This is a genomic window from Actinophytocola sp. (assembly GCF_049647105.1).
Lineage (GTDB): Bacteria > Actinomycetota > Actinomycetes > Mycobacteriales > Pseudonocardiaceae > Actinophytocola.
This window is the reverse complement of record NZ_JBARWZ010000010.1, coordinates 1-56,769: the sequence shown is the minus strand read 5'-3', so window position 1 is coordinate 56,769 and position 56,769 is coordinate 1. Positions and strand designations below refer to the sequence as shown.

The window sequence follows — 56,769 nt, the reverse complement described above, 5'->3', positions numbered from 1 at the left end:
CCGTAGGCCGCGAAGAAATCCGGGCCTCGGCGCAGATCGGGTTGCATGCCGGCGGCAGTGTCCAAGACCAGGCGCTGGGCTGTGCTGGCGTGACCTGCGCGACGCAGCACGATCGCCCATTGTCGGGCGGCAGCGGCTTGGGTGAGCGTGTCGCCGCTGTCCTGTGCGGCCTGGGTGGCTCGGTCGGCGGTAGTCCAGGCGAGCGGGTCATTGCTGACCTTGATCATGAGTTCGCTGGTGATGATGTGCAACTCGGCGAGCTGTCCCTTCACAGCGGCCTGACCATGGGCAACGCTGGTGGCATGTGTGGCTGCGGCGATGGGCAGAAGGTCCAGCAGTTGCACGGCTGCCTCGGCGTAGCGGCCTGCGTAGAACGTGGCTCGCACGTGGGCGACTGCCTGGCGCAGACGTTGCGGATCGACCGGAACACCGGCGCCGGTCAGTGGGGCGAGCAGGGCGTCCTCGAGCGCGCGAACCGGATCGCTCGGACGGGTTGACAGAGCGAATGGGACACCCAGAATTGAGGTGCCCGCCAGCCCGGTCAGTCCTGCCAGCAGTGCGCGACGTCGCATAGGGTCGCTCTCCTCGTCCGGCATCTGGATGACGCTGACCCTAGCGGTGGATCGGCGTCGCTGCCCGGCTGGCGGTGGCGTGTCGACCAGTCCCAGGACTTGCGGCGGGATCTGTAGGGCCTCGGCGAGGAGACGAAGGACGCGGACGTTGGTGAGGGGCTGCTTCCCCCGTTCCATACGCGACAGCGTCGCCGTGGAGTAGTCGCACAGCTGGGCGAGCTGAGCGAGGGTGAGGTGATTGGCTACGCGCAGGGCGCGCACGATCGCGCCGAGGTCGCCGGAGGCGACAGCGGCGCTGACCGCCTCGGTTCGCCATATCCCACTGGTCGGGTCCATCGCGACATACCTCGCTCGGGGCCGGAACCTTTGAGCGTAGCCATCTGGTCACAGCGGGTGCTAGCCGCTTTGCGCAGCACGCAAACCCGTTTCCGACTCCTGCAAGGCTCATTGCCGCCCGGCCCTCACGGGTCGTCTCCTGGGACTGCCGAAGCAGCCTGTCGTCCCTGCTGCGGCGATGGAGGACACGATGACCAGTCCTGCACACGACTCGACACTGGCCGCTCCTGTCGAGCTGACCGCCGCCGAGCTAGACCGCGCCGACCTTCTCCATGTCGCGGGCAGCGCCCAGATCAGCCGTTACGCGATATTCGTACCCACCGACGCGACGGGGACGCCCCGCCCGATCACCATCGGCGCAGGAGCGAGGATCGGCCCCTTCGCCGTGCTCCACGGCGGAGTGACGCTCGGCGCGCAGGCCCGCGTCGAGGAGCACACGATCGTGGGTAAGCCCGAACTCGGCTACGCGGTGGGCCGCGTCTATCCCGGCGCTGGAGGCAACTCGTTGATCGGCGAGGGCGCTGTGATTCGCTCCTGCGCAGTCATTTACGCCGACGTCCAGATCGGTGTCAACGCCCTGGTCGGCCACAGCACACTACTGCGGACCAACGTGCAGGTCGGCGCAGAGACCCAGCTCGGGCACCACCTGACCGTGGAACGGGCGACAAGTATCGGCCGGGAGGTGCGCTGCTCGCCAGGCTCGCACATCACCAGCTCTGCTGTCCTGGCCGACCGCGTGTTCCTCGGGGCCGGGGTTCGCACGATCAACGACAAGACCCTCACCTGGCGACACCCTGCCCGGCTGTCAAGCCCCGGGTTTGGTGGAGACTGGATTATCTGGTTTCCAGGGTTGCGGTGACGGGGTGGGTCATCGCGTGTAGTGCCTCATGCTCGGTGGGTGGGAGGTGTCCCAGTTCGCCGTGGAGGCGTCGGTTGTTGTACCAGTCGATGTACTCGACGGTCGCGATCTCGAGGTCGTCGATCCCTTGCCAGGGGCCTTTGTTGCGGACCAGTTCGGCCTTGTACAACGAGTTGAACGCTTCGGCCATGGCGTTGTCGTAGGAATCTCCTTTGCTGCCAACGGATGCGACCGCGTCGGCCTCGTCGAGGCGTTGGGTGTAGCGCACGGCCCGGTACTGCACGCCGCGGTCGCTGTGATGCACCAGGCCCGTGAGGTCGGCGCCGTCGGCGTGGCGGCGCCAGATCGCCATCTGCAGCGCGTCGAGGGCGAGGTCGGTGTAGAGGCTGGTGGCGACTTGCCAGCCGACGATCATCCGGGAGAACACGTCGAGCACGAACGCCGCGTAGACCCAGCCGGTAGTGGTGCGCACGTAGGTGATGTCCGCGACCCACAGCTCGTTGGGCCGCGTGGCCGTGAAGTCACGTTCCACCAGGTCAGTCGGCCGTCCGGTCTCCGGCGCCGGCCGCGTGGTGCGCGGAGACTTGTCCCGCACCAGGCCCCGCAGCCCGATCTCGCGCATGAGTCGCTCGACCGTGCACCGCGCCACCTCCACGCCTTGCCGGTTCAGCTCTGCCCACACCTTCCTGGCCCCGTAGACGCCGTAGTTGTCCTCGTGCACCTGCTCGATCTTCACAGCCAGTTCCCGGTCCCGGGCCGTACGAGCGGACTCGGGGCGGGTCTTGGCGGCGTAGTAGGTCGACGGTGCGATCGCGGCGGGCGTGTCGTTGAGCGCCTCCAGGATCGGCTGGACACCGTGGGTCTCCCGCTGGGAGTCGACGAACTCGACCTTCATCGCGACGGACGGTCCAGCTCCGCTGCGAAGAAACTGGCCGCGGACTTCAAGATCTGGTTCGCCCGCCGCAGCTCACGCACCTCACGTTCCAACTCAGCGATCCTGGCCGCCTCGGCCGAGGTCGTCCCCGCCCGCACCCCACCATCGGTCTCGGCCTGCTTCACCCACGTCCGCAACGCTTCAGGGTGCACACCGAGCTGGTCGGCGATCCGCTTGATCGCCCCACCAGCCGACGCCGGATCCCGACGCGCCTCGACCGCCAGGCGCGTCGCCCGCTCACGCAGCTCGTCCGGGTACTTCCGTGGTGCCGCCATAACAGTCGATCCTCCGGGTGTTCGATGTCTCCATCAAACCCGGGGCGGGACAGGGTTCTCCCTCGGACTGCCACCCCGGGAGGCAGCTTCGGCAACGTCCCACAATCGGCGAGCCCGAAGTGCCGCACCAGGAACTGATCATCGTGTGGGGTGTGGTGGCGCGCGAGCGACTGGTAGATAACCAAATGACGACCTATACGGAACCGGTCACCACTCGTTTGGGTGAACCTCAGGCGATCACACCGCCAGGGTAAGCCGCGACACCGGCATCACCAGCGGTTTACAGCGCGTCGGTCCAGGCTTTGCCGGTGCGCTCGCCAGTGTCGGGTGTCGCCATGCAGTTGTCCTCCGGTAAGGGCACCCAGTAGATGCCGGTGCTAGCGCCGTTCCAGTTGAACTCATGCACGTGTGACTATATGTTGTGGTCATGGGCCACGGACACGGGCATGGCATGCCCGCGAGCGCTTCCGGCAGGCATGCGGGCCGGCTGGCCGCCGCGTTCACCGTCACGGCGGTGTTCATGGTGGTCGAGGTCGTGACCGGCATCGCCACCGGCTCGCTGGCGCTGCTCTCCGACGGCGCGCACATGGTCACCGACGTGCTCGGCCTCGGTCTCGCGCTCGCCGCGATCCTGGCCGCGCGGCACGTCAGCCGGTCGGCCGACCGGACGTTCGGGCTATACCGCGCCGAGGTGCTGGCGGCGCTGGCGAACGCCGTGCTGCTGTTCGGCGTCGCCGGATATGTGCTTTTTGAAGCAATCGAGCGGTTCTCGTCGCCGCCGGACGTGCCTGGACTGCCGGTCGTGGTGGTGTCGCTGCTCGGCCTCGCGGCCAACGTCGTGGCGTTCCTGCTGTTGCGGCAGGGGGCCTCGGAGAGCCTGAACGTGCGTGGGGCGTACCTCGAGGTCGTCGCCGACATGATCGGGTCGATCGGGGTACTGGTTTCCGGGTTGGTGACGCTGCTGTTCGGGTGGCGGTATGCCGACCCGGTGCTCGGTGTCGCGATCGGGCTGTTCGTGCTGCCGCGAACCTGGACCCTCGCCCGGCGGTCGCTGCGGATCCTGTTCCAGCACGCGCCGGAACGGGTCGACGTCGACGCGCTCACCGCGGCGCTGGCGGCCTTGCCCGGGGTCGGCGAGGTGCATGACGTCCACGTGTGGACCTTGACCTCCGGCATGGAGGTCGCTTCCGCGCATGTCACCATCGGGCCGGGCTGCGACCCGTCGGCGGCTCTCGCCGCGGCTCAGGAGTTGCTGGCTCGGGATTACCAGCTGGAGCACGCGACCGTGCAGGTGGAGACCAGCAGCGCATCGCCATCGTGCCGTGAACTGCAGTGGTGATGTTGCCGGATTGCCGTCGCTGAGCCTGGATCCACGCTGGTGTCCTCGCCGGAAGGGCAGGTCTCTGGGATGGCGGGCAGCCCCTCAGAGGTGGCGGACTGGCGCGATGTCCCGAAAGACGCAGGGCGTTGACCGTCCCAAAAGCTTTCGTGACATCAACTATGCCCCGAAAGCGTCTTTTGGGGCATGGGCATCGCGCCCTGCGGGGCGCGGGCTGAGGGCGCTACGGCGACGGGAGTGGCTGGGCGCCGCGTTCCGCCAGGTAGCTCTTCATGAGGTTGGCCTCGTTCTCCTGGCTTTGCACGATCTTGTCCGCCATGTTGCGGACGTAGCCCTTTGCCGCGTGTTCCGCCGCGTACTCGGCCATCTCCAGGCCGCCCTTGTGGTGGCGGAGCATGAGTTGCAGGAAGAAGACATCCAGCGCCTTGCCGGTCAGCTTGCGCAGTTTGTTCAGTTCCTCGCTGGTCGCCATGCCTGGCATGCGCTGTACGGAGCCGGTGGTCTTGCCGCCCTCACCGTTGCTGTGGGTGTGGGTGCCGCCCTCGCTCATCCACTCCATGTGCGCGGCGCCCGCGTCCGGCAGCTGTGGCTGGCCCCACACGGTCAGCCAGCCCGCCATCTCACTGGACTGCGCGAGCTGCGTGGACTCCACGTCGAACGCGAAGCCGCGCAGGATCGGGTCGGACGTGTTGTCCCGTTCGATGCCCGCCATCGTCACCGCCTGCAGGTGGTGGACCCGCATGTCCTGCGCGAACCCGACGTCGACCGAGTCGGCGGTCGGGAACGCGTCGTCGGTGTTCCTGGCGGTGCTGATCAGCATGCCGCCCGCCGCGCCCACCAGGAGCACGACGACCATGGCGGCGATCAGGATGAGCGTCCGGCTGGACGATGAAGAGCCGCCAGAGTCGGACGTCACTGGCTGGGTGGCGGCGTGGCCGCACCCGTGGCAGGCGGGGCCTCGCCCGTCGGGACCGGCTGCTGCGCGCCGCCCTGCTCCTCGTCGGCCGCGTCGGTCGCGCCCTTGCCGTCCATGGTGACCGTCTTCGGGTCGCCATCGACGGGCGGTTCCGCCACGAACGGCGGCGGGTTGGTCACGTCGAAGCCGGTGCCCTGCGCGTCACAACGGCCGCCAGGCTCGGGGTTCTGGTACTGGTTCTGCCGCAGCGACTTGATGAACTGGTCGACGCGCGGGTCGTTGACGTCCGACAGCTTGAGCTGGTGGCCCCACGACTGCAACGAGATCGGCTTGTCCAGGCCGGGGTAGGGCGACATCAGCATGTACGGCTGGGCCTCGACCTTCGCCTTCAGCGTGTCCAGCGCCTTGCCCTTGATCTTCTCCGGGTCGTAGGCGATCCACACCGAGCCGTGTTCGAGCGCGTGGACCATGTTCTCGGTGCGCACCGCGTTCGGGTAGACGGTGCCGTTGCACTCGGCCCACGCGTTGTCGTGCGGGCCGCCGAACGCCGGGGACTGGTCGTAGGCGACGCGCTGATCGCCGCTGATGTGCTGGCCGGGTTCGTAGGTCTTGCGGACCACGCCCTCGATGTTCACCGACGGGTCCTTGTTGTCGTCGGAGACGACCCACTGCTGCTTCTCGTCGATCTCCATGAAGGCGTAGGTGAACACGCTGCCCGCCAGCGCGATGATGGCGATGATCCCGATGATCATGCCCCACGGCTTGGGCTTGCGTGCGGTACCGACGACGGAACGCCGGGCCTTGTTGGCGCTGTTGCTCTTGCCCTTGGGCTTGCTGGCGCCCTTGCTCTTCGTTCCGCTGGACATGCCGGTCCGGTCCTCGTCTCAACTACAGGATCACAGGGGGTCTCCGACCGACCAGTGTAAGGACACCGTGTCAGGTGCGTGTCAACCGAGGGTGGTCAGCTGTCGCCGACCGGAGCCGCACCGGGGCCCGGCGGGCCATCCTCGAACGGGGGTGGGTTCGTCGCGTCGAACTGCTGGCCGGCCGAATCGCACGAAGCGCCCGGTTCCGGCGCCGTGTACTCGTTCTCCCGCAGCGCGGCGATGAACTGGTCGATCCGCTCGTCACCGGCGTCGTCGAGCTTGAGCTGGTGGCCCCACGCCTGCAGCGAGATCGGCTGGTCGAGGCCGGGGTAGGGCGACATCAGCAGGTACGGCTGGTTCTCGACGCGGCCGGCGAGCGACAGGAGGTCGTCACCGGTCACGTCGTCGGCGTTGTACGCGATCCACACGGCGCCGTGCTCGAGCGCGTGGACCATGTGCTCGTTGCGCACGGGGGTGTCGTAGACAACACCGTTGCAGGTCGCCCACACCTGGTCGTGCCTGCCGCCGTCCGGCGGGGCCTTCTCGTAGGCGACGCGCTGGCCCGGCTGGGCGTGCACCGCGTCGTACTCGGTGATGACGACGCCCTCGATGTCCTTCGAGGGGTCCTCGTTGTCCGGGCCAGGCACGAACTCGGGCCCGGCCGACTCGCGGGGAGCCGCCGATGACGGACCGGGATCACCGTTCCCGGCCGAACCCTCACCGGAGCGCGTCACCGTGCAACCGGCGAGTGAGACAAGGACAACAGCGATGGCAGTCACACTGCCGGCCCGGAATTCGATGGCCACCGCCTCCTCGAGAAGTCAGCATCCATCGTATGGCCGAGGCGACTCTATCGGGTCCGCACCCGCTACCTAGACTTGTCGGGGTGACTCCCGCAGCACTTGCCGATCTGGTCCGCTCCGTCGCGTCCGACGTGCTGACCAGCCGAGACCTGGATGTTTCCGCCCTGCCGCCCTCGGTGTCGATCGAGCGGCCGCGCAACCCGGAGCACGGGGACTACGCGACGAACCTCGCGTTGCAGGTCGCGAAGAAGCTCGGCGTGCCGCCGCGAGACCTGGCGAACTGGCTGGCCGAGGGCCTTGCGGGGCAGGACGGCATCTCCGGCGCCGAGGTCGCGGGCCCCGGTTTCCTCAACCTGCGGATCGCCGCGGCCGCGCAAGGCGACATCGTCAGGCAGGTGCTCGCGCAGGGCGAGACCTACGGCCACGGCGACCTGATGGCCGGTCGCAAGATCAACCTGGAGTTCGTCTCGGCGAACCCGACCGGCCCGCTCCACCTGGGCGGCACCCGCTGGGCCGCGGCCGGTGACGCGCTGGGCCGCGTGCTTTCCGCGCAGGGTGGCGACGTCACGCGGGAGTACTACTTCAACGACGCGGGCGCGCAGATCGACCGGTTCGTCCGGTCGCTGATCGCGTCGGCGAAGGGCGAGCCGCCGCCAGAGGACGGTTACGCGGGCTCGTACCTGTCGGACGTCGCGGCCGAGGTGCTGCGCAGGGAGCCGAGCGCGCTGTCCCTCCCGGCGGAGGAGAGCGCCGAGGTCTTCCGCAAGATCGGCGTCAACCTGATGTTCGACGAGATCAAGGCCGACCTGCACAACTTCCGCACCGACTTCGACGTGTTCTTCCACGAGGACTCGCTGCACAAGTCCGGGTCGGTCGAGCAGCTGGTGGAGCAGCTCAAGGAGAAGGACCACCTGTACTTCGCCGACGGCGCGTGGTGGCTGCGCACCACCGAGTTCGGCGACGACAAGGACCGCGTGGTCATCAAGAAGGACGGGCTGCCCGCCTACATCGCGGGTGACATCGCCTACTTCGCGGACAAGCGCGGGCGCGGCTTCGACCTGTGCATCTACATGCTCGGCGCGGACCACCACGGCTACATCGCCCGGCTGAAGTCGGCCGCGGCGGCGCTGGACGACGACCCGGCCACCGTCGAGGTCCTCATCGGCCAGATGGTGAACCTGGTCAGCGACGGCAAGCCGCTGCGGATGAGCAAGCGCAACGGGACGATCGTCACGATGAACGACCTGGTCGACGCCGTCGGCGTGGACGCGGCCCGCTATGCGCTCGTCCGGTCGTCGGCCAACGCCACGATCGACATCGACCTGAACCTGTGGACGCGGCGCACCAGCGACAACCCGGTGTTCTACGTGCAGTACGCGCACGCCCGGCTCGCCTCGCTCACCCGCAACGCCGCCGACCTGGGGCTGACCGTGCCGACCGAGGACACCGAACTGGACCTCGGCCTGCTCACCCACCAGCGCGAGGGGGAGCTGATCCGCACGATCGGCCAGTACGCGGAGGTCCTGCGCACGGCGGCCGAACTGCGGGAACCGCACCGGATCGCCCGCTACCTCGAGGAGCTGGCGGGGGCGTACCACAAGTTCTACGACGCCTGCCGCGTGCTGCCGCAGGGTGACGAGGAGCCAACGCCGCTGCACACCGCCCGGCTCGCCCTGTGCGCGGCGACGCGCCAGGTGCTGGCCAACGGCCTCGGCCTGCTGGCCGTCGACGCACCAGAACGGATGTAGGCCCGTGCGCGCACATCCGGCAGGACCCCGCCACGCGGATGTCATGCTGCCCAACAACACCGCGGGCCCGCAGCCGTCGAGCCCGGAGGACCTGGACCGGCTGGCGCCCGAGATCTGGCCCCGCAACGCCGCGCGTGACGAGGACGGCGTGGTCCGGATCGCCGGGGTCGACGTCCGCGACCTGGCCCGCGAGTTCGGCACGCCGCTGTTCGTGATGGACGAGGACGACTTCCGGTCCCGCTGCCGCGACCACGCCACCGCGTTCGGCGACCCTGCGCTCGTGCACTACGCGGCCAAGGCGTTCCTGTCCGTGCGGATCGCGCGGTGGGTGGCAGAGGAAGGCCTCTCGCTCGACGTGTGCAGCGGCGGCGAGCTGGCGATCGCGTTGCGCGCGGACTTCCCGCCGGAGCGGATCACCCTGCACGGCAACAACAAGTCGGTCGACGAGCTGACCGCCGCGGTCGAGGCCGGGGTGGGCACGGTCGTGCTCGACTCGTTCTTCGAGATCGCGAGGCTCGACCGGATCGCGCGGGACCGGGGCGTCACCCAGAACGTGCTGGTGCGGGTGACCGTCGGCGTCGAGGCCCACACCCACGAGTACATCGCGACCGCGCACGAGGACCAGAAGTTCGGCTTCTCCCTCACCGGTGGCGCGTCGGCCGAGGCGGTGCGGCGGGTGCTGCGTGCGCCGGGCCTGAAGCTCATCGGCCTGCACAGCCACATCGGCTCACAGATCTTCGACGCCAACGCGTTCGAGCTGTCCGCGCACCGCGTGATCGGCCTGCTCGCCGAGCTGCACAAGGAACACGGCGCCGACGCGATGGCCTCGGTCACCACCGTGGACCTCGGCGGCGGCCTCGGCATCGCGTACACGGCCGACGACGATCCGCCGCCGCCTGGCTGGCTGGCCGAGCAGCTGAAGAACATCGTGTCCAAGGAGGCCGAGCAGGCCGGGCTGGACATGCCGAGGATCGCGGTCGAGCCGGGCCGCGCGATCGTCGGCCCCGGCACGGTCACCGTGTACGAGGTGGGCACGACCAAGGACGTCGAGCTTGGCCACGGGTCCGCGCGCCGGTACGTGAGCGTCGACGGCGGCATGAGCGACAACATCCGCACCGCGCTGTACGACGCGCTGTACGACTGCAGGCTGGTGTCGCGGTCCAGCGCGGAGGGGGAGCGTGGCACGGAGGCCATGCTGTCCCGGGTCGTCGGCAAGCACTGCGAGTCCGGCGACGTGGTCGTGCGGGACTGCTGGCTGCCGGAGAACCTCACCCCCGGCGACCTGATCGCGGTCGCCGCCACCGGTGCGTACTGCTACGCGATGGCGAGTTCCTACAACCGCCTCGCGCGCCCGGCCGTGGTCGCGGTGCGCGACGGCGAGGCGCGCCTGTTGCTGCGCAGGGAGACGCTGGACGACCTGCTGCGGCTGGAGGTCTCATGAACGCGAGCCCAAAGCCCATCAGGGTGGCGATGCTCGGCTGCGGCACCGTCGGTTCGCAGGTGATGCGGATCCTGCACGAGCAGGGCGACGACCTCGCCGCCCGCATCGGCGCCCCGGTCGAGCTGACCGGGGTGGCGGTGCGCCGCCCGAACCGTCACCCTGACGTCCCGGCACAGCTGCTCACCACCGACGCGGAGGCACTCGTCGCGTCCGATGTGGACGTCGTGATCGAGGTCATCGGCGGCATCGACCCGGCGCGCGGGCTGCTGGTCTCCGCGCTCAGCAAGGGAAAGTCGGTCGTCTCCGCGAACAAGGCCCTGCTCGCGGAGCACGCGGCCGACCTGTTCGCGGCCGCCGAGTCCTCCGGTGCGGACCTCTACTTCGAAGCCGCGGTGGCAGGCGCGATCCCGCTGGTGCGCCCGCTGCGTGAGTCGCTCGCCGGTGACCGCATCAACCGGGTGATGGGCATCGTCAACGGCACCACCAACTTCATCCTGTCCGCCATGGACGCGACCGGCGCGAGCTACGCGGAGACCCTCGACGAGGCGTCCCGGCTCGGCTACGCGGAGGCGGACCCGACGGCCGATGTGGACGGTTACGACGCCGCGTCCAAGGCGGCCATCCTCGCCTCGATCGCCTTCCACACCAGGGTGACCGCCGCCGACGTGTACCGCGAGGGCATCGCCGCGGTCACCCCCGCCGACATCGCCGCCGCGAAAACCCTTGGCAGGACGATAAAACTGCTCGCCATCTGCGAGCGCATCGGGAACGACGGCGGCGGCAGCGTCGCGGTCCGCGTGCACCCGGCGATGATCCCGCGCACGCACCCGCTCGCGAGCGTCGGCGGCGCGTTCAACGCGGTGTTCGTCGAGGCCGACGCGGCGGGCTCGCTCATGTTCTACGGCCAGGGCGCTGGTGGCGCGCCGACCGCGAGCGCCGTGCTCGGTGACCTCGTCGCGGTGGCACGCAACAAGGTCAGCGGGGGACGGGGCCCTGGGGAGTCCTCCTACGCCGCGCTGCCCATCCAGCCGATCGCCAAGGTGAACACCCGCTACCACATCAGCCTCGACGTGGCCGACCGCGCCGGTGTGCTGTCCTCGGTCGCGTCGGTGTTCGCCGAGCACGACGTGAGCATCGCGGCCGTGCGCCAGCAGGGCCGGGGCACCGACGCGAGCCTGGTGATCGTGACGCACTACGCGCCGGACGAGGCGCTGCGGTCCACTGTGGACAAGGTGGCCGGCCTGCCGTCGGTGCACGAGGTCGCCAGCGTGATGCGGGTCGAAGGAGAATCACCATGACACCTCAGGCGAGTCTTGGCGTGCGCCCGGCGTGGCCGGGCGTCATCGCCGCCTACGCCGACCGGATCGAGCTGCCGGCGGGCGCCAAGCCGGTGACGCTCCAGGAAGGCGGCACCCCGCTGGTCGAGGCGCCGCACCTGTCGGAGCTGACCGGCTGCCAGGTTTACCTGAAGGTGGAGGGCGCGAACCCGACGGGCTCGTTCAAGGACCGCGGCATGACCGTCGCGATGACCTACGCGCTCGCGTCCGGGGTGGCGGGCGTGATCTGCGCGTCCACCGGCAACACGTCCGCGTCCGCCGCCGCCTACGCCGCCCGCGCCGGCCTCACCTGCGCCGTCCTCGTGCCGCGCGGCAAGATCGCGAAGGGCAAGTTGGCCCAGGCCGTCGTGTACGGCGCGCGGATCCTGCAGATCGACGGCAACTTCGACGACTGCCTCGAACTGGCCCGCAAGACCGCCGTCGAGTACCCGATCGAGCTGGTCAACTCGGTCAACCCGGTGCGGCTCGTCGGCCAGCAGTCCGCCGCGTGGGAGATCTGCGACACGCTCGGCCGCGCCCCCGACATCCACTGCCTCCCGGTCGGCAACGCGGGCAACATCACCGCGTACTGGAGCGGCTACCGGGCCTACGCCCGCGACGGTGTCGTGCCCGCGGTACCCAGGATGTTCGGTTTCCAGGCGGCGGGCGCCGCGCCGCTCGTGCACGGCAAACCGGTCAAGGAGCCGGACACCATCGCGACCGCCATCCGCGTCGGCAACCCCGCGTCGTGGACCGGCGCGATCGCCGCCCGCGACGAGTCCGACGGTCTCATCGACGCGGTCACCGACGAAGAGATCCTGGCCGCGTACCACCTGCTCGCCCGCAGGGAGGGGGTGTTCGTGGAGCCCGCGTCCGCCACCAGCATCGCCGGGCTGCTGGCCGCCTCGGCCGACGGCCGCATCCCGAAGGGGTCGCTCGTGGCCTGCACGGTCACCGGCCACGGCCTGAAGGACCCGGACACCGTGCTCGCCGAGATGGCGCCGGTGGAGGCGATCCCGGTGGAGCCGCACGCGGTCGCGTCCGCACTCGAACTGACATGAACGGGTCGTCCGTCAGGGTCCGGGTGCCCGCGTCCACCGCAAACCTCGGCCCCGGTTTCGACGCGCTCGGCATGGCGCTCGGCCTGTACGACACCGTCGAGGTGACCGTGACCGGCGGAGATGTCCAGGTCGAGGTCACCGGCGAGGGCGCGGCCGAGGTGCCGACGAACGAGGAGCATCTCGTCGTGCGTGCGCTGCGTGCCGGTGTGGACGCGCTCGGTGTCGCGCTGCCCGGGGTGTCCCTGCGGTGTCACAACGCGATCCCGCACGCACGCGGCCTCGGCTCGTCGGCCGCCGCGATCGTCGCGGGCGTCGCCGCGGCGTACGGGCTGGCCGGGAGGGAGCTCGACGGGGATGCGCTGCGGCTCGCCGCCGAGTTCGAGGGGCACGCCGACAACGTGGCCGCTTCCCTGTACGGCGGCCTGGTTCTGGCATGGTCGGAAGGAACCCGGTTCCGGGCCGTGCGTCTCGAACCGCACCATGACCTCGCGCCGGTCGTGCTGGTTCCCGGCACGCGGTCCGCGACATCGGTCACGCGTGGGTTGCTTCCCGGCAACGTTCCGCACTCCGACGCCGCCTTCGTCGCGGGTCGCTGTGCGCTCGCCGTGCACGCACTGACCGCCCGGCCCGACCTCCTGCTGCCGGCCACAGAGGACAGGCTGCACCAGGACTACCGCGAGAAGGCGTGGCCGGACACCATGCGGATGGTCCGTGAACTCCGGGAGAACGGTGTGCCCGCAATGGTTTCCGGCGCCGGCCCGACCGTGTTCGCGCTGCCGCCCCTCGGCGCGCTCCCGTCTGGAGTCGACACCGCGGGCTTCACCGTGTGTGCGCTTCCAGTCGACCGGACGGGTGTCACGGTCGTGCCGAACGGGTCGATCGGAACAAACGCCAGGTAGTCCACGTTGTGGGGTTGTGCCACGCCGGGTAGCCCCGGTTGTTGCACGCCTGAGGGTGTGCGTCTACCCTCAGGGGCGTTCAGTCACCGCGCGTACGGGCGCCCGGTGTCGTTCCCGAGGATTTTCTTTCCTCGGGTCGCATCTTCCGTTCAGTCGGCGGCTCGGCCCTTTCCCAGCCGGAGTCGACGTTGGCGGGCACCGAAACCAGTGGTGACCGAAATCTCCGCGTTGGCGAGGCCGCGGAGTACGCCGTCTCGGTTCGACGAACGGCGGTCCGCTGGTTCACGGGTCCACCTCAGGAGGCGGGGACCTGGTCAGGAAGGACATGAGTGAGCAACACTGATCTGCTGGGCAGCGAGACTGCCAACGGCACGGTCGACACCGCTGCCGGTGCGGCCGACACAACACAGCGCACCAGCGCAAACGGGGGTGCCAAGCGTCGCGCCGGTCTCACCGGCATGGTCCTTGCGGAGCTTCGGGAGCTCGCAGGCCAGCTCGGCATCACCGGCACCGCCGGGATGCGCAAGGGAGACCTGATAGCGGCCATCAAGGAGCGCCAGTCCGGCGGCTCGTCGAAGCCTGCCTCGAGCGCGAAAACGGCGGCCGACACGCTGCCGCTCGGCATCGACGACAAGCCGGCCGCTGACAAGCCCGCGAAGGCCAAGGCGGAGGTCAGGACCGAGTCCGAGCCGAAGGCCGAGCAGTCCGACGCCGAAGATGGCGGTCGTCGCGATGGCAACCGCCGTCGCCGCAGCTCGAGCCGTGCGGTCGGATCGCCGGAGCAGGCCGAGAAGCGGGACGACAACCGCACTGACAGTCGCGGCGACAACCGCACTGACAACCGTGGCGACAGCCGCGGTGACCAGCGCGGCTCCGTCGACGAGAAGCCCGCCGAGAAGCAGCAGGGCGACAGGCGTGATGACCGCGGCGGCCGGAACGACCGCAACGACCGTGGTGACCGGGGCGACCGTGGTGACCGGGGCGACCGTGGTGACCGGGGCGACCGGGGCGACCGTGGCGGCCGCAACCAGGACAACCGCGGTGGCCGCAACCAGGACAACCGCGGTGACCAGCGCAACTCCGGTCGCAACGACCGCGACCGCGACAACGGTCCCGACGACGACGATGACGAGGACGGTGGCCGCAGGCGCGGCCGCAGGTTCCGCGACCGTCGCCGCCGGGGCACTGGCCCCAGCACCGGCGGTGGCCGGAGCGACGCCCCGGACACCGAGGTGCGCGAGGACGACGTCCTCCTGCCCGTCGCCGGTGTGCTCGACGTGCTGGAGAACTACGCGTTCGTCCGCACGTCCGGCTACCTCGCCGGCCCGAACGACGTGTACGTGTCGCTGTCGCTGGTCCGCAAGCACGGCCTGCGCCGGGGCGACGCGATCACCGGCATGGTGCGCCAGCCCCGCGAGGGCGAGCAGCAGCGGCAGAAGTTCAACCCGCTGGTGCGTGTCGAGACGATCAACGGGCTGGACTCGGACCAGGCCAAGCAGCGTCCCGAGTTCACCAAGCTGACGCCGCTCTACCCCAACGAGCGGCTGCGTCTCGAGACCGAGTCGCACATCCTCACCACCCGCGTCATCGACCTGGTGATGCCGGTCGGCAAGGGGCAGCGCGCGCTCATCGTGTCGCCGCCGAAGGCGGGCAAGACCTCGGTGCTGCAGGCGATCGCCAACGCGATCACCACCAACAACCCCGAGGTCTACCTGATGGTCGTCCTCGTGGACGAGCGGCCGGAAGAGGTCACCGACATGCAGCGGTCGGTGAAGGGAGAGGTCATCGCCTCGACCTTCGACCGCCCGCCCGGCGACCACACCACGGTCGCGGAGCTGTCGATCGAGCGGGCCAAGCGCCTGGTCGAGATGGGCCACGACGTGGTCGTGCTGCTCGACTCGATCACCCGCCTCGGCCGTGCGTACAACCTGGCGGCCCCGGCGTCCGGCCGGATCCTGTCCGGTGGTGTCGACTCGACCGCGCTGTACCCGCCGAAGCGGTTCCTGGGTGCGGCACGCAACATCGAGGACGGCGGCTCGCTGACCATCTTCGCGACCTCACTGGTCGAGACCGGGTCCGCGGGTGACACGGTGATCTTCGAGGAGTTCAAGGGCACGGGTAACGCCGAGCTCATCCTCGACCGCAAGATCGCCGACAAGCGCACGTTCCCGGCGGTCAACGTCGACGCGTCCGGCACTCGTAAGGAGGAGCTGCTGCTCCCGCCGGACGAGCTGGCCGTCACCGTGAAGCTGCGCCGCGTGCTGCACGCGCTGGACAACCAGCAGGCCATCGACCTGCTGCTGACCCAGCTCCGCAAGACCCGCACCAACATCGAGTTCCTGATGCAGGTGGCGAAGAACACACCGTCCGTCAACGACGACTGAAGCCGGAATATGTCCTGGTAGGGGCGTGTTGAAGCCCCTGCCAGGACATCTGGCAGACTGTTAGGTCGAGTCCGGCTCCGGTTCACCCCAACGTTCGACGGGGACCCGGCGGCCACCGAGAAAGGGCAAGATCTGTGAAGACCGGAATTCACCCCGAGTACGTCACGACCGAGGTCACCTGTGGCTGTGGGAACACGTTCACCACGCACAGCACCAAGAAGTCGGGCAGCATCCACGTCGAAGTCTGTTCGAACTGCCACCCGTTCTACACGGGCAAGCAGAAGATCCTCGACACCGGTGGCCGGGTCGCGCGCTTCGAGGCCCGCTACGGCAAGCGGGAGAAGAAGGCCAAGTAGCTTCGATCACGGCGTCCACCCGACCTGGGTGGACGCCGTTTTCGTGTCTACGTCACGAGAGGGACAAGTGTGGACGCGTCATCGCTCGGTGAGCTGCTCGGCGAGTACGCCGGGCTGGAGAAGTCGCTCGCGGACCCGGCGGTGCACGGCGACCAGGCCCGTGCGCGCAAGCTGGGCCGCCGCTACGCCGAGCTGACCCCGATCGTCCGCGCTCTGCGTGAGCTGGAGCGGGCCCGCGACGACCTGGCGACGGCCCGTGAGCTGTCGGAGGATCCGGCGTTCGCCGAGGAGGCCACGGCCCTCGAGGAGAAGGTCCCCGCGCTGGAGACCAAGCTCACCGAGCTGCTGCTGCCCAGGGATCCGCACGACGGCGACGACCTCATCCTGGAGATCAAGTCCGGCGAGGGCGGCGACGAGTCGGCCCTGTTCGCGGGCGACCTGCTGCGCATGTACCTGCGGTACGCGGAGAAGCACGGCTGGTCAACGGAGGTCCTGGACGGCACCGAGACCGAGCTGGGTGGGTACAAGGACGCGACGGTCACCATCCGCTCGAAGACCCCGACCGCCGACGGCGTGTGGTCGCGCCTGAAGTTCGAGGGTGGCGTGCACCGCGTGCAGCGTGTCCCCGCCACCGAGTCGCAGGGCCGCATCCACACCTCCGCGGCCGGTGTACTCGTGTACCCGGACGTGCATGACACCGTCGAGGACGTGGAGATCCCGGAGAAGGAGCTGCGCATCGACGTGTTCCGTTCGTCGGGCAAGGGCGGCCAGAGCGTCAACACCACCGACTCCGCCGTCCGCATCACGCACCTGCCGACCGGCATCGTGGTGTCCTGCCAGAACGAGCGCAGTCAGTTGCAGAACAAGACGCGCGCGATGCAGGTGCTGAAGGCCAGGCTGGCCGCGGCCGCCGAGGAGGAGGCCGCGAAGCAGGCGTCGGCGGCACGCGCGAGCCAGGTGCGCACCGTCGACCGCTCCGAGCGGGTCCGCACCTACAACTTCCCGGAGAACCGCATCTCCGACCACCGCGTGAACTACAAGGCCTACAACCTGGACCAGGTGCTGAACGGCGACCTGGACGGCGTGGTCGACGCCCTCGCCACCGCCGACCGCGACGAACGACTCGCCGCCCATCAGTCGTCGTGACAGGCTGACCGCCATGTCGAGACAGCCGCTTCGCCTCGCGATCATGGAGGCGGAACGCATCCTGGCGGACGCCGGGGTGGCCTCGCCGCGCGTGGACGCGGAGCTGATCGCGGCACACGTGCTCGGCGTCGAGCGCGGCAAGCTGATGATGGTCCCGCTCGTGGACCGCCAGGTCGTCGAGGCGATCGGTCAGCTCGTGCACCAGCGCGCGAAGCGGATCCCCCTGCAGCACCTGCTGGGCTGGGCCGTGATGGGGACGGTGACCCTGGAGGTCGGCCCCGGCGTGTTCGTGCCGAGGCCGGAGACCGAGCTGCTGCTGGAGTGGGGTCTGACCTTCCTTGCGGGACGGGAGAACCCGGTCGTCGTGGACCTGTGCACCGGCACCGGCGCGCTGGCCATCGCGGTGGCGGCGGCACGGCCCGACGCGGAGGTCCACGCCGTGGAGATCGACACGACCGCGCTGGCGTGGGCCCGCCGCAACATGGCGTCGAGCCGGGTCAAGCTGCACGCCGGGGACGTGGCGGACCCGGACCTGTTCGCCGAGCTGCACGCCCAGGTCGACCTGGTGCTGTGCAACCCGCCGTACGTGCCGGCCGGCACGCCAGTGCCGCCGGAGGTGGGGGAGCACGACCCGGCCAGGGCGGTGTTCGCGGGCAGCGACGGCCTCACGGTGATCAGGCACGTGGTGAACCTGGCGGCCAGGTTGCTGACCCCGGGGGGTGCCGTCGCGATCGAGCACGACGACAGCCAGCGCGAGTCGGTGCCCGGGCTGCTGACGAACAGGAAGGTCCTGACGGACGTCGAGGACCACGACGACCTGGCAGGGCGGCCGCGGTTCGCGACCGCGATCAGGACGTCCTGACCTCGGACCCCAGCGCCTCGGAGATCGCGGCCACCGGCACCGCGCCCTCACGCAGCACCACCGGCTCGTCCCCGGACAGGTCGACGATCGTGGACGGCACCGGTTCGCCGGACGGGCCGCCGTCGAGGTAGACCGCGACGGACTCCCCGAGCTGCGACTTGGCCTCGTCCACGGTGGCCGCAGGCGGCTGCCCGGACACGTTGGCGCTGGACACGGCCATCGGCCCGACCTCGCGCAGCAGCTCGAGCGCCACCGGGTGCAGCGGCATCCGCAGCATCACGGTCCCGCCGACCTGCCCGAGGTCCCACGACAGCGACGGCGCGTGTGGCAGCACGATCGACACGTCACCGGGCCAGAACGCCTCGATGAGCTGCCGGGCGTGCCTCGGCACCGACAGCACGAGCCCGTCGATGGTCGACCACGATCCGACGAGCACCCCGACCGGCATGTCCGGCCCCCGGTGCTTCGCCGCCAGCAACGCACGCACCGCGGTACCCGAGAACGCGTCCGACCCGATGCCGTACACCGTGTCGGTGGGCATTACCACGAGCCGCCCTGCTCGGACGGCACTCGCCGCGGCGGCAAGCCCGTCGGCACGGTCAGGTTCCTGCGCGCAGTCGTAAACGACACTCACAGCCCTGACTGTATCCGCCTCCCCGGAGTTTCAAAGTGTTGGTGTCGACCCAGCGCATCCTCGGACCGTGGATGGTTGGTGGCTGGGTGCGGTCGCTAGTCCGCCTCCCCGGAATTCACAGTGTTGGTGTCGACCCAGCGACAGTTGCGGATCGCAGGTGGTTGGCGGCTGGGTGCCGTCGCTAGTCCGCCTCCCCGGAATTTTAAAGTGTTGGTCTCGACCCAGCGACAGCTGCGGATCGCAGGTGGTTGGTGGCTGGGTGCCGTCGCTAGTCCGCCTCCCCGGAATTCACAGTGTTGGTCTCGACCCAGCGACAGCTGGGGATCGCAGGTGGTTGGTGGCTGGGTGCCGTCACGTTCCCCTGAGGTCGCTGCTGGTCAGGCCCAGACCCTCGCTCACAGATCCCTGAATAGGCCAGGATCCCTAGACCAGGCCCTCCTAGACGCCTTGTCTCACTATGTGTGGGGCCATCTCGGTGGCTCGCCGCCGCCACGTCTGTCGTCGGAAGCGGTGCACGACCACGAAAAGCAGTGCCGCACCAGCCACCACACCCGCGAACACCAGCACCAGGTTGTCCAGCAACCCGCCCGCCACCACCGTGATGAGTCCCAGCGCGACGATCAGCACCGCGAGGCTCACCGCGATGCCCTCCGGCGACCACGCCCAGCGCCTGCCGGCGGCCACCTCGGAAAGCAGGTGGTCGGCGCCCCGCTCCAGCTCCGTGTCGCCGGTCTCCAACGCGAGGATCCGCCGCCCGGCGTCCTCACAGATCCGCAGCTGCGCCTCGCTGGTGATCACCAGCACGTCGTCCGCCGTCCGCGACCGGCACTGGTCCGCCGCCGAGAACCACGCGCTCGCCAGGTAGTACCGCAACGTCGGGTCAGATGGCCGGTCGGCGACGAGCAGCTCGAGGTCGGCGACCGCGCTCGCCGCCTGCCCCTGCCCGATCTTCACCAGCGCGAGCCCCACCTGTGCCAGCAAGGCGGCCAGCCCACCCGACGGCAGCGCGGCCTGGTAGTTCTCCTCGGCGCTATGCCAACCGCCACGTGCGAGGTAGACGTCGCCGACACCCACCCTGTCGAGTGGGTCGGCACGCAGTGCCGCGGCGGCCTCGAACTCGGCGAGGGCCTCGTCGAGCCGCCCCGCCACCAGCGCGGACCGGCCACGATCCGCGTGCAGCCGGGCATCCGGCTGGTCGACAGGTTGGTCGTCCGGCACCAGCTGCCATTTGACGATCACGTCCTGCCACGTTCGAAGCATTGGATCACCTCGGCGGGCACGTTACTCTCGGTAGACCCATGTCGGGGGGGTGTAGAGGTGAAACTGGTGGGGAGCGTCAAGTCGCTCAGCTCACGCCGGGTGGCGTGGGCGTTCGCCGCTGCCTACGTGGTGGTGAGCGCCGCGGTCGGCGCCGTCCTGCTGACCATGCCGAAGACCGACGCCGCCGGGGCCGAGAGGCCGACTCCCTACATCTCGTCGGACGGTTCCTCGCCGGCCGTGGCGTCAAGTACCGCGCCCGCCGGGTTCCAGCGGGTGGGGGGTCCCGCCCAGCTGTCGACGGTGATCCCCGACGAGTGGCGGTCCGTTTCGGCGGGCGGGCCCGGGGCCATGCGGGCTGTCGACCCTTCCGATCCTTCGCGGATCGTCGGGTTCGGCGGGGCTCGTGCCACCTCGCCGGACATCGTGCGGGTGCATGTGGCTTACGAGTCCGGTTTCGCGGCCAGGACGGTTGCCTACCGGCGGCTGGATCTGCGCAGCGCCACCTATGGTGGGCATCCGGCGGTGGAGTGGGAGTTCCAGCACCGGGACGGGCGCGGACTCCAGCGGGTGCACGCCTTGTACTGGCTCGTCGGCGGGGTCGAGTACTTCGTGTTCGCCTCCGCCCCGGATGAGGAATGGCCCCGGATGCAGCCCGTCTACGACGCCATGGTGGCCAATTCCCGGCCGTGAGGTGTCAGAACCTTGCCGGGACGAAGCGCATCGACTTCTTCGGTGGGCGCTTGTAGTCCGGGTCCTCAGGGCCGCGTGGGGGGAGCTCCAGCGCCGGTGGGTCGACGTCCTCGTACGGGACCTGGCTCAGCAGGTGCGAAATGCAGTTCAGCCTCGCCCGTTTCTTCGAGTCCGCCTCCACGACCCACCACGGGGAAGCCTTCACGTCCGTGTGGGCGAACATCACGTCCTTGGCCTTCGAATAGTCGAACCAGCGACGCCGTGCCTCGAGGTCCATCGGGGAGATCTTCCAGCGTTTCGTGCGGTCGCGCATGCGTTGCTGGAAACGCTTCTCCTGGTTCTTGTCGGACACCGAGAACCAGTACTTCACCAGGATGATCCCCGACCTGATGAGCATCCGCTCGAACTCCGGGGCCGACCGCAGGAACTCCTGGTACTCGGCCTCGGTGCAGAAGCCCATCACGTGTTCGACGCCGGCGCGGTTGTACCAGGAACGGTCGAACAGGACGATCTCTCCCGCGGCGGGGAGGTGTGTGACGTACCGCTGGAAGTACCACTGGGACTTCTCACGTTCGGTGGGGGTGCCGAGCGCCGCGATCCGGCAGACGCGTGGGTTCAGTGGTTCGGTGATGCGTTTGATGGCACCACCCTTGCCCGCCGCGTCGCGACCCTCGAACAGGACGGCCACGCGCAGGCCCTTCGCCTTGACCCAGTCCTGCAGCTTCACCAGTTCGAGGTGCAGGTTGGCCAGCTCAGCCTCGTAGTTCAGCTTGGTCATCCACGGACCGTAACCCGCTCGCGGTAACCTGGCCCGGCAAATCCGCCACGAGAGAGAAGCAGCAGGGTTGAACACGCCGTTCTGGGGCCCGGACTTCGAATCGCTGGCCGCGTCGCACCCCGCCTACCCCCGGGACTGAGCGCGTGGACCTGGCACAGAACTTCCAGCCCGCAGGCCTCCCGATCCGGGAGTATCTGCTGGTCGGGCTGACGACGGCGGTCCTGACGTTCCTGTTCACCGGCGTCGTGCGGCTGTTCGCGCTGCGGTGGGGCGCGGTCGCCTACCCTCGGCAACGCGACGTGCACACGGTGCCGATCCCGCGTCTCGGCGGGCTCGCGATGTACCTCGGCGTGTGCGGTGGCATGCTGCTCGCGCACCAGCTGCCGGTGCTGCGCCGCGCGTTCGACTACTCGCTCGACCCGACCGCGATCCTGCTGGGCGGCGGCCTGATCATGGTGATCGGGATGCTCGACGACCGGTTCGAGCTGGACTCGCTCACCAAGCTCGCGGGCCAGACGACGTGTGCAGGCATTCTCGTGCTGCTCGGTCTGCAGTGGATCATCTTCTGGGTGCCGTGGGGTGGCAACGGGGCGGGCGGCTCGCTGCTGATCCTGGACCAGAACCAGGGCGCGATCCTGACCGTGCTGCTCGTCGTCACGATGGTCAACGCGATCAACTTCGTCGACGGGCTTGACGGGCTCGCGGCGGGGGTTGGGCTCATCTCGTCCGTCGCGACCTGTGCGTTCTCGCTGCACCTGCTGGAGCAGTCCGGCGGCGACGTCACCTACTACCCGCCCGCGCTGATCGCCGCGACACTGGCTGGCGCGTGCCTCGGCTTCCTGCCGCACAACTTCCAGCCCGCGAAGATCTTCATGGGCGACTCCGGCTCGATGCTGATCGGCCTGATGATGGCGGCGGCCAGCACCTCGGCGTCTGGCAAGGTGCAGAGCCTCGACGGCACCGAGACGATCGCGCTCCTGTCGCCACTGCTGGTGGTCGCCGCTGTGCTGTTCGTACCGGTGCTGGACCTGCTGATGGCCGTGGTGCGGCGCACTCGCAAGGGCCTCTCGCCGTTCCACGCCGACAAGATGCACCTCCACCACCGGCTGCTGGAGATCGGTCACTCCCAGCGCAGGGCCGTGCTGTTGATCTACCTGTGGGCCGCCGTGCTGGCGTTCGGGACCGTCGCGCTGAGCCTGTTCGACGCGTTGGCCGTGGGGTGGGGGATCGGGATCGGCCTCCTGATCGCGCTCGTCGTCTCGGTCGTACCTAGACTCAGGGCGAGATGACTGAGCGCAGCTTGCGGAGCGAAAACCATTCCTGAGATGACAGAGACCGAGAAGAAGAAGACCGACAGCGAGCCGAGCGCCGCTGACCTGGGCATTCAGACCGACCTGCCCAAGACCCACGGCGAGGCCGTGACCCGCCTGGCGGACGCGATGCTCCGGTACGCGATCTGGCCCGCGGTGGCGACGATCGTCGTCGGCATCGTCGTGGCGAGCGTGCTGTACGGCGCGCGTGGTGGAGTCGCCGCGCTGGTCGGCGGGGCGGTCGCGGTCGCGTCGTCGCTCGCCACCTGGTGGCTGATGCGCAAGACGGCCGCGCTGAACCCGATGATGGTGATGACCGGCGCGCTCGGCGGGTTCATCGGCAAGATGATCATCCTGCTGCTGGTGCTGATGGTTCTGCGTGAGATCACCTGGCTGCACACGAGGTCGCTGGCGTTCACGATGCTGGCCGTGGTGATCGTCTGGGCGGCCATGGACACCGTCGCCTTCCGCCGCACGAAGCTGCCGACCTTGATCATCAATGACGACGACCAGTAGATCTTCTACCAAGTAGTACGCGCGTTCTTCTTGGCCCGGAGCGGCTGATAGGGTGCGCTTGTACCTCGGTTCACAAGCCCAGGGCGCACCCCTCACGAGCAGGGGTGCCGCTGTCAGTTGCGCGGGCTGCCTGAGGTACGTTACGTCCTGATCGTGACGATTCCCCCGGCGGTGTGAACCTGCCGGCCGGGAGAACCGGAAGGAGCCCAGTTGCGGGCGCTGTGGCTAGCAGAGGGTGGAGAGTTCGTTCCCCCGGGTGCGGGTGACTTCAACCTCCCACCCCTATTTCTGGGCATCACCAAGCCGATGTTGCTCGTGGTGCTGTCAGTGGTCATCATCGCGTTGTTCTTCGTGATGGCGTCGCGCCGCCTCTCGGTGGTGCCGAGCCGTTTCACGTTCGTCGCCGAGTCGATCTACGACTTCGGGCGCAACAACATCGCGCGGGAGCTGATCGGCTCCAAGGAATTCCGGCCGTACGTGCCGTTGATCGTCACGATGTTCGTCTTCGTACTGGTCAACAATATCTTCGGCCTCATCCCGTTCATCCAGTTCCCGACCTTCTCGCACATCGGGTTCCCACTGGCGATCTCGCTCCTGATCGTCTACCCGCTGTGGCACTACATCGGCCTCCGCAGGCACGGGTTCGTCGGCCACCTCAAGAACCAGCTCGTGCCGCCTGGCGTGCCGAAGCCGGTGCTCCTGCTGCTCGTGCCGGTCGAGGCGTTCGTGAAGTTCTTCATGAACCCCCTCACGCACGCGATCCGAGTATTCGCCGCGATGTTCGCGGGTCACCTGATCCTGATCGTGTTCACGCTCGCGGGTCAGTACCTGTTATTCGAGGCTAGTGGCCCCCTGAAGCCGGTTTCGTTGGTCTCGTGGGCTTTCGCCATCGCGATGACGTTCGTCGAAGCCCTGATCCAGGTCCTTCAGGCGTACATCTTCGCGTTGCTGGCGGCGAACTACATCAGCGCCGCCCTGACCGCGGACCACTGATTTCACAACCGATTAAAGGCATGCACCCGATCCGCGAAACCTCGCGGACCGAGTTTGGAAGGAAACAAATCAAGTGAGCGCCATTCACCTCGCCCAGGAGTCCTTCAACCTGAACCCGGGCCTTTCGCTTATCGGTTACGGCCTTGGTGCGATCGGCCCGGGCGTCGGCGTGGGTCTCATCTTCGCCGCCGTCATCAACGGCACCGCGCGTCAGCCGGAGGCCCAGAGCAAGCTGATGAGCATCGCGTGGCAGACCTTCGTCCTGGTCGAGGTCCTCGCGCTGATCGGCCTGGTGCTGTTCTTCATCGCGTCCACGGGCGGCGCACCTGAGTAAGTCCCCCCTTCTGACGCTCCGGGAGCCACCATGGTGAATACCGCGATTGTTCTGGCCGCGGAAGAGCCGAGTCCGATCATTCCGCACGTTTCCGAGATCATCCTCGGAGCGGTCGCGTTCCTGCTTCTGCTGTGGGTGCTGCAGAAGTTCGCGTTCCCGCGGTTCGAGGCGCTCTACAAGGAGCGCACCGAGAAGATCGAAGGCGGCATCAAGAGGGCCGAGGAGGCTCAGGCCGAAGCCGAGAAGGCGCTGCAGACCTACCAGGCGCAGCTCGCCGAGGCGCGGGCCGAGTCCGCACGCATCCGGGACGACGCCCGGCTGGAGGCGGAGCAGATCAAGGAAGAGCTCCGCACCCAGGCGCAGGACGAAGCCGCACGTATCGTGGCTGCTGGGCGCGCACAGCTGGAGGCCCAGCGCGCACAGATCGTCGCGGAGCTGCGTGCCGACCTCGGTCGTCACGCGGTCGAGCTGGCGAGCCGGATCGTCGGTGAGTCTCTCGAGGACGATGCGCGCCGCCGAGGCACCGTGGACCGGTTCCTCGACGACCTCGACTCGGTCTCGGCGCGGAACTAGGTCTTTCGAGGACGGACGGGATTGACGATGACGCTGTTCCACGCCGCTAGCCGCGAAGCGCTCGCCATCGCAGAGCAGAAGCTGCTCGAGGTGCTGAGCGCCAAGCCGGCCGCGCGGGCAAAGAGCGTGCCTGCCGAGCAGCTCGGCGACGAGGTGCTCTCCGTCGTGCGGCTGCTCGACGGAGAGGTCGGCCTTCGCCGCGTGCTCGGCGACTCGTCGGCGGAGCGGGGCCGACGCGAGGACCTGCTCACCCAGCTGCTGTCCGGCAAGGTCAGCGCGCCGACACTGCAGGTGCTGACCGCCGCGGTCGTCGAGCGGTGGTCGTCGCCACGCGAGCTGGTCGACGGCATGGACGAGCTGGGCCGCATCGCGCTGCTCGTGCACGCGGAGCGGGAAGGCCACCTGGACGCGGTGGAGGACGAGTTGTTCCGGTTCGGCCGGATCGTCGCCGCGGACAGTGAGCTGGAGCGGGCGCTGTCCGACCGGACCGCCCCGCTGGAAGGCAAGGCCGCGCTGATCCGCGAGCTGATCGGGGAGAAGGCCGACAGCGTCACCGTTCGCCTGATCGAGCAGCTGGTGACCGTGCCGCGCGGGCGGACGGTCGTCAGCGGGCTTGCCGAGCTGGCCGCCGAGGCGGCCAAGCGGCGTGAGCGGTCCGTGGCCACGGTGGTCGCGCCGGTCCCGCTGAGCGACGAGCAGGAGGAGCGGCTCGCCGCGACCCTGCAGCGCATCTACTCGCGGCCGATCGCACTGCATGTCGAGGTCGACCCGACCATCCAGGGTGGCCTGGTGATCAAGGTGGGCGACGAGGTCATCGATGGCAGCGCCATCGGTCGCATCGACGAGCTGCGCCGGCGACTCGCGGGCTAGCGGCGAGCACAAACTTCTGAGAAAGACACAGACGGTAGGAGCGGGAACGACATGGCGGAGCTGACGATCTCGTCGGACGAGATTCGCAGTGCGATCGACAACTACGTGTCCAGTTACTCGCCTGACGTCAACCGGGAGGAGGTCGGCCTCGTCGTCGACACCGGTGACGGCGTGGCGCACGTCGAGGGCCTGCCCTCGACCATGGCAAACGAGCTTCTCGAGTTCCCGGGTGGGATTCTCGGAGTCGCGCAGAACCTGGAGCCGCGCCAGATCGGTGTGGTCATCCTGGGTAACTACGAGCAGATCGAGGAGGGTCAGGAGGTCAAGCGGACCGGCCGGATCCTCTCGGTCCCGGTCGGCGACGCCTTCCTCGGTCGCGTGATCGACCCGCTCGGCAAGCCGCTCGACGGCCTCGGTGACATCGCCGCGGACGAGACGCGCGCCCTGGAGCTGCAGGCCGCGAGTGTGGTCCAGCGGCAGCCGGTGAGCGAGCCGCTGCAGACCGGTATCACCGCGATCGACGCGATGACCCCGATCGGCCGCGGCCAGCGCCAGCTGATCATCGGCGACCGCAAGACCGGCAAGACCGCGGTCTGCGTCGACACGATCCTCAACCAGCGTGCGAACTGGGAGTCCGGCGACCCGCAGAAGCAGGTTCGCTGCATCTACGTCGCGATCGGCCAGAAGGGCACCACGATCGCCGCGGTGCGCAAGGCGCTCGAGGACAACGGCGCGCTGGAGTACACGACGATCGTCGCCGCCCCGGCGTCGGACTCGGCGGGCTTCAAGTGGCTGGCCCCCTACACGGGCTCCGCGCTGGGTCAGCACTGGATGTACCAGGGCAAGCACGTCCTGATCGTGTTCGACGACCTGACCAAGCAGGCCGACGCGTACCGCGCCCTGTCGCTGCTGCTGCGCCGCCCGCCGGGCCGCGAGGCGTTCCCCGGCGACGTCTTCTACTTGCACTCCCGCCTGCTGGAGCGCTGCGCGAAGCTGAACGACGAGCTCGGTGCCGGCTCGCTGACCGGTCTGCCGGTCATCGAGACCAAGGCGAACGACATCTCCGCCTACATCCCGACGAACGTCATCTCGATCACCGACGGGCAGTGCTTCTTCCAGTCGGACCTGTTCAACTCCGGTCAGCGCCCGGCGGTCGACGTGACAACGTCGGTGTCGCGAGTCGGTGGTGCCGCGCAGATCAAGGCCATGAAGTCGGTGTCCGGCTCCATGCGTATCGACCTGTCGCAGTACGAGGAGCTGAAGTCGTTCGCGGCCTTCGCCTCGGACCTCGACGCCGCGTCGCGTGCGCAGCTGGACCGCGGTGCCCGCCTGTACGAGCTGCTCAGGCAGCCGCAGTACTCGCCGGTGCCGGTCGAGCAGCAGGTCGTCACCGTGTACCTCGGCACCAACGGTCACTACGACGAGGTGCCGGTCGAGGACGTCGCGCGGTTCAACAGGGAGCTCCAGGAGAACCTGCGCCACAAGCACGAGGGCATCCTCGCCGAGATCCGGGACACCGGTAAGTGGACCGACGACCTCGCGGAACGGGCGGTCAACGCGACCAACGAGTTCAAGAAGGGCTTCACCACTTCCGAGGGCAAGCCCCTCAACGAGGAAGAGGCAGAGGCCATGTCCGTCGACGAGGTCGGGCAGGAGACCGTCAAGGTCAACCGCTCCGCCCCGAAGAGCTGACCGGGCGGAAGTAGATGGCCGCACAACTTCGCGAACTACGGTCCAAGATCAGGGCGACCAAGTCCATCGGCAAGATCACCAAGGCGATGGAGCTCATCGCCACGTCGCGCATCAGCAAGGCGCAGGCGCGGGTGGACGCGTCCCGGCCCTACTCGGAGGAGATCACCAAGGTCCTCTCCGCGCTGGCCAGCGCAGCCACCACGCTCGACGACCCGCTGCTGACCGAGCGCCAGAACCCCAAGCGGGTCGGCGTGCTCGTCGTGACCAGCGACAAGGGCCTCTGCGGTGCGTACAACGCCAACGTGCTGCGTGCCGCCGAGGAGCTTCAGTCGCTGCTGCGTGAGCAGGGCAAGACGCCGGTGCTGTACGTGATGGGCTCCAAGGGTGTCGGTTACTACCGGTTCCGCGACCGCAAGGTCGAGGAGAGCTGGACCGGCTTCACCCAGGTGCCGCGCTACGAGAACGCGCAGGAGGCGGGCAAGACGCTGGTCGCCGCGTTCAACTCGGGTGCGGACGACGAGGGTGACGATGCGGGTGCCGACGGCATCCTCGGCGTCGACGAGCTGCACATCGTGTACACGGAGTTCCGCTCGATGCTGTCGCAGGTGCCGGTGGCCAAGCGGATCGCGCCGCTCGAGGTGGAGTACGCCGAGGAGGGGGCGGAGGACACGAAGCCAAAGAGCGACGTGATCCCGTCCGCCTACTCGTTCGAGCCCAGTGCAGAGGCGCTGCTCTCCGCGCTGCTGCCGAAGTACATCAACACCCGGATCTACGCGGCGCTGCTCGAGTCGGCGGCGTCGCAGCTGGCCGCGCAGCGCAACGCCATGAAGTCGGCGTCGGACAACGCGAACGACCTGGTGAAGACCTACACCCGGCTCGCCAACCAGGCGCGTCAGGGCCAGATCACCCAGGAGATCAGCGAAATCGTCGGCGGTGCGAACGCACTCGCCTCGGTAGGAAGTGAAGACTGATGACGACAACCGAGAACGCCGCCAAGGGCCGCATCGTGCGGGTGACCGGTCCTGTGGTCGACGTCGAGTTCCCCCGCGGCCAGGTGCCTGAGCTGTTCAACGCGCTGAAGACCGAGATCACGTTCGAGGAGCTGAAGAAGACGGTGACCCTCGAGGTCGCCCAGCACCTCGGCGACAACCTCGTGCGCACCATCTCCCTGCAGCCGCAGGACGGCCTGGTCCGTGGCGCCGAGGTGCTCGACACCGGTGCCGCGATCTCCGTGCCGGTCGGTGACGGGGTCAAGGGCCACGTCTACAACGCGCTCGGCGAGTGCCTCGACGAGCCCGGCTACGGCGCGGACTTCGAGAAGTGGGGCATCCACCGCAAGCCCCCGGCCTTCGACCAGCTCGAGGGCAAGACCGAGATGCTGGAGACCGGCCTCAAGGTCATCGACCTGCTGACCCCGTACGTGACCGGTGGCAAGATCGGTCTGTTCGGTGGTGCTGGCGTCGGCAAGACGGTGCTCATCAAGGAGATGATCACCCGTGTGGCCCGTAACTTCGGTGGCACCTCGGTGTTCGCCGGTGTCGGTGAGCGCACCCGTGAGGGCACGGACCTCTTCCTGGAGATGAGCGAGGACGGCGTCATCAACGACACCGCGCTCGTGTTCGGTCAGATGGACGAGCCGCCTGGCACGCGTATGCGGGTCGCCCTGTCGGCGCTGACCATGGCGGAGTACTTCCGCGACGTCCAGAACCAGGACGTGCTGCTGTTCATCGACAACATCTTCCGTTTCACCCAGGCGGGTTCTGAGGTGTCGACCCTGCTGGGCCGCATGCCATCCGCCGTGGGTTACCAGCCGACGCTGGCGGACGAGATGGGCGAGCTGCAGGAGCGGATCACCTCGACCAAGGGTCGTTCGATCACCTCGATGCAGGCGATCTACGTGCCGGCGGACGACTACACCGACCCGGCCCCGGCGACGACGTTCGCCCACCTGGACGCCACCACGGAGCTTTCCCGGTCGGTGTTCCAGAAGGGCATCTTCCCGGCGGTGGACCCGCTGGCGTCGACGTCGACCATTCTCGACCCGGCGATCGTCGGTGAGAAGCACTACGCGGTGGCCTCCGAGGTCATCAGGATCCTGCAGAAGTACAAGGAGCTGCAGGACATCATCGCGATCCTCGGTATGGACGAACTGTCCGAAGAGGACAAGCTGACGGTGAACCGGGCCCGCCGCATCGAGCGGTTCCTGTCGCAGAACATGCTGGTGGCCGAGGCCTTCACCGGCCAGCCGGGTTCCACGGTGCCGCGCGAGGAGACCGTCGAGGCCTTCGACAAGATCACCACGGGCGACTTCGACCACTACCCGGAGCAGGCGTTCCTTGGTATCGGTGGCCTGGAGGACCTGGAGAAGAAGTACAAGGAGATCACCAAGAAGTAGGTGCTCCCGAAGACGACGAACGCCGCGCTCCCGGTTCGGGGGCGCGGCGTTCGCCTTGGCTCGTGACGCTGCCATGTCGTCGAGGAGGCCCGCACCACCTCGTCCCCGTCGACGATCTGTTGCTCATGGCCCGGACGGGCGGGTGATGTGGTGTTCTCCAGCGGGACCTCGCTCACCCGGCGTGACCTGGTCCGCCGGCGGTTCGCCGCCGCGTTCGCCAGGGCGGCCCGCACGTACGGCTCCGGTCTGCCCCCTCGGCCTCGGCCATGTGTTACCCCAGTAGGTCGGTGACTTGTTTCACCCTTCTCGACACCGGCCTGGCTGGGGAGGTTGAGACCCGACCAATTAGACTCCGAATGAACACCCATACAAGGAGGTACCGCGTGGCCGAGATGTCCGTCCAGCTGGTCGCCGTGGAACGACGCCTGTGGTCGGGTACCGGCACGTTCGTCTCGGCGCAGACCACCGAGGGCGAGATCGGCATTCTGCCCGGTCACGAGCCCGTGCTCGGTCAGCTGATCGAGGGTGGCGTGGTCAAGGTGCGCACGACAGACGGCCAGACCGTCACCGCGGCCGTCCAGGGTGGTTTCCTTTCCGTGACCGGGGAGGCGGTACGCATCCTCGCGGAGTCCGCCGACCTGGCCGACGAGATCGACGTGGCGTCGGCGCAGGCCGACCTCAGCTCGGACGACGAGGAGATCCGCGCGAGAGCGCAGAGTCGACTCCGCGCCGCGGGCCAGCAGGACTGACAGCCAGGCGAATGGGGGGCGGGCCGTGGACATCACAGTGACGGTCGGTGCGGTCCTCCTGCTGATCACGGTTGTCCTCGTCTGGTTGACCGTTCGTCGGTTGCGTGCGCTGCGGTCCGGTGGTGTGCACGCCGCGCTGCGTACCCGGCTCGACGACGCGGGCAAGGGCTGGCACCTCGGGGTGGGGCGCTACCAGGGTGACGAGTTCGTGTGGTTCCGCGTGCTCAGCCTGCGCCCCGGCCCCGACCGGGTGATCAGCCGCAGTGCGCTCGAGATCGCGGACCGTCGGGACCCGTCGGGGCCGGAGCTGTACAGCATGCCTCCCTCGGCGCACGTGCTGCGGTTCCGCGAGGCGGGCGTCGGCGCCGAGGTGGAGATCGCCATGGGAACCGACGCACTGACCGGGTTCCTGTCATGGCTTGAGTCGGCCCCACCGGGCCGACTGCCCTGGGCTTCCTAGTTCTGCGCGCGAGCTAGTTCTTGTGCGCGCGAGCGGCGGCGAAGCAGTAGACGCCGAACGCGGCGAGTCCGACGCCGACGATCACGAGCGCCACGGTCCCGAAGGGCTGCGCGGCGAGTGTCTTCAACGCGCGGTCCAGGCCGCCGGCCTCCTGTGAGTTCGACTGGAACGCGGCGAACCCGAGCAGCACGCCGATGATGCCCACCACGATGCCCTTGGCGACGTAGCCGAACACACCGAGCCTCGTGACCCAGTGCTGGGTGCCGCGCGGCAGGTCGTGCAGGTCGAGGTCGTCGAGGAACTTCTTCTTGACGCCCTTCCTGATCTGGGAGACCGCGACCCCGATGACGATCGCGGCCGCGATCCCGACGAGGATCTGCCCGGCGGGCAGGGACAGCAGCTTCGCCGTGAACTCCTGTTGCTCGTTCCCGGACCCACCGCCACCGCTGCCGGTGACGAGCCGGATCGAGTAGATCGCGAGCGAGATACCGAAGATGGCCTTGACGACGGCCGCGATCCGCCGCCGGGTGCGCTTGCCGTGCTTGGTCACCCACTGGTAGCCGATCGCGGCCTGCATGAGCTGCCAGCCGCCGTAGGCGAACAGGCCGATGGCCAGCACCCACAGCACGACCGCACCGAACGAACCGGAGCCGATCTCCTGGACCGCGCCCTTCTGGTCCGCTTGCTCCCCGGAGTCCCCGAACGCGACGCGTACCGCGAGGTACGCGATGATCACATGCACGAGCCCGTAGCAGACCATGCCGGCCCGCCCGAGCCCCTGCACCACTTTGCTGTTCTTCGCACGATGCGCGGATGAGGCAACCATTCGCCCGGACTACCCAGGTTGTGCGGTTCCGAACGGTCCGTTCGCAGTAATCAGCGCCCGCCACCCGGCTGCCACAGCACGTCGCCGTCCGGGTTCGCGACCCGCGACAGCACGAACAGCAGGTCGGACAGCCGGTTGAGGTACTTGGCGGCGAGGACGTTGGTGCGCTCCCCGTCGGCCTCGACCAGCCGCCACGCGCCGCGCTCGGCCCGCCGGGTCACCGTGCGCGCGACGTGCAACAACGCCGCGCCCGCGGTGCCGCCGGGAAGGATGAACGAGGAGAGCTTGTCGAGGCGCTCGTTGAACGCGTCACACCACTCCTCGAGTCGCTCGATGTAGGCCTCCGTGATCCGCAACGGCGGGTACTTGGGGTCCGGCACCACCGGTGCGCACAGATCGGCCCCGACGTCGAAGAGGTCGTTCTGCACCCCGCGCAGCACGGTCAGCAGCTCGTCGGACAGCCCACCCATGGCCACCGCGACCCCGATGGCCGCGTTGGCCTCGTCGACGTCGGCGTAGGCCGCGAGCCGAGGGTCGGTCTTGGGCACGCGTTTCCCGTCCCCGAGCGCGGTGGTGCCGTTGTCGCCGACCTTCGTATATACGCGCGTGATGTGGACCGCCATACCGGGCACATTACCGGCGGCCGGTGCTCGCCCCGGCCACCAGCCGCGCGGTCTCGGCGAGCAGGTCGGCCTGTGCTCGCCAGTCCCCGCCGAACGGGAGCCCGACCACCCTGGTGGCCCCGGCCGCGAACAGTGCGGCGAGGTGCTCCGCGGCCTGATCGGGGTGGCCGGCGAGCAACCCGGCCCTGGCGTACTCCTCGGACATCCCGTACCCGGTGAGCATCCTGACCCGCGCGTCGAGGTCCACACCGGACCCGAGGCCGATGGCGACCTGAGCGGTCACCTCGGGCCGGTGCCCGGCACGCTCGGTGAACTCACCGATCCCGGCGGCGAGGTCGTCCGGCGGCAGGAACGCCGGATACCAGCCGAACCCGTGAGCGGCGGCGCGCCGCATGGCAGGCAGTCCGCCACCGATCAGGATCGGCGGCACGGTGGCCCCTGGCGCGAGCGTGACGGAGGTGCCGTCCACGTCGGTCGTCCGCCCGGCAACCAGGTCGGGCAGGACCGCCAGGGCGGCGTAGGTACGCCCGGTCCGCTCGGCGAACGGCACCCCGACGGCCCGCCAGCCGGCATCCCCGTGCACGACACCGCCCGTCCCGACGCCGAGCACCACCCGATCCCCGGACAACTCCTGCAACGACGCGATCTGCTTGGCGGCCCAGACAACCTGCCGCAGCGCGAGGATCAGCACCCCGAACCCGACCCGCAACCGTGTCGTGGCGCCCGCCGCCTGTGCGAGCACCATCATGCTGTCCAGCCGGGGCACCACGGAGATCAGATGATCCCCGGTCCAGACCGACTCCAACCCGGCGTCTTCCGCGTGCTTGGCGAACACCCCGGGAGCGACTCCGGAGGGCAACGTCATCCCGACATCCATGAGACATCTCCACCTGTGGTTGGTCAGCGGGTTTCCAGCAGCGTCTTGCCGATCGTGGCGCGGGACTGGATCGCCGCGTGGGCCGCCGCGGCCTCGGCCAGCGGGAAGCGCTGGCCGATGATCGGCTGGAGCCTTCCCGCCGCGGCCTCGGCGAGTGCGCTTTCCGTGTAGGCGCGCAGCTCGTCCGGCGTCGCGGCCGGACGGACGAGGGTCACGTCGCGTGCGGTGGCCTCGTCGTCGGTGATCGCGGTCCAGGTGCCGCTCGCCAGGCCGAAGCTCACCATGCGGCCGCCGGGGCCGAGCAGGTCGAACGACGCGGCGCCGATGTCGCCGCCGACGCCGTCGAACACCACGTCCACCGCGCCGGTCGCGTCCCGCACGAGTTTGGGCCAGTTCTCGTCGGTGTAGTCGACGGTGACGTCCGCGCCCAGGTCCCTCGCCACCGCCAGCTTCCGCGCGCCACCCGCCGCCGCGACCACCATGGCACCCGCCGCCTTCGCCAGTTGCACGATCAGGCTGCCGACTCCGCCCGCCGCGGCTTCGACCAGCACCCGGTCTCCTGTCCGGAGTCCGGCCGCCCGCGTCATCATCGTCGCGGTCCTGCCATCTGCCAGCAGGGCGACCGCGACGTCCAGCGGGACCTCGGCCGGTACCAGGAACAACGCCGCCGCGTCGACCGCCACTCGTTCCGCGTAGCCGCCGGAGCCGCCCGTACTGGTGATCACCTGTGTGCCAAGAAGGTCGGCCGGGACCCCCGAACCCACCGCCGCCACCACGCCGCCCACCCCGTTGCCGGGCACCATCGGCAGCGTGCCCGCGAACGGGCCGCCTCCGGTGGCACGGAACTGGGTCTCGACGAACGTGATGTTGGCGAACGCGACGTCCACCACGACTCGTCCCGGGTCCGCGACCGGGTCCGGCGCCTCACCGGGCGTCAGTACCTCCGGCCCGCCGAACTCACGCAACCACACCGCACGCATCGGTCCTCCGCTCAGTAGGACCTCAGCGTGCAACCTCCAGCAATGTAGAGGTCAATGGTCAGTCGTCGTGGTCGTGCCCGCCGAACGGGAAGCTGCTCACCCGTCCCTCACCCGACTCCCTGGCCGCCACCGCCGCCTTCAGCCGGTCGCCAAGCAGGCCGAGGACCGTGGCCATCAGCGCGACCAGCGACAGCACCACGATCATCAGCCAGAACCCGACCTCGGTGTGGGTCACCTCGGCCACGGCGGTCTCCAGGCGGTCACCATCCTGGCTTTCCGCCGCGCCGGTCTGACGGGCCCAGTCCATCAGCGAGTTCTGCAGGTTCGACTGGGCGACGCTCATCGTCACGACGGTCACGACCAGGGTGGCCGCCGCCAGCGCGGCGCCGCCGAGCAGGCGTGCCTTCAGGTGCGGGACCAGCGCGGTCAGCACACCCGCGGCCGCGAGGACGGCCAGCCCGATCGCGAGCAGTTGGACGCCAGGGTCCGGTGGGTCGGTGAGGGCGGCCGGGCTCTCCGGGTCCTTGCCGAGCTCCTGCAGTTCGGCGGGCACCTCGGGGTCGGTCCCGGTCACGAGGTTGCCGCCGGTGTAAGTCGCGCCGGCTTCGCCGTAGCCGGGTACGTCACAGGAGGCCGAGACGAACGGCAACAGGAAGAACAACAGCAGCACCAGCACGAACCCGGCCGGGCTGGCGAAGCGCGACAGGAAGCTCAAAGGACGACCCCTTGCTAGACATCCGGGTGGCGGCAGGGTAGCGGACAGTGTGGACCCCGGGTGGCGCGCAACCCCGCACGCGACTGGGGCATAGTTGGCGCTCGTGACAGAGCACTTCCAGGTACACGGCGGCGCGCGCTTGGCCGGTGAGGTCGACGTGGTCGGCGCCAAGAACAGCGTGTTGAAGCTGATGGCGGCGGCCTTGCTCGCCGAGGGCACGACGACGCTCACGAACTGCCCACAGATCCTGGACGTGCCACTGATGGGTGAGGTGCTGCGCAGCCTGGGCTGCGAGGTGACCATCGAGACCGACACGGTCACCATCACCACCCCCGTCGACCTCAACCACCGCGCCGACTCGCCCGCGATGGGCAAGCTCCGTGCCTCGGTGTGCGTGCTCGGACCGCTGGTCGGGCGCTGCAAGCGGGCCGTCGTCGCGCTGCCGGGCGGCGACGCGATCGGCGTGCGACCGCTCGACATGCACCAGAACGGTCTCCGCCAGCTCGGCGCGCACAGCGAGATCGAGCACGGCTGCGTGGTCGCGGAGGCCGAGGGCCTGCACGGCGCCCAGATCTGGCTCGACTTCCCGAGCGTCGGCGCGACGGAGAACATCCTGATGGCCGCCGTGCTGGCGAACGGCACCACGGTGATCGACAACGCCGCCCGCGAGCCGGAGATCGTCGACCTGTGCACGATGCTCCAGCAGATGGGCGGCAAGATCGAGGGCATCGGCACCTCGACCCTCACCGTCCACGGCGTGGACGCGCTGCAGCCGACCGAGCACCGCGTGATCGGCGACCGCATCGTGGGCGCCACCTGGGCGTTCGCCGCGGCGATGACCCGGGGTGACGTCACCGTCCGCGGCGTCGACCCCCACCACCTCGACCTGGTGCTCGAGAAGCTGCGCATCGCGGGTGCCGAGGTGACGATCACCGGCGACAACGAGTTCCGCGTCGTGCAGCACGACCGGCCATCCGCGGTCGACTTCGTGACGCTGCCGTACCCGGGGTTCGCCACCGACCTCCAGCCGTTCGCGATCGCGCTGACCTCGATCGCCGACGGCACCTCGATGATCACCGAGAACCTGTTCGAGGCCAGGTTCCGCTTCATCGAGGAGATGGTCCGCCTCGGCGCGGACGCCCGCACCGACGGCCACCACGCGGTGGTCCGAGGGGTCGCGCTCCTGTCGAGCGCCCCGGTGTGGGCGTCCGACATCCGTGCGGGGGTCGGCCTCGTGCTGGCCGGTCTGTGCGCGGAAGGCGTGACCGAGGTGTGGGACGTCTTCCACATCGACCGCGGCTACCCGGGCCTGGTGGAGAACCTGGTCAAGCTGGGCGCCGACGTCCGGCGCGTGGCAGGCGACCCGGAACGGAACTGATGGTCGGCGCGGCTCAGCGGGTCCGGTAGCGCGCGTAGATCAGTCCGCTGTCGAAGGCCCGCTCCTCGACCAGCTCGAGATCGAGGCGCACGCCGTCGGGGAAGAACCGCTTGCCGCCGCCCACCACGCTCGTGGTGATGAACAGGTGGTACTCGTCCACCAGACCGGCCGCGATCGCCTGGGCCGCGAGGTTCGGGCCGTCGACGGTGATGTCGTGATCAGCCTCGGCCTTGAGCCCGCGCACCGCGTCCGGGTCGAAGGCCCGCTCGATCCTGGTCTTCGCGCTGGACACGGACTCGAGCGTCGTGGAGTACACGACCTTCTCCGCGGCCTGCCAGTCCCTGGCGTACTGCAGGATGTGCGGCGGCTGGCCGGGCTCGGTGTGCGCGGTCTCCCAGTAGACCATCGTCTCGTACATCCGTCGGCCGTAGAGGTACGTGCCGACGGGGCGGAAGAGGTCGTTGACGAAGGTGTGCACCTCCGGGTCCTCGGCCCCGGTGCCGAGGCCGCCCTCCGCCGCCTCGGCGTAGCCGTCGAGCGAGGTGATCATCGAGTAGATGAGCTTTGCCATGTGTTCTCCTCCGGGGCCGAGCGCGGTCTTCCCTCGGGTTGTGACCTCGGCACGACCCGGAACTCATCGATCGCTCTCGTCCTTTTTCTTCTCCCGGACCCGGACCACGATGAACACCACGATCGCCAGGGCGATCGCGGCGATGACCACCTTCTGGAAGATGCCCGCGTACTCGTCCACCACCTGCCAGTTGGCGCCGAGCAGGTAACCGGCCACCACGAAGCCCGAGTTCCAGATCAGGCTGCCGAGGGTCGTCAGTGACAGGAACTGCCACACCGGCATTCGCTCGATGCCCGCGGGTAAGGAGATGAGGCTGCGGAACAGCGGGATCATGCGGCCGAAGAACACGGCCTTCTTGCCGTGCTTCTGGAACCAGCGTTCCGTGCGGTCGAAGTCGGACGCCTTCATCAGCGGGGCGCGGATGATCAGTGACCGGACCCGGTCGCGGCCGAGCCACGCGCCAAGCCAGTAGGTGAGCATGGCGCCGGCCACGGAACCGAGCGTGGTCCAGAACAGCGCCATGAACAGGCTCATGGTGCCCTGGCTCGCGGAGAACCCGGCCAGTGGCAGCACGAGCTCGCTCGGCATCGGCGGGAAGATGTTGTCGATGCCGACGAGCAACGCCGCGCCCGGCCCGCCCAGCTTGTCCATGAGGTCGACGGCCAGGCCGGCGAGACCTCCTGGCTGGTCGGCGGCTGCCACGATCATCGCTGCTCCTTCTTCTCGGTCTGTCGATGATCGCAACGCCAGGTGTCCGGGCGTTGCCCGGGATGCCCTGAAAGGCGTTTTCGGGTCATTCGGCGTCCCGCAAGCGTCCTTCGGGACAGTGCGCTGTCGCTACCTCGCACCCTGACGTTGTGCTCCTCCGTGGCTGCGGGTATGAAACGTGGGGCATCTCGAACGGCAACCTCGGAAGGTGTCCGCATGCGAACCCGCCGCTTGGCCCCGGCACTTGGTCTTCTGCTCACCGTTGGGCTCGTCACCGCGCCGGGCGCCGGCGCCGCACCCGCGAAAGTGCCTGTCGCGACCGGGTACGGCGGGGCCGTCGTCTCTGACACGATCGAGTCCACCCAGGCCGGGATCGACGTCCTGAAGAAGGGCGGCACCGCCGCCGACGCGGCCGTCGCCGTCGCCGCGACGCTCGGGGTCACCGATCCGTACGTGGCCGGGCTCGGGGGCGGCGGGTACTTCGTCTACTACGACGCGCGGACCCGTCAGGTCTCCACCATCGACGGGCGGGAGACCACGCCGCAGGCAGGCAGCCCGACGATGTTCGTCGATCCGGCCACCGGGCAGCCCTACGCCTTCCCGGCCGCGGTGACCAGCGGGCTCGGGGTCGGGGTGCCCGGCATGCTCGCCACCTGGGAGCGGGCGCTCGACCGGTGGGGCCGGTTCTCCTTGCGGGACAACCTCAAGCCCGCCATCAACGTCGCCGACCATGGGTTCACGGTCGACGCCACCTTCCGGGAGCAGACCCGGCAGAACCAGGCGCGCTTCGCCCAGTTCGGGTCCACCGCCGAGCTGTTCCTGCCCGGCGGGCAGCTGCCCGAGGTCGGCTCCACCCTGCGCAACCCCGACCTCGCCGACACCTACCGGCAGATCGGACGCCACGGCATCGACGCCCTGTACGGCGGTGACATCGGGGCGGACGTCGTGGCCGCGGTGCAGGAACCACCCGTCGCGCCAGGGGCCACCATCGACCCGCTGCCCGGGCTCATGACCATCGACGACCTCGACGACTACCGCGCGATCGACCGGCGGCCGACGCACGTGTCGTACCGCGGGTACGACGTCTACGGGATGGCGCCCTCCTCCAGCGGCGGGATCACCGTCGGCGAGTCGCTGAACATCCTCGAGCGGTACCGGCTGTCCGGCATGGACCGGGTGCAGGCCCTCCACCACTACCTCGAGGCCAGCAGGCTCGCGTTCGCCGACCGCGGCCGCTACATCGGTGACGCCGACTTCGTGGACGTCCCGCAACGGGAGCTGCTGTCCGACCGGTTCGCCAAGCAGCGCGCCTGCGAGATCGACCCCGCCGCCGCCGCGCCCGGCGCGGTGCCGCCGGGAGACGTGAGTGCGGGCGGACAGTGCGCGCCTGCATCGAAGGCCACGCCGGACGGCAACCAGGGCTACCACACCAACCACTTCGTCGTCAGCGACCGGTGGGGCAACGTCGTCTCCTACACGAACACCATCGAGCAGCTCGGCGGCAGCGGGATCGTGGTCCCTGGCCGGGGGTTCCTGCTCAACAACGAGCTGACCGACTTCAACTTCGCGCCGACACAGGGCGACGCGCCCGACCCGAACCTCGCCGAGCCCGGTAAGCGGCCGCGGTCGAGCATGTCGCCGACGATCGTGCTCAAGCACGGCAAGCCGTTCCTCGCGGTCGGTTCGCCGGGCGGGGCCACGATCATCACGACCGTCCTGCAGATCCTCGTGAACCGGATCGACTTCGGGATGTCGCTGCCCGACGCCATCGCGGCGCCGAGGGCATCGCAGCGCAACGCCGCCACCACACAGGTCGAGCCCGCCTTCCAGGCAATGCCGGAGGCGGCCGGGCTGCTGGCGCTCGGCCACAGCTTCGCGATCCGCGACACCAGCCCGCTCGACCCGACGATCAAGACCAGCTCGGACATCGGCGTCGCGTCGGGGCTGGAGTTCACCAAGCACGGCAAGGTGATCGCCGCCGGTGAACCCGTGCGGCGCGGCGGCAGCGCGGCCGCGGTGGTCCAACCCGCGCGCTGAGCCACCGGAACACACACTGGCCGTGTCCCGCCGACCGTCACCCCGGTCGGCGGGACACGGCCATTCGCGTACCTGGCGAACCCCGGCGTGCGGGTCAGTCCGCGAGCAACGCCCGGATCGCGACCTCGCGGTCGGCGGGGAACACCAGCACCCGCATCCCCTCACCCTCGGGGTCGGGCACCGTGGTGGCACGCACCCCCGCCGCCTGCAGGCGATCCTCCACCACGCGGGCCGCGGTCGACGACGGCACCTTGGCCACCTCGCTCAGCAGGCCGTAGTCCTTGCGGTGTGCCTCGTCCGTGTCCATGCTCGACGCCCACTTCAGCACAACGGCGAACAACGCCATGACGGCGAGTCCGACGATGGGGACGAGCACCACCGACAGTCCGGTCACCCTCCGATTGTCGCGCGACGGACGGGCCCGCACCAGGTGCCGCTGCGGCCTTCACCACACACGTGCTGCCGAGCAGGTTACTGGCCAGTACATTCGAGGGATCCGCATCAACGGAGGTGGTCCGATGCCGTACCCAACCGACCCCGAGCGGGACCGGCCGTGGGTGATGCGGACCTACGCGGGGCACTCTTCCGCTGCCGCGTCCAACCGGCTCTACCGGCGCAACCTGGAGAAGGGCCAGACCGGTCTCTCGGTCGCCTTCGACCTGCCGACGCAGACCGGCTACGACCCCGACCACGTGCTCGCGCGCGGCGAGGTCGGCAAGGTCGGCGTGCCCGTCGGCCACATCGGCGACATGCGGCAGTTGTTCGACGGCATCCCGCTCGCCGGGGCCAACACCTCGATGACGATCAACGCCACCGCCATGTGGCTGTTCGCGCTCTACGTCTCCCTCGCGCAGGAGCAGGCCGAGGAGCAGGGCGCCGACTGGCACGAGGTCGTCGGGAAGCTCGCGGGCACCACCCAGAACGACATCATCAAGGAGTACCTGTCCCGGGGCACGTACGTGTTCCCGCCGGGGCCGAGCCTGCGCCTGATCACCGACATGGTCGCGTGGACCGTCGCGAACGTGCCGAAGTGGAACCCCACCAACATCTGCAGCTATCACCTGCAGGAGGCGGGCGCGACGCCGGTCCAGGAGGTCGCCTACGCCATGTGCACGGCCATCGCCGTGCTCGACGCGGTCCGCGACTCCGGGCAGGTGCCGGGGGACAAGATGGGCGAGGTCGTCGCCCGCATCTCCTTCTTCGTCAACGCGGGCGTGCGGTTCGTCGAGGAGATGTGCAAGATACGTGCGCTCGCCACGCTGTGGGACGAGGTCACGCGCGACCGCTACGGCGTGGAGAACCCGAAGCAGCGGCGGTTCCGCTACGGCGTGCAGGTCAACTCGCTCGGCCTGACCGAGGCGCAGCCGGAGAACAACGTGCAGCGCATCGTGCTGGAGATGCTCGCGGTCTCCTTGTCCCGCAACGCGAGGGCCCGCGCGATCCAGCTGCCCGCGTGGAACGAGGCGCTCGGCCTGCCGACGCCGTGGGACCAGCAGTGGGCGCTGCGCATGCAGCAGGTGCTGGCCTACGAGACGGACCTGCTGGAGTACGAGGACATCTTCGACGGCTCGCCCGTCATCCAGTCCAAAGTGGATGAGATCGTCAGTGGCGCCAAGGCGGAGATCGAGCGCGTGCAGGAGATGGGCGGCGCGGTCGCGGCCGTCGAGAGCGGGTACATGAAGACCCAGCTCGTCGGCTCCCTCGCCGAGCGCCGCCGCCGGATCGAGTCAGGCGACGAGATCGTGGTCGGTGTCAACAGGTTCGAGAACACCGAGCCGAGCCCGCTGGAGGGCGAGGGCGCCATCGAGACCATCAAGCCCGAGGTCGAGCGGGAGGCGGTCGAGGCCATCGAGCGGTGGCGCGACCTCCGCAACCAGTCCGAAGTGGACAAGGCGCTCGAGCTGCTGGCGGCCGCCGCCCGGACCGACGAGAATCTCATGGAGGCAACCCTCACGTGCGCGAAGGCGGGCGTGACGACAGGGGAGTGGGCGGGCACGTTGCGTGAGGTGTTCGGCGAGTACCGCGCGCCGACCGGTGTGTCCGGCGCGTCCTCCGGTGGCTCGGCGGCCGGTGAGCTGGCCGCGGTGCGGGACCGGGTGAAGCGGACCGGCGAAGAGCTCGGTGGCAGGCTGCGCATGCTGGTCGGCAAGCCGGGGCTCGACGGGCACTCCAACGGCGCGGAACAGATCGCGGTCCGTGCGCGGGATGTCGGGTTCGAGGTCGTCTACCAGGGCATTCGCCTGACCCCGGACGAGATCGTGGCCGCCGCGGTGCAGGAGGGCGTGCACGTGGTCGGCCTGTCGATCCTGTCCGGTTCGCACCTCGCGGTGGTGCCGGACGTTGTCGACGGGCTGCGGGAGGCGGGCGCGGCGGACGTCCCGGTCGTGGTGGGCGGCATCGTGCCGCCCGCCGACGCGCGGCTGCTGCGCGAGCGCGGCGTCGCCAGGGTGTTCACGCCCAAGGACTACGAGCTGACCGAGATCATGAACGAGATCGTCGACGTGATCAGGACAGCAACCGGACTGGATTAGGGCTCGTCCGATGGATCTTTGTGCGAGGGTCTGGGCCTGACCAACAGTGACTCAGGGGACCGTGACGGCACCCAGCCACCAACCGCCTGCGGTCCGAGATGTCGCTGGGTTGATGCCAACACTTTTGAATCCGGGGAGGCGGATTAGTCTAGTCTTTCGGCCGTGCGGATCGGACGGCGTGACCTCCTGCGGGCCGGTGCCGTGTTCGGCGCGGCCGCACTGACCGGCTGCACCACCCAGCTCGACGGGACTCCGGTGCCCGCCACGACACCCCCGCCGGGCCAGCCGCTGCCCGGCACCGTGCGGCTCGGTGTTGCCGAGTACCGGCCCTATGCCTTCGAGGACGACGCGGGTGAGCTCACCGGCGAGGTCGTCGAGGTCGTGCGGGCCATCTGCGAGAAGCTGGGCAGTTCGCTGACGGTCAGGGCGGTGCCGTACGAGACGATCCTCGAGAACGTCGAATCGGGTGAGCTCGACGTGGTGGGCGGGCTCTCGATCCGCTCGAAGAACTGCGCGTCGCTCGACTTCACCGCGCCCGACCACTTGTCACTGACCGCGATTGTCGTGCGTGCGGGTAATCCGAAAGGGATCAACACGTTCACCGAGGTGGCGTCGACGCGCGCACGTCTCGGGGTGGTCGCCAACGCGCTGGAGGCGGACAACGCGCAAGCGGCGGGGGTGACGGGGTTGCGGACCTACCAGTCCAGTGAGGAGCTGGTGCAGGCCGTCCTGGAGGACCAGGTGGACTGTGCCGCCTACGACGACATCACCTTGCGTGACCTGCTGCCTGCCTATGCCGGCCTCGAACTGCGGCCACCGTTCGAGCCGGTGGGTGGCGCCCCGCGCTACGGGTTCGGCTTCCGCAAGGGCGACGACTCCGGCCTGCGGGAGGCGTTCGACGTGGTGCTTCGCAACCTGCACGCCAGCGGCGAATGGCTGCGGATCACCAAGCCGTTCGGATTCACCAGGAGTAATCTCCCGGATGCGGAGCGCGTCGGCGAGGAGGCCTGCGCTCGTTAGTCCGCGGCCATGTTTCGGTTGCCTAACGGACTCCGTTGATCTTACGGGTTATTTTTGACCAGTCACGACGTCTCCCACTACGTTGAGTTGCCATCGAGACGCGTGGACGCCGGGCGATGCATGTGAGGACTGGAAACGATGGCGATGGGTAACTGGACACGACGGGACTTCCTCAGGTTCGGCGCGGTTGCCGGCACCGCCGTTGTCGGCGGTCCCGCTCTGCTGACGGCCTGTTCAGAGGTGCCGCAAGGGGGTTCCGGCGAGGGCGGGACGCTCCAGAGAATCAAGGACGCCGGGACGGTCAGGGTCGGCATCGCCGGCGAGGTCCCCTACGGCTACACCGAGGACGGCAAGGTCACCGGCCAGGCCCCGGAGGTCGCGAAGGCGGTCTTCAAGGCCATGGGCATCGACAAGGTCGAGGCGACCCAGGTGGAGTTCAGCCAGCTGATCCCGGCGCTGAACGCGGGGGAGTACGACATGGTCGCGGCCGGCATGGCCGTGCGGCCCGACCGGTGCGAGAACGCCGCGTTCTCCCACGTGGACTACGTGACGCCGACCGCGTTCCTGGTGCCGAAGGGCAACCCGCAGGGCGTGAAGACCTTCGAGGACGTGAAGGCCAAGGGCCTCATCGTCGCGGTGCTGAACGCCACGATCGAGCAGCAGGTCGCCGAGGCCACCGGCATCGCGGCGGACAAGATCCAGCCCTACGACGGTCAGCCGGAGCTTTTCCAGGCGCTGCAGGACAACCGCGCCTACTGCGGTGCGCTGACCGACATCTCGCTGCGGGAGCTGCTGGAGCAGAACCCGGACGCGCCTTTCGAGGTGACCGATGGGTTCGTGCCGGAGATCGACGGCAAGGAGCAGATCCAGGCCGGCGGCTTCGTGTTCCGCAAGGGCGAGGACGACCTGGTCGACGCGTTCAACACCGAGCTGGACAAGCTGCACGAGTCCGGTGAGTGGCTGAAGATCGTCGAGCCGTTCGGCTTCGCCGAGTCCAACCTGCCGCCCGACGACGTGACCACCGAGCAGCTCTGCCAGGAATCCTGAGCAGCGGTACGCCGTGTTCGACAATCTGTCCCTGTTCGTCAGCACGATCGCAGACGGATTGCTGCTGACGGTCGAGGCGACCCTCGGCGGCATCGTCATCGCGACCGTCCTCTCGTTCGTGTTCGGGCTCGCGATGCTGTCGAGGTCGCGGACGGTGCGCGTGGTCGCGCGGATCTACGTCGAGATCTGGCGCGGCACGTCCGAAGTGGTCCAGCTGCTGTGGATCTACTTCGTGCTGCCGGTGCTGATCGGCTACCGCATCGTGCCGCTGGTCGCGGGCATCGTCGTGCTGGGACTGAACTTCGGCGCCTACGGCGCGGAGATCGTGCGCGGGGCCGTGCGGTCGGTGCCGAAGGCGCAGTACGAGGGTGCGGTGGCGCTGAACTTCACGTCCGCGCAACGGATGCGGCGGGTGATCCTGCCGCAGGCGCTGGTGGAGATGGTGCCGCCGCTCAACAACCTGTTCATCCAGCTGCTCAAGGGCAGTGCGCTGCTGACGATCATCTCCGTGCACGAGATGACCTACCAGGCGCGTGAGGTGCTGATCGACCGGCACATCGACCAGGCGTGGCTCATCTGGACGGTCGTCCTGCTGTTCTACCTGGTGCTCGCGATACTGATCACGATCGGGATGCGCCTGCTGGAGCGGTGGGCGGGGCGGCTCGTCGGCCGCAAACCCGACGAACGGAGCATCTTCAGCAGGCGCAGGAAACCCGTGCTCGACATGCCGGAAGCCGTGCCCGGTGGTGGTCCTCGGTGAACCTGGACTGGAACTGGGACTACTTCTGGGAAGTACTCCCCGACATCGTCGGCAGAGGGCTCTGGATCACCGTCCAGGCGACGGTGTACGGCTCGATCATCGCCTACCTGCTCGGCATGGTGCTCGCACTGCTGCGGCGCTCGCCGATCCGGGTCGTGAGCACCGTGACGTGGGCGTTCATCGAGTTCATCCGCAGCACCCCGCTGCTCGTGCAGATCTTCTTCCTGTTCTTCGTGTTCCCGGACTTCGGCATCAAGTTCGACGCGCTCACCACCGGCGTGATCGCGCTCGGCCTGCACTACTCGACCTACGCGTCCGAGGTGTACCGGGCGGGCATCGAGGCCGTGCCGGTCGGACAGTGGGAGGCGGCGACCGCGCTGAGCCTGCCGAGGTCGCGGACGTGGCGTGCGGTGATCCTGCCGCAGGCGATCCCCCGGGTGCTGCCCGCGCTCGGCAACTACACGATCTCGATGCTGAAGGAAACGCCGCTGCTGCTGGTGATCGGCGTTACGGACATCGCGGGCGCGGCCTTCCAGACCGGGTCCAAGGCGTTCCGCTACGTGGAGCCGATCACGATCGCGGGCCTGCTGTTCCTCGTGCTGAGCCTCCTGGCATCCCTACTCGTTCGATGGTTGGAGCGTCGTGTCGGAACCCTCCGCTGAGAACTACATGATCCGGTTCGAGGACGTGGTGAAGCGGTTCGGCAGCAACGTGGTGCTGGACGAGCTGAACTTCTCCGTCGCGCCAGGGGAGTTCGTCACCCTGATCGGGCCGAGCGGGTCGGGCAAGACGACGATCCTGCGCCTGCTCATGACCCTGGAACAGGTCTCCGGCGGCACGATCCACGTCGGCGGCGAATGCCTGTCGCACGTGCGCCGAGGGGATCGGCTGGTGCCCGCCGACGAGAAGCACCAGCGCCAGGTGCGCAAGCGCATCGGCATGGTGTTCCAGCAGTTCAACCTGTTCCCCAACATGAAGGTGCTGCAGAACCTCACCGAGGCGCCGATCCGGTCGCTCGGTCTGTCGAGGACCGAGGCGGAGGCCCGCGCGCACGAGCTGCTGGACCTGGTCGGACTGTCCGACAAGGTGAAAGCGCACCCGACGCAGCTGTCCGGCGGGCAGCAGCAGCGGGTGGCGATCGCGCGAGCGCTCGCGATGCGGCCGGACGTCCTGCTGCTGGACGAGGTCACCTCGGCACTGGACCCGGAGCTCATCGCGGGTGTGCTGAAGCTGCTGAAGGACATCGCGCGCACCACGGACATCACGTTCCTGTGCGTGACCCACGAGATGGGCTTCGCGCGGGACGTCTCCGACCGGGTGCTGATGTTCGACCACGGGCGGATCGTCGAGGCCGCGCCGCCGGACAAGCTGTTCACCGAGCCCGACAACGAGCGGACCCGCGAGTTCCTGAGCGCGGTGCTCGAGCGGGGTTAGAGTCGGGCCCCATGCGGCACATCACGGTTTTTGAGGATGGCGACACGGTCCGGATCACCATGAACCGGCCCGCACGGCGGAACTCCCTGTCCTACGAGCACCTCTCCGAGCTGCTGAGCGCGTTCGAGGACGCGGGCGACTCCGCCGCGAGCGGCATCGTCCTGGCGGCCGAGGGCCCGGTGTTCTCGGCAGGCCATGACTTCGGTGACGTGGCGTCCCGTGACCTGGTCGGTGTGCGGGACCTGCTGGCGCTGTGCACCGCGCTGATGAAGACCATCGAGTCGGTGCCGCAGGTGGTGATCGCGCGCGTCCACGGGCTCGCGACCGCGGCCGGGTGCCAGCTCGTCGCGTCGTGTGACCTGGCGGTGGCCGCCGAGTCGGCCGGGTTCGCGTTGCCCGGCGGCAAGGGCGGCTGGTTCTGCCACACGCCCGCGGTGCCGGTGGCACGCAACATCGGGCGCAAACGGCTGATGGAGATGGTGCTGACCGGCGACGTGATCGACGCGCCGACCGCGCTCGAGTGGGGCCTGGTCAACCGGGTCGTGCCGGACGAATCGCTGGACGCGGCCGTCGACGACCTGCTCGCCAAGGCCACGCGTGGCAGCCGGGCGAGCAAGGCCATCGGCAAGCAGACCGTCTACGCCCAGCTGGACCGGCCGGAGGCCGACGCGTACGCGATCGCCGTCGAGGTCATGGCCGCCGCGTCGCAGCTTCCCGGTGCTCGGGAGGGGATGGCGGCGTTCCTGGAGAAGCGGCGTCCTGAGTGGCCGGACTGAGGGTGCCCGCCGCCGTCACCGCGATCGCGCAGAAGACCGCGATCAGCAGGAACGTGTAGTTGAGCGGCATCAGGTGGGTCATCGGCCCGATGACGGCCGGGCCAGCGAGGATGCCGAGGTAGCCGAGCCCCGCGACGCGGGACACGTTCGCACCCGCGTTGTCGCGGTCGGAGTGGCCCGCCGCGCTGAACAACTGCGGCACGGCGCCGGACAGGCCGATCCCGAAGAGCGTCCACCCGGCGATGGCGACCGGGATCGACGTGGTGAGCGACGCGGTCAGGATGCCTGCCGTCGCGATCACCGACCCGTACCGGACGATCGCCACCGGGCCGAACCGCTGGGACACCGGGTCGGTGAGCAGGCGGCCGATGGTCATGGCGGCGGCGAAGGAGGCGTACGCGAACGCGGCGGTCGCCTCCGGCGCGTCGAGGATCGTGCTCAGGTGCAGCACACTCCAGTCGTTGGCGACGCCCTCGGCCAGCATGAGAAGGAACGCGATGACCGCGAGCCACCAGATGCGGGCCGGTGTCTTCCTGCGTTGCTTCGGGCCCTCTGCTGCGGGTTTCGGTGCTCTGCGCAGGAGCGCGGGAGTGGCGGCGGCCGCGATGACGAGGGTGATGCCCGCCGCGACGGCGAACGTGGTCGCGGGGGACCAGCCCCAGGTCAGCGTGCGGGCCCCGGCGAGTGCCGCGAGGAACCCGCCGACCGACCACACCGCGTGGAAGGCGGACATGATCGTGCGCCCGTAGGCGTGTTCCACCTCGACCGCGTGTGCGTTCATGCTGACGTCGAGACCGCCGTTGCCAACGCCGAGCACGAGCAGTGCGGCGCCGAGCGCGAGGCCGCTGGTGGCGAGGCCGGGCAGGATCAGTGCGGTCGTGCACAGGAGAGCCGACAGCGGCACCACGCGATGGGGGCCGAACCGGTCGGTCAGCGGGCCCGCGACCTGCATGCCCGCGAACGCGCCGCCGCCGAGCAGGAGCAGGAGCAGGCCGAAGGTGGCGTGGCCGACGCCGGCCCGCTGTTCGATCACCGGGATGTGGACCACCCACATGCCGATGACGAAACCGTTAAGGCCGAAGAAGGCGAAGGTCGCTACCCGAGCGCGGCGCATCACCATTCGAACATAACCGATGTTCGTTCGATGATGCTACGCACTATTGTTGTGTTCGTGAGCACTGAGCGGCTGCGGCGGATCGCCGAGGCGACCCGGGACGCCGGGGAGATGAGCGTGGCCGAGCTGGCCGCACTGACGGGCGCCTCCGAGATGACCATCCGGCGTGACCTGGAGATCCTCGCCGGTCAGCGCGTGCTGGAGCGCTTCCGCGGTGGCGCGCGGAGCCTGCTCCTGCGGGGCGAGGAGCCGCCCTACGCGCTGCGGGTCACCGAGGGCGTCGATGCCAAGCAGCGGATCGCGGCCGAGGTCGCGACGCTGCTCGCGGACGGCGAGTCGGTGGTGCTGGACAGCGGGACCACGTGCGTCGCGGTGGCGCACGCCGTGCGGGACCGGCGGCTCACGGTCGTGCCGCTGTCGCTGCACGCGGCGAACGCGCTCGTGGACGCGCCGTCGCTGACGCTGCTGTTCCCCGGCGGCGCGCCTCGGCCGGGTGAGCTGGCGCTGACCGGGCCGCTCACCGAGGCCTCGCTCGCGTCGCTGCGGTTCGACACGGCCGTCATCGGGTGCTGCGGGCTGACCGCCGCGCACGGGGTGACCGGCCACGACCTCGCCGACGCCGCCGTGAAGCGGGCCGCGATGCGCTCGGCGAGCCGGGTGATCGCGGTGGCCGACTCGGCGAAGTTCACCCGCACCGCGCTGGCCGTGGTGACGCAGGTGTCCGAACTGGACGTGGTCGTGACGGACACGGACGCGCCCGCCGACGAGGTCGCGGCCATCGAGTCGGCTGGCGTGGTGGTCCGGCAGGTGTGACTCACCAGGCTTCACCTGCGGTCTCGCGTCCAGGCGGCGGTGCTCGCGAAGGCCGCCGGGCTGGTCGGCTAGCCTGCTTCGGTGCGTCTCGTGATCGCTCGTTGCCAGGTCGACTACGCGGGCAGGTTGACCGCCCATCTGCCCATGGCCACCAGACTGTTGCTGGTGAAGGCCGACGGTTCGGTGTCCGTGCACTCCGACGACCGCGCGTACAAGCCGCTGAACTGGATGAGCCCCCCGTGCTGGCTGACCGAGGGCGACGGCACGTGGACGGTGACGAACAAGGCGGGAGAGAAGCTCGTCATCACGCTGGAGGAGGTCCTGCACGACTCCGCCCACGAGCTGGGCGCCGAGCCGGGCCTCGTCAAGGACGGCGTGGAGGCCCACCTCCAGAAGCTGCTCGCCGAACACATCACCACCCTGGGCGATGGCTACTCCCTGGTCCGCCGCGAGTACATGACCGCCATCGGCCCGGTGGACATCCTCTGCCGCGACGCCGTCGGCGCCACGGTCGCGGTCGAGATCAAACGCCGAGGCGAGATCGACGGCGTCGAGCAGCTGACCAGGTACCTGGAACTGCTCAACCGCGACCCGCTCCTGACCCCGGTCCAGGGTGTCTTCGCGGCCCAGCTGATCAAGCCCCAGGCCCGCACCCTCGCCGAGGACCGGGGCATCCGCTGCGTAACCCTCGACTACGACGCCCTGCGCGGCATCGAGTCCGACGAGTTCCGCCTGTTCTGAGCGTCATCGCGGGTCAGCTCCTCGTCTCCTACTGGTTTTGGGGCACATCCGGGGCACGCCACGCGGACAGCACCGCCTCGACGGCCGTCTTGGTCCACTCCTCGCTGGCCGGCATCAGGTGCGTGTAGACCTTCAGCGTGAACGTCGGAGACCGGTGGCCGAGGTACTTGCTCAGCGCCACGATCGACTCGCCCGTCGAGCAACACCGACGCGTAGTAGTGCCTCAGTGCGTGGCAGCCGTTGTCCCGGCTCAACTCGATGCCGACCCGCTCGAGCGCGGGCTTCCACGTGTACTGGTTCCGGTTGCACGCGTTCGACTCGCGCGTGGTCACGAACAGCTCGACGGTCGTCGGCTTGCCGTCTGTGTCCTCTCACGGCAGGTCACGGCCCCTCGGTGAGGTAGGTGGCCAACTCGTCCCGCACGGTCGGCGGCAGCGGCACCTTCCGGCCCTTCGGCAACGCGAACACCAGCCGGTTGCCGACGATCTTCACCAGCCGCTGCACCCTCACCCAGTCGCGGAGCTAGTCGACATCGGCGGGGACAGGCCGAACATCTCGCGCTGCCTCAGCCCGAGGCCGGCACCGAGCGCGGCGAACGGCCGGTACCGCTCCAGCGGCGCCCCGTGAAGCCCGATCACCACTCCGCGCCCACGGCTCGACCTCGCAAGTCCAGCGCGAGCGGTGATGAGAGCACACAGCGTGTCGAGGTGCATCCAGCCGGCGCGGTGCAGCGGGTGACGTGCTGCCCGTTGACGTCGCGGCGCTGGCGCGGGCGGTGAAGACGGGCCTCGTCTGACCGCTGACCTACGCTGAGTCGGCCCCGGTGCTCCCAGGTTGAGCACCGGGCCGACTGCTGCGTTCAGTTGTCGGTGACGATGATGTCCAGACCGTCGTCCGGGTGGTAGGTCCACGACGCCGCCAGCCCATCCCAGGACGAGTCCTGCATACCGTCCAACGCGCGGGTCGAGTCCATCCTCGAAGTCACATACGCCGGGGCGCCCAGCGCGTCGAGGAGGCAACCGACCTCGGTGGCGCCAAGGGATCCGGACCCGAGTTCCTGGCCGCGCATGTCGATGACGAGGGTATGACCGTCGTCGACGACGTCACCGGCCATGCAGTGCTCGCGGGCCGATTCGATCGATGTCAGTGGGGGCGCCGTGGGGGTGCCGTTGACGTCGTTGCTGCCGCCGATCAGGCTGGCGGTGATGATGGTGAGGACGATGGCTCCGACGACCGCGAGGGGGATGCCCCATCGTTTGGCGGCTGATGGTTGTGCAGCCTGTAGGTGCTCATTTCCGATTGCGGGTTGGGTCATGGCCGCGCCTTTTCCTCTGCTTGAGTTGAGGGTGTTGTTTCGCTCCGGTTGGCTTGGATGTCATCCGGTCTTGGTCCAGGTGCAGTCACCGGACAGCTCGACGAACTCCCCGGCGTTGACCGTGAAGCTCCCTGGTCCGTCGAGGTTCCCGTTGCTGATGATCGCGTCGAACTCGCCGGTGTCGTTCTTGAGCCGCGCCCAATAGCAGCCGAGCCCGTACTCGTTGTCCTCCGGGCCAGCCGTCTTGTACTGGCCGGCCTGCACGTCGACACCCACCTGGTAGATCCCGCTGCTCATGGTCGCCGCGGGCCCGGCGGGTGCGGGCGGTGACGCCTCGGCCTGCGCAGGCTCGGCGGGCGGGGCCTCACCCTCACCTGCGGGCACGCGCACGGTCACTGTCTCGCGTGCCGACTTTGTGCCGCTGCCGGTCGAGTTTCCAGCGAGCCCGACCGCGACGCCGAGGATGAACGCGCCGATGACAACCACGATCCACACACCGCGCTTGGAGGACTTCGACGGCGCGGTCGGGGGCTGCGGCGGGTACTGCTGCTGCGGGTAACTCATGGTCACGATGTCGCTCCTTGGTTGGTGAATGTGTCAAATGTCCTGTCTTTGTCCTGTCTGGACTGATTCACCGGCGGTCCACCCCGGCGGACGTCGAAGAGTTCGGCGACCGCAGTCCTCCCGCCAGCACGACAACACCGTTGCTGCGTTCCGCCTGACCAACAGTGATCTCAGGGGGAACGTGGCGGCGCTGTGCCACCAATCGCCTGCGCTCCGTGGGGTGTCGCATGGTCGATACCAACACTTTGATGTCCGGAAGGCGGACTAGCGCGCACCGTCCACTCGTGAGCCCCCACTGTGCTTGGATCTGCACTAGGCCACCCGGAGTGATCGCTCCGATACCACGCAGAAAAGAGTCCCTGGCCAGACCGAGCGGGCGGCCCTGATTCGGGAGTTCCCCGCACACGCCCAATGCTCGATGGCTACGGTGCACGTGTGAGGGTCCTCGTACTGGTTACCGCGGTCGCCGCCGTCGTGCTCGCCGGGTGTGGCGAGGCGGTCGACACCGCCAAGCAGACCTTTCCGCGCAGCACCGTGCCCGCGGGGCAGGTCGACACCGGGACCGGCGCCGGCAAGCCGAAGACCAACGACCCCGCGTTCTCGAACGAGGAGCTGCGCAAGCTGGAGCCGTGCGCCCTGCTCAGCAAGGACATCCTGGCCCCGCTCGGCACCCCGGCCGAGAACCGGCTGCAGGACTTCGGCAGCTGCTCCAACTACATGGAGGACAAGGACGGCAAGGAACTCAGCATCACGATCTACGTGGGCGAGACCCTCAACGGCGCCACGGACGCCGACGAGAACATCGGCGGGCTGCCCGCGTTCGAGAGTGAGCTGGACGACGGCAGCGCCTGCTTCGTCAGCGCCGTCACCTCCACCAACCCGAACCTCGGCATTCGCGTGCAGGTCGGCGGTGAGGGCGATGAGCTGTGCGCCGTGGGCCGCACGGTGCTCACCGGCATCGTCGACATGGTCCGCGACGACCCGCCGCAGCGGGACGAGAAGCGCGGCTCCATCGCGTCCACCGACCCGTGCGGGCTGCTGGACACCGACCAGGTCAAGGCCACGATCGGCGCGGAGACCGAGGTGTCGCCGTACTCGCTGCACTGGTGCAACTGGGTCGGCGACTCCGTCAACGTCGGCGTCTGGATCCGCAGCGGCTACGACCCGAAGGACGACACCGTCGACCCCGGTGCGGCGGTCGACCTCGGCGGCGGGATCACCGCCTACCAGAACCCGACCGAGGGCGCGGCGTCTTGCCGGCTCGAATGGCGGCACCGTTCCACCGGCGAGGACGGCGCGGACGAGATCATCGAGGTCGACTTCGACAACTCGAAGGCACCTGCGGGGGACAACGGCTGTGCCGGCGCGATCGCGATCGCGAAAGTCGTGATTCCCGCCTTGCCGAAACCCTGAGCGTGCTTCAATCCCCGTGTCACCGGGGGAAGGCGAGCAGTAGGGCGGCGTTGTGCGGTTGTCGGTTCTTCCCGGGGTCATGGCGGTCGTCGCGGTCGCGGTCCTGTCCGCGTGCACGGCAAGGGTCGGCGGGCTGCCCACCGCCGCGACCACGTTGCCCGACGAGCTGACCTCCGAGGTCGTCTTCGGCGACCTCACGACCATCGCGCCGTGCTCCCTGACCGACCCGGAGGCGTTCGACGAGTACGGCACCGCCGAGCACGCCACACCCGAGTCGCTCGACTACTGCGCGATCAGCGTCGACACGTCCGGGGACGCCGACGTGATCCTCTCGATCGGCGCGTTCGGGGAGCTGTCCGCGCAGCCCGAACTGGAGGACAACCGCGTCAAGGGCGTCGACGGCGGCCTGTGGGTCGGGCAGCAGGATGACCTTCCGTCGTTCTGCTCGCAGCTGCTCGTGTTCCCCGACGGGGTGACGATGCAGGTGTCCGGCAGCGTTGTCGACGGGTCCGTGGACGCCTGCCCGATGGTCGAGACCGGCATGGACTACGCCATCGAGGTGATCCAGGGCCGGGACGTCGAACACCGCGAGCCCGAGGACGGCTCACTGCTGACGATCGACCCGTGCTCGCTCGTCGAGGATGACGACATCGCCGCGATTCCCGGGCTCAGCGGGTTGAGCCGGCCCGACGAGTACCCCGGCAAGCACTCCTGCTTCTGGGAGCAGGGCCCGGGTTCGCCGGTGAACGTGCGGCTGGAGTTCGGCGCCGGGCCCGAGCCCGGGTTGTACACCCAGGGCGGCGCCGAGGGACTGGTCGGCGGTCGGCAGTCGGCGACCAACAGGTACCCCGAGGTGGGCGAGAACTCCTACTGCTCCGTCGAGACCGGGCACATCGAGTTCGACGAGGGCGAGGACGTGGTCGAGATAGCCAGCGTCTATGCCCGCGCGCCGGGCGGACAGGTCGACGCGGCGTGTGCCGCCGCTACCGCCGTGGCGGAGCTCGTGTGGCCCGAGCTGCCGGAAGCCTGACCGATACAGGGCGGTGACCTGGGCCACGGCCAGGCTGCCGCCTTTGTTACTGGCAGGTAGTGTCCGAGTTCGCGGGTCTGGCCGCGGACTGCGGAGGTGCACGGTGACACGTGATATCCAGTGCGTCGGAGTCGTCGGACTCGGCACGATGGGCGCGGGCATCGCCGAGGTGGTGGCCAGGACGGGGCGCCGTGTCGTCGGGGTCGAGGTGGACGACGCGGCCGTCGCCAGGGCGCGCGGGCACATCGAGCACTCCACCGAGCGCGCGCGGACCGGTGGCAAGCTCGACGCGGCGCAGCGCGACGCGCTGCTGGCGCGGATCACCTACACGACGAGCCTGAACGACCTTGGCGACGTCGACCTGGTGGTCGAGGCCATCCCGGAGAGCCTGGAGCTGAAGGCCCAGGTCTTCACCGAGCTGGAGCAGGTCTGCCGACCGGACGTGATCCTCGCGTCGAACACGTCGTCGTTGTCGGTCACCGAGATCGGCGTCCACACCGGACGGCCGGGCAAGGTCGTCGGGCTGCACTTCTTCAACCCGGCGCCGGTGCTCAAGCTCGTCGAGATCGTGCGGACCGTGGTCACCGAGCCGGACGTGATCGCCGACGTCGAGTCGTTCGCCCGTGAGCTCGGCAAGGAGCCGGTGGTCATCGGCGACCGGGCCGGGTTCATCGCGAACGCGCTGCTGTTCGGCTACCTCAACCACGCGGTGTCGATGTACGAGTCGCGCTACGCCACGCGCGAGGACCTCGACGCGGCCATGCGGTTCGGCTGCGGCTACCCCATGGGACCGTTGGCACTGCTGGATCTCATCGGCCTCGACACCGCGTACGAGATCCTCGAGACGATGTACCGCCAGTCCCGCAACCGGTTGCACGCACCAGCGCCGCTGCTGAAGCAGATGATCACCGCGGGACTGCTCGGCAGGAAGTCCGGGCGCGGTTTCTACACCTACGACGGCGTCGAGTCGCCGGTCGTGGTGTCCGATGTGGACACACCGGCGGCGGCGAGCGTCTCGTCGGCGGCCCGCGACGTGGCGCGCGTCGGGGTGGTCGGTACCGGCACGATGGCCACGGGCATCGCGGAAGTGTTCGCCAAGAAGGGTTTCGACGTCGTGCTGCGTGCCCGCACGACGGAGAAGGCCGACGCGGCGATCGCGGCCGTGCGCAAGTCGCTCGACCGGCAGGTGACCAAGGGCCGCCTGTCCGAAGAGGACCGCGACGGGGTGCTGGCACGGCTGACCGGGGTGACGTCGTTCGACGACCTCGCCGACTGCGACCTGGTGGTCGAGGCGGTCGCCGAGGAGCTGGCGATCAAGCAGACCGTGTTCGAGGCGCTGGACAAGGTGGTGAAGCCGGGCGCGGTCCTCGCGACCACGACGTCGTCGCTGCCGGTCATCGAGTGCGCGGCCGCGACCTCCCGGCCGACGGACGTGGTCGGGCTGCACTTCTTCAACCCGGCGCCGGTCATGAAGCTCGTCGAGGTGGTCAGGACGATCTCCACCGCGGAGGACGTGGTCGCGACCGCGGACGCGCTGTGCCGCACCATCGGCAAACACCCGGTGCACTGTGCCGACCGGGCGGGTTTCATCGTGAACGCGCTGCTGTTCCCGTACCTGAACGACGCGGTGAAGATGGTGGAGGCCCACTACGCGGAGGCGGACGCCATCGACACCGCGATGAAGGTCGGCTGCGGCCTGCCGATGGGCCCGTTCGAACTGCTGGACGTCGTCGGCCTGGACGTGTCACTCGCGATCGAGCGCACCCTGTACTACGAGTTCCGCGACGCCGGTTTCGCCCCCGCGCCGCTGCTGGAGCACCTGGTCACGGCAGGCCGCCTCGGCCGCAAAACCGGCAAGGGCTTCCGCGACTACCGCTGAACCAACAACCCGCTGACCAGCGAAAACGCCCAAACTGTCCGCGCGAAGCCCGGATGCCAACCCCCACCCGTTCCCGGGGGCGTCCCGCCATGCCAGTCTACCGGTGCCCACCGACAGGGGCGGGGATCGCGTTGACTCATCGAAAATGCCCGGGAAGGTGAGTCGTTGCCTCACGTAAGGATGCCCGTGTAGCGGCGTGGCGTCCGTCGTGGACTGGGGCGGTGACTCATCGTGATCGATGGGATTGACG

General features: G+C 69.0%; 57 protein-coding genes and 1 pseudogene (1 of these 58 only partly in view). 37 read left to right on the top strand and 21 right to left on the bottom strand.

All coding sequences use genetic code 11. The features are described 5' to 3' along the window. Positions 1-908: the 5' portion of a helix-turn-helix domain-containing protein gene (locus WBA97_RS01090; protein WP_424228719.1), read on the bottom strand. Its footprint begins 469 nt before the window's first position; only the first 908 of its 1,377 coding nucleotides appear in the window; the start codon lies at positions 906-908; its stop codon lies beyond the left edge, outside the window. A 190-nt stretch (positions 909-1,098) separates the two neighbouring features. On the opposite strand from WBA97_RS01090, the gene WBA97_RS01085 reads away from it, so the two are divergent. After that, on the top strand, positions 1,099-1,767 hold the full coding sequence (locus WBA97_RS01085; protein ID WP_424228718.1) for a hypothetical protein: 669 nt from the start codon (positions 1,099-1,101) through the stop codon (positions 1,765-1,767). Here the strand turns inward: WBA97_RS01085 and WBA97_RS01080 are convergent. Further along, a pseudogene (locus WBA97_RS01080) lies at positions 1,742-2,976 on the bottom strand (IS3 family transposase). The gene WBA97_RS01085 and the pseudogene WBA97_RS01080 sit on opposite strands and share 26 nt — an antisense overlap. A gap of 427 nt (positions 2,977-3,403) precedes the next feature. Between WBA97_RS01080 and WBA97_RS01075 the strand changes: the two are divergent. Then, positions 3,404-4,315 (top strand): cation diffusion facilitator family transporter, encoded by a 912-nt coding sequence (locus tag WBA97_RS01075; protein ID WP_424228717.1) that lies wholly within the window; start codon positions 3,404-3,406, stop codon positions 4,313-4,315. Positions 4,316-4,538: 223 nt separating this feature from the next. Here the strand turns inward: WBA97_RS01075 and WBA97_RS01070 are convergent, their stop codons facing one another. From WBA97_RS01070 to WBA97_RS01060, 3 genes are all read right to left on the bottom strand, one after another. Next, complete coding sequence (locus WBA97_RS01070) at positions 4,539-5,171, bottom strand: DUF305 domain-containing protein (protein ID WP_424228716.1); 633 nt, start codon at positions 5,169-5,171, stop codon at positions 4,539-4,541. 56 nt (positions 5,172-5,227) lie between these two features. Continuing rightward, positions 5,228-6,097: a DUF3105 domain-containing protein gene (locus WBA97_RS01065; protein ID WP_424228715.1), complete on the bottom strand. Its 870-nt coding sequence runs from the start codon at positions 6,095-6,097 to the stop codon at positions 5,228-5,230. Between the two features lie 95 nt (positions 6,098-6,192). Further along, positions 6,193-6,831: a DUF3105 domain-containing protein gene (locus WBA97_RS01060; protein ID WP_424228714.1), complete on the bottom strand. Its 639-nt coding sequence runs from the start codon at positions 6,829-6,831 to the stop codon at positions 6,193-6,195. 152 nt (positions 6,832-6,983) lie between these two features. On the opposite strand from WBA97_RS01060, the gene argS reads away from it, so the two are divergent. The 9 genes from argS (at position 6,984) to prmC (ending at position 18,113) form a co-directional block, all read left to right on the top strand. Next, entirely contained in the window at positions 6,984-8,648 is a 1,665-nt protein-coding gene (gene argS / locus WBA97_RS01055) for an arginine--tRNA ligase (protein WP_424228713.1), read from the top strand. Positions 8,649-8,652: 4 nt separating this feature from the next. Further along, on the top strand, positions 8,653-10,089 hold the full coding sequence (gene lysA, locus WBA97_RS01050; protein ID WP_424228712.1) for a diaminopimelate decarboxylase: 1,437 nt from the start codon (positions 8,653-8,655) through the stop codon (positions 10,087-10,089). Next, complete coding sequence (locus WBA97_RS01045; RefSeq protein ID WP_424228711.1) at positions 10,086-11,387, top strand: homoserine dehydrogenase; 1,302 nt, start codon at positions 10,086-10,088, stop codon at positions 11,385-11,387. The genes lysA and WBA97_RS01045 overlap by 4 nt, the downstream gene beginning before the upstream one ends. Further along, entirely contained in the window at positions 11,384-12,466 is a 1,083-nt protein-coding gene (gene thrC, locus WBA97_RS01040) for a threonine synthase (RefSeq protein WP_424228710.1), read from the top strand. Before WBA97_RS01045 ends, thrC begins: the two co-directional genes overlap by 4 nt. Further along, positions 12,463-13,365 carry a homoserine kinase gene (thrB, locus tag WBA97_RS01035; RefSeq protein WP_424228709.1) on the top strand — a complete coding sequence of 301 codons (903 nt, stop codon included), beginning with the start codon at positions 12,463-12,465 and terminating at the stop codon, positions 13,363-13,365. Before thrC ends, thrB begins: the two co-directional genes overlap by 4 nt. 329 nt (positions 13,366-13,694) lie before the next feature. Beyond that, positions 13,695-15,749: a transcription termination factor Rho gene (gene rho, locus WBA97_RS01030; protein WP_424228708.1), complete on the top strand. Its 2,055-nt coding sequence runs from the start codon at positions 13,695-13,697 to the stop codon at positions 15,747-15,749. 134 nt (positions 15,750-15,883) lie between these two features. Beyond that, a complete protein-coding gene (rpmE, locus tag WBA97_RS01025) occupies positions 15,884-16,105 on the top strand; it encodes a 50S ribosomal protein L31 (protein WP_424228707.1) in 222 nt (73 codons plus the stop codon). Positions 16,106-16,174: 69 nt separating this feature from the next. Then, positions 16,175-17,251, top strand: coding sequence for a peptide chain release factor 1 (gene prfA / locus WBA97_RS01020; RefSeq protein ID WP_424228706.1), 1,077 nt, complete (start codon positions 16,175-16,177; stop codon positions 17,249-17,251). A 13-nt stretch (positions 17,252-17,264) separates the two neighbouring features. Beyond that, positions 17,265-18,113 carry a peptide chain release factor N(5)-glutamine methyltransferase gene (prmC, locus tag WBA97_RS01015; protein ID WP_424228705.1) on the top strand — a complete coding sequence of 283 codons (849 nt, stop codon included), beginning with the start codon at positions 17,265-17,267 and terminating at the stop codon, positions 18,111-18,113. Here prmC and WBA97_RS01010 read toward each other — a convergent pair. Continuing rightward, positions 18,100-18,747 carry an L-threonylcarbamoyladenylate synthase gene (locus WBA97_RS01010; RefSeq protein ID WP_424228704.1) on the bottom strand — a complete coding sequence of 216 codons (648 nt, stop codon included), beginning with the start codon at positions 18,745-18,747 and terminating at the stop codon, positions 18,100-18,102. The genes prmC and WBA97_RS01010 overlap by 14 nt on opposite strands. A 438-nt stretch (positions 18,748-19,185) precedes the next feature. Then, positions 19,186-20,007, bottom strand: a complete 822-nt coding sequence (locus WBA97_RS01005) for a hypothetical protein (RefSeq protein WP_424228703.1) — start codon at positions 20,005-20,007, stop codon at positions 19,186-19,188. 66 nt (positions 20,008-20,073) lie between these two features. Between WBA97_RS01005 and WBA97_RS01000 the strand changes: the two genes are divergently transcribed. Continuing rightward, positions 20,074-20,697 carry a hypothetical protein gene (locus tag WBA97_RS01000; RefSeq protein ID WP_424228702.1) on the top strand — a complete coding sequence of 208 codons (624 nt, stop codon included), beginning with the start codon at positions 20,074-20,076 and terminating at the stop codon, positions 20,695-20,697. 4 nt (positions 20,698-20,701) lie between these two features. On the opposite strand, the gene ppk2 is transcribed toward WBA97_RS01000, so the two are convergent. Then, positions 20,702-21,475: a polyphosphate kinase 2 gene (ppk2, locus tag WBA97_RS00995; RefSeq protein ID WP_424228701.1), complete on the bottom strand. Its 774-nt coding sequence runs from the start codon at positions 21,473-21,475 to the stop codon at positions 20,702-20,704. 143 nt (positions 21,476-21,618) lie between these two features. Here ppk2 and WBA97_RS00990 point away from each other — a divergent pair, with 143 nt between their 5' ends. From WBA97_RS00990 to WBA97_RS00940, 11 genes are all read left to right on the top strand, one after another. Continuing rightward, positions 21,619-22,764 carry a glycosyltransferase family 4 protein gene (locus tag WBA97_RS00990; RefSeq protein ID WP_424228700.1) on the top strand — a complete coding sequence of 382 codons (1,146 nt, stop codon included), beginning with the start codon at positions 21,619-21,621 and terminating at the stop codon, positions 22,762-22,764. Between the two features lie 36 nt (positions 22,765-22,800). Then, a complete protein-coding gene (locus WBA97_RS00985; RefSeq protein WP_424228699.1) occupies positions 22,801-23,301 on the top strand; it encodes a hypothetical protein in 501 nt (166 codons plus the stop codon). Between the two features lie 210 nt (positions 23,302-23,511). Next, positions 23,512-24,294: a F0F1 ATP synthase subunit A gene (gene atpB / locus WBA97_RS00980; RefSeq protein ID WP_424228698.1), complete on the top strand. Its 783-nt coding sequence runs from the start codon at positions 23,512-23,514 to the stop codon at positions 24,292-24,294. Between the two features lie 73 nt (positions 24,295-24,367). Then, positions 24,368-24,628 (top strand): ATP F0F1 synthase subunit C, encoded by a 261-nt coding sequence (locus WBA97_RS00975; protein ID WP_184812136.1) that lies wholly within the window; start codon positions 24,368-24,370, stop codon positions 24,626-24,628. A 30-nt stretch (positions 24,629-24,658) separates the two neighbouring features. Next, the gene (locus tag WBA97_RS00970) at positions 24,659-25,201 is read left to right on the top strand and encodes a F0F1 ATP synthase subunit B (protein WP_424228697.1); all 543 of its coding nucleotides are present in this window, start codon (positions 24,659-24,661) and stop codon (positions 25,199-25,201) included. Between the two features lie 27 nt (positions 25,202-25,228). Then, entirely contained in the window at positions 25,229-26,071 is an 843-nt protein-coding gene (locus WBA97_RS00965; protein ID WP_424228696.1) for a F0F1 ATP synthase subunit delta, read from the top strand. 51 nt (positions 26,072-26,122) lie between these two features. Further along, positions 26,123-27,763, top strand: coding sequence for a F0F1 ATP synthase subunit alpha (gene atpA / locus WBA97_RS00960; protein ID WP_424228695.1), 1,641 nt, complete (start codon positions 26,123-26,125; stop codon positions 27,761-27,763). A 14-nt stretch (positions 27,764-27,777) separates the two neighbouring features. Next, positions 27,778-28,734: a F0F1 ATP synthase subunit gamma gene (locus tag WBA97_RS00955; protein ID WP_424228694.1), complete on the top strand. Its 957-nt coding sequence runs from the start codon at positions 27,778-27,780 to the stop codon at positions 28,732-28,734. Further along, positions 28,734-30,158, top strand: coding sequence for a F0F1 ATP synthase subunit beta (gene atpD, locus WBA97_RS00950; RefSeq protein WP_424228693.1), 1,425 nt, complete (start codon positions 28,734-28,736; stop codon positions 30,156-30,158). The genes WBA97_RS00955 and atpD overlap by 1 nt, the downstream gene beginning before the upstream one ends. Positions 30,159-30,550: 392 nt before the next feature. Continuing rightward, positions 30,551-30,907 carry a F0F1 ATP synthase subunit epsilon gene (locus WBA97_RS00945; protein ID WP_424228736.1) on the top strand — a complete coding sequence of 119 codons (357 nt, stop codon included), beginning with the start codon at positions 30,551-30,553 and terminating at the stop codon, positions 30,905-30,907. Between the two features lie 25 nt (positions 30,908-30,932). Further along, positions 30,933-31,367 carry a DUF2550 domain-containing protein gene (locus WBA97_RS00940; protein WP_424228692.1) on the top strand — a complete coding sequence of 145 codons (435 nt, stop codon included), beginning with the start codon at positions 30,933-30,935 and terminating at the stop codon, positions 31,365-31,367. Between the two features lie 13 nt (positions 31,368-31,380). Here the strand turns inward: WBA97_RS00940 and WBA97_RS00935 are convergent, their stop codons facing one another. From WBA97_RS00935 to WBA97_RS00915, 5 genes are read right to left on the bottom strand one after another with little or no spacing between them, the layout of a single operon-like run. Further along, positions 31,381-32,193 carry a DUF1206 domain-containing protein gene (locus tag WBA97_RS00935; protein ID WP_424228691.1) on the bottom strand — a complete coding sequence of 271 codons (813 nt, stop codon included), beginning with the start codon at positions 32,191-32,193 and terminating at the stop codon, positions 31,381-31,383. A gap of 50 nt (positions 32,194-32,243) precedes the next feature. After that, entirely contained in the window at positions 32,244-32,816 is a 573-nt protein-coding gene (locus tag WBA97_RS00930) for a cob(I)yrinic acid a,c-diamide adenosyltransferase (RefSeq protein WP_424228690.1), read from the bottom strand. Positions 32,817-32,826: 10 nt separating this feature from the next. Continuing rightward, positions 32,827-33,681 (bottom strand): LLM class flavin-dependent oxidoreductase, encoded by an 855-nt coding sequence (locus WBA97_RS00925; protein WP_424228689.1) that lies wholly within the window; start codon positions 33,679-33,681, stop codon positions 32,827-32,829. 35 nt (positions 33,682-33,716) lie between these two features. Further along, positions 33,717-34,673: a zinc-binding dehydrogenase gene (locus WBA97_RS00920; protein WP_424228688.1), complete on the bottom strand. Its 957-nt coding sequence runs from the start codon at positions 34,671-34,673 to the stop codon at positions 33,717-33,719. 58 nt (positions 34,674-34,731) lie between these two features. Continuing rightward, positions 34,732-35,388, bottom strand: a complete 657-nt coding sequence (locus WBA97_RS00915; protein WP_424228687.1) for a hypothetical protein — start codon at positions 35,386-35,388, stop codon at positions 34,732-34,734. Positions 35,389-35,491: 103 nt separating this feature from the next. On the opposite strand from WBA97_RS00915, the gene murA reads away from it, so the two are divergent. Then, entirely contained in the window at positions 35,492-36,766 is a 1,275-nt protein-coding gene (gene murA, locus WBA97_RS00910; protein WP_424228686.1) for a UDP-N-acetylglucosamine 1-carboxyvinyltransferase, read from the top strand. A gap of 13 nt (positions 36,767-36,779) precedes the next feature. Here murA and WBA97_RS00905 read toward each other — a convergent pair whose 3' ends face one another. Together WBA97_RS00905 and WBA97_RS00900 are read right to left on the bottom strand one after the other, a co-directional pair. After that, the gene (locus WBA97_RS00905) at positions 36,780-37,337 is read right to left on the bottom strand and encodes a dihydrofolate reductase family protein (protein ID WP_424228685.1); all 558 of its coding nucleotides are present in this window, start codon (positions 37,335-37,337) and stop codon (positions 36,780-36,782) included. A gap of 63 nt (positions 37,338-37,400) precedes the next feature. After that, positions 37,401-38,045: a DedA family protein gene (locus WBA97_RS00900; RefSeq protein WP_424228684.1), complete on the bottom strand. Its 645-nt coding sequence runs from the start codon at positions 38,043-38,045 to the stop codon at positions 37,401-37,403. Positions 38,046-38,261: 216 nt separating this feature from the next. Between WBA97_RS00900 and ggt the strand changes: the two genes are divergently transcribed. Further along, the gene (gene ggt / locus WBA97_RS00895) at positions 38,262-40,082 is read left to right on the top strand and encodes a gamma-glutamyltransferase (protein WP_424228683.1); all 1,821 of its coding nucleotides are present in this window, start codon (positions 38,262-38,264) and stop codon (positions 40,080-40,082) included. A 94-nt stretch (positions 40,083-40,176) separates the two neighbouring features. On the opposite strand, the gene WBA97_RS00890 is transcribed toward ggt, so the two are convergent. Further along, a complete protein-coding gene (locus tag WBA97_RS00890; RefSeq protein WP_424228682.1) occupies positions 40,177-40,476 on the bottom strand; it encodes a hypothetical protein in 300 nt (99 codons plus the stop codon). Between the two features lie 124 nt (positions 40,477-40,600). On the opposite strand from WBA97_RS00890, the gene WBA97_RS00885 reads away from it, so the two are divergent. The 7 genes from WBA97_RS00885 (at position 40,601) to WBA97_RS00855 (ending at position 47,650) form a co-directional block, all read left to right on the top strand. Beyond that, the gene (locus tag WBA97_RS00885) at positions 40,601-42,613 is read left to right on the top strand and encodes a protein meaA (protein ID WP_424228681.1); all 2,013 of its coding nucleotides are present in this window, start codon (positions 40,601-40,603) and stop codon (positions 42,611-42,613) included. A 162-nt stretch (positions 42,614-42,775) separates the two neighbouring features. Continuing rightward, entirely contained in the window at positions 42,776-43,633 is an 858-nt protein-coding gene (locus WBA97_RS00880) for a transporter substrate-binding domain-containing protein (protein WP_424228680.1), read from the top strand. Positions 43,634-43,771: 138 nt separating this feature from the next. Next, entirely contained in the window at positions 43,772-44,680 is a 909-nt protein-coding gene (gene ehuB, locus WBA97_RS00875) for an ectoine/hydroxyectoine ABC transporter substrate-binding protein EhuB (RefSeq protein WP_424228679.1), read from the top strand. 13 nt (positions 44,681-44,693) lie between these two features. Then, positions 44,694-45,440: an ectoine/hydroxyectoine ABC transporter permease subunit EhuC gene (gene ehuC / locus WBA97_RS00870; RefSeq protein WP_424228678.1), complete on the top strand. Its 747-nt coding sequence runs from the start codon at positions 44,694-44,696 to the stop codon at positions 45,438-45,440. Next, positions 45,437-46,102, top strand: coding sequence for an ectoine/hydroxyectoine ABC transporter permease subunit EhuD (ehuD, locus tag WBA97_RS00865; RefSeq protein ID WP_424228677.1), 666 nt, complete (start codon positions 45,437-45,439; stop codon positions 46,100-46,102). The genes ehuC and ehuD overlap by 4 nt, the downstream gene beginning before the upstream one ends. Before the next feature lie 7 nt (positions 46,103-46,109). Beyond that, on the top strand, positions 46,110-46,874 hold the full coding sequence (ehuA, locus tag WBA97_RS00860; RefSeq protein WP_424228735.1) for an ectoine/hydroxyectoine ABC transporter ATP-binding protein EhuA: 765 nt from the start codon (positions 46,110-46,112) through the stop codon (positions 46,872-46,874). A gap of 11 nt (positions 46,875-46,885) precedes the next feature. Beyond that, entirely contained in the window at positions 46,886-47,650 is a 765-nt protein-coding gene (locus tag WBA97_RS00855; protein WP_424228676.1) for an enoyl-CoA hydratase-related protein, read from the top strand. Here WBA97_RS00855 and WBA97_RS00850 read toward each other — a convergent pair. Further along, positions 47,565-48,764: an MFS transporter gene (locus WBA97_RS00850; RefSeq protein ID WP_424228675.1), complete on the bottom strand. Its 1,200-nt coding sequence runs from the start codon at positions 48,762-48,764 to the stop codon at positions 47,565-47,567. The genes WBA97_RS00855 and WBA97_RS00850 overlap by 86 nt on opposite strands. Positions 48,765-48,821: 57 nt before the next feature. On the opposite strand from WBA97_RS00850, the gene WBA97_RS00845 reads away from it, so the two are divergent. Both WBA97_RS00845 and nucS read left to right on the top strand, forming a co-directional pair. Next, a complete protein-coding gene (locus WBA97_RS00845; RefSeq protein WP_424228674.1) occupies positions 48,822-49,577 on the top strand; it encodes a DeoR/GlpR family DNA-binding transcription regulator in 756 nt (251 codons plus the stop codon). An 81-nt stretch (positions 49,578-49,658) separates the two neighbouring features. Beyond that, positions 49,659-50,318: an endonuclease NucS gene (nucS, locus tag WBA97_RS00840; RefSeq protein ID WP_424228673.1), complete on the top strand. Its 660-nt coding sequence runs from the start codon at positions 49,659-49,661 to the stop codon at positions 50,316-50,318. Between the two features lie 28 nt (positions 50,319-50,346). Here the strand turns inward: nucS and WBA97_RS00835 are convergent, their stop codons facing one another. The 4 genes from WBA97_RS00835 to WBA97_RS00820 form a co-directional block, all read right to left on the bottom strand. Further along, positions 50,347-50,499, bottom strand: coding sequence for a hypothetical protein (locus tag WBA97_RS00835; protein WP_424228672.1), 153 nt, complete (start codon positions 50,497-50,499; stop codon positions 50,347-50,349). A gap of 200 nt (positions 50,500-50,699) precedes the next feature. Then, positions 50,700-50,828, bottom strand: a complete 129-nt coding sequence (locus tag WBA97_RS00830; RefSeq protein ID WP_424228671.1) for a hypothetical protein — start codon at positions 50,826-50,828, stop codon at positions 50,700-50,702. A 349-nt stretch (positions 50,829-51,177) separates the two neighbouring features. Continuing rightward, entirely contained in the window at positions 51,178-51,633 is a 456-nt protein-coding gene (locus WBA97_RS00825) for a hypothetical protein (protein ID WP_424228670.1), read from the bottom strand. 60 nt (positions 51,634-51,693) lie between these two features. Next, positions 51,694-52,203 carry a hypothetical protein gene (locus tag WBA97_RS00820; protein WP_424228669.1) on the bottom strand — a complete coding sequence of 170 codons (510 nt, stop codon included), beginning with the start codon at positions 52,201-52,203 and terminating at the stop codon, positions 51,694-51,696. Positions 52,204-52,632: 429 nt separating this feature from the next. Here WBA97_RS00820 and WBA97_RS00815 point away from each other — a divergent pair, with 429 nt between their 5' ends. From WBA97_RS00815 to WBA97_RS00805, 3 genes are all read left to right on the top strand, one after another. Beyond that, positions 52,633-53,610, top strand: coding sequence for a DUF3558 family protein (locus tag WBA97_RS00815; protein WP_424228668.1), 978 nt, complete (start codon positions 52,633-52,635; stop codon positions 53,608-53,610). A gap of 58 nt (positions 53,611-53,668) precedes the next feature. Beyond that, positions 53,669-54,640 (top strand): hypothetical protein, encoded by a 972-nt coding sequence (locus WBA97_RS00810; RefSeq protein WP_424228667.1) that lies wholly within the window; start codon positions 53,669-53,671, stop codon positions 54,638-54,640. A gap of 103 nt (positions 54,641-54,743) precedes the next feature. Further along, the gene (locus WBA97_RS00805) at positions 54,744-56,519 is read left to right on the top strand and encodes a 3-hydroxyacyl-CoA dehydrogenase family protein (RefSeq protein ID WP_424228666.1); all 1,776 of its coding nucleotides are present in this window, start codon (positions 54,744-54,746) and stop codon (positions 56,517-56,519) included. Positions 56,520-56,769 lie beyond the last annotated feature (250 nt).

Coding starts and splice junctions, on each gene's coding strand:
- thrB (WP_424228709.1), top strand. CDS start 12,463: ATGAACGGGTCGTCCGTCAGGGTCCGGGTGCCCGCGTCCACCGCAAAC.
- WBA97_RS01005 (WP_424228703.1), bottom strand. CDS start 20,007: ATGCTTCGAACGTGGCAGGACGTGATCGTCAAATGGCAGCTGGTGCCG.
- WBA97_RS01085 (WP_424228718.1), top strand. CDS start 1,099: ATGACCAGTCCTGCACACGACTCGACACTGGCCGCTCCTGTCGAGCTG.
- WBA97_RS00925 (WP_424228689.1), bottom strand. CDS start 33,681: ATGACGTTGCCCTCCGGAGTCGCTCCCGGGGTGTTCGCCAAGCACGCG.
- atpD (WP_424228693.1), top strand. CDS start 28,734: ATGACGACAACCGAGAACGCCGCCAAGGGCCGCATCGTGCGGGTGACC.
- ggt (WP_424228683.1), top strand. CDS start 38,262: ATGCGAACCCGCCGCTTGGCCCCGGCACTTGGTCTTCTGCTCACCGTT.
- WBA97_RS01045 (WP_424228711.1), top strand. CDS start 10,086: ATGAACGCGAGCCCAAAGCCCATCAGGGTGGCGATGCTCGGCTGCGGC.
- ehuA (WP_424228735.1), top strand. CDS start 46,110: ATGATCCGGTTCGAGGACGTGGTGAAGCGGTTCGGCAGCAACGTGGTG.
- WBA97_RS00955 (WP_424228694.1), top strand. CDS start 27,778: ATGGCCGCACAACTTCGCGAACTACGGTCCAAGATCAGGGCGACCAAG.
- WBA97_RS00970 (WP_424228697.1), top strand. CDS start 24,659: ATGGTGAATACCGCGATTGTTCTGGCCGCGGAAGAGCCGAGTCCGATC.
- WBA97_RS00945 (WP_424228736.1), top strand. CDS start 30,551: ATGTCCGTCCAGCTGGTCGCCGTGGAACGACGCCTGTGGTCGGGTACC.
- WBA97_RS00825 (WP_424228670.1), bottom strand. CDS start 51,633: ATGACCCAACCCGCAATCGGAAATGAGCACCTACAGGCTGCACAACCA.
- atpA (WP_424228695.1), top strand. CDS start 26,123: ATGGCGGAGCTGACGATCTCGTCGGACGAGATTCGCAGTGCGATCGAC.
- WBA97_RS00965 (WP_424228696.1), top strand. CDS start 25,229: ATGACGCTGTTCCACGCCGCTAGCCGCGAAGCGCTCGCCATCGCAGAG.
- WBA97_RS00930 (WP_424228690.1), bottom strand. CDS start 32,816: ATGGCGGTCCACATCACGCGCGTATATACGAAGGTCGGCGACAACGGC.
- WBA97_RS01075 (WP_424228717.1), top strand. CDS start 3,404: ATGGGCCACGGACACGGGCATGGCATGCCCGCGAGCGCTTCCGGCAGG.
- ehuB (WP_424228679.1), top strand. CDS start 43,772: ATGGCGATGGGTAACTGGACACGACGGGACTTCCTCAGGTTCGGCGCG.
- WBA97_RS00855 (WP_424228676.1), top strand. CDS start 46,886: ATGCGGCACATCACGGTTTTTGAGGATGGCGACACGGTCCGGATCACC.
- ppk2 (WP_424228701.1), bottom strand. CDS start 21,475: ATGACCAAGCTGAACTACGAGGCTGAGCTGGCCAACCTGCACCTCGAA.
- WBA97_RS00985 (WP_424228699.1), top strand. CDS start 22,801: ATGACAGAGACCGAGAAGAAGAAGACCGACAGCGAGCCGAGCGCCGCT.
- WBA97_RS00885 (WP_424228681.1), top strand. CDS start 40,601: ATGCCGTACCCAACCGACCCCGAGCGGGACCGGCCGTGGGTGATGCGG.
- WBA97_RS00905 (WP_424228685.1), bottom strand. CDS start 37,337: ATGGCAAAGCTCATCTACTCGATGATCACCTCGCTCGACGGCTACGCC.
- WBA97_RS00935 (WP_424228691.1), bottom strand. CDS start 32,193: ATGGTTGCCTCATCCGCGCATCGTGCGAAGAACAGCAAAGTGGTGCAG.
- WBA97_RS00850 (WP_424228675.1), bottom strand. CDS start 48,764: ATGCGCCGCGCTCGGGTAGCGACCTTCGCCTTCTTCGGCCTTAACGGT.
- thrC (WP_424228710.1), top strand. CDS start 11,384: ATGACACCTCAGGCGAGTCTTGGCGTGCGCCCGGCGTGGCCGGGCGTC.
- WBA97_RS00900 (WP_424228684.1), bottom strand. CDS start 38,045: ATGATCGTGGCAGCCGCCGACCAGCCAGGAGGTCTCGCCGGCCTGGCC.
- WBA97_RS01070 (WP_424228716.1), bottom strand. CDS start 5,171: ATGGTCGTCGTGCTCCTGGTGGGCGCGGCGGGCGGCATGCTGATCAGC.
- WBA97_RS00920 (WP_424228688.1), bottom strand. CDS start 34,673: ATGCGTGCGGTGTGGTTGCGTGAGTTCGGCGGGCCGGAGGTACTGACG.
- WBA97_RS01065 (WP_424228715.1), bottom strand. CDS start 6,097: ATGTCCAGCGGAACGAAGAGCAAGGGCGCCAGCAAGCCCAAGGGCAAG.
- prmC (WP_424228705.1), top strand. CDS start 17,265: ATGTCGAGACAGCCGCTTCGCCTCGCGATCATGGAGGCGGAACGCATC.